This is a genomic window from Pseudomonas sp. GD04091, assembly GCF_029836165.1.
Classification (GTDB): Bacteria; Pseudomonadota; Gammaproteobacteria; order Pseudomonadales; family Pseudomonadaceae; genus Aquipseudomonas.
Genome location: NZ_JAOEBG010000025.1, coordinates 1 through 56,600 on the forward strand (window position 1 = coordinate 1; position 56,600 = coordinate 56,600).

50 protein-coding genes (1 of these 50 running past the window's edge) are annotated in these 56,600 nt (G+C 65.2%); 25 read left to right on the forward strand and 25 right to left on the reverse strand.

Annotated elements, in window-relative coordinates:
- The 3 genes from N7422_RS22810 to tatA form a co-directional block, all read right to left on the reverse strand.
- A partial coding sequence (locus tag N7422_RS22810; protein ID WP_347815275.1) for a twin-arginine translocase subunit TatC occupies window positions 1-147 on the reverse strand: 147 nt, incomplete at its 3' end.
- Window positions 147-434: a Sec-independent protein translocase protein TatB gene (gene tatB / locus N7422_RS22815; RefSeq protein WP_279808661.1), complete on the reverse strand. Its 288-nt coding sequence runs from the start codon at window positions 432-434 to the stop codon at window positions 147-149. The genes N7422_RS22810 and tatB, both read right to left, overlap by 1 nt.
- Window positions 434-652 (reverse strand): twin-arginine translocase TatA/TatE family subunit, encoded by a 219-nt coding sequence (tatA, locus tag N7422_RS22820; protein ID WP_279808662.1) that lies wholly within the window; start codon window positions 650-652, stop codon window positions 434-436. The genes tatB and tatA overlap by 1 nt, the downstream gene beginning before the upstream one ends.
- A gap of 136 nt (window positions 653-788) precedes the next feature.
- Here tatA and gspK point away from each other — a divergent pair, with 136 nt between their 5' ends.
- Window positions 789-1,754, forward strand: a complete 966-nt coding sequence (gspK, locus tag N7422_RS22825) for a type II secretion system minor pseudopilin GspK (RefSeq protein ID WP_279808663.1) — start codon at window positions 789-791, stop codon at window positions 1,752-1,754.
- A 223-nt stretch (window positions 1,755-1,977) separates the two neighbouring features.
- Here the strand turns inward: gspK and gcvP are convergent, their stop codons facing one another.
- From gcvP to arcD (N7422_RS22870), 9 genes are all read right to left on the reverse strand, one after another.
- Window positions 1,978-4,833: an aminomethyl-transferring glycine dehydrogenase gene (gene gcvP / locus N7422_RS22830; RefSeq protein ID WP_279808664.1), complete on the reverse strand. Its 2,856-nt coding sequence runs from the start codon at window positions 4,831-4,833 to the stop codon at window positions 1,978-1,980.
- Window positions 4,834-4,844: 11 nt separating this feature from the next.
- Entirely contained in the window at window positions 4,845-5,228 is a 384-nt protein-coding gene (gene gcvH, locus N7422_RS22835; protein WP_279808665.1) for a glycine cleavage system protein GcvH, read from the reverse strand.
- Between the two features lie 274 nt (window positions 5,229-5,502).
- A complete protein-coding gene (gene gltS, locus N7422_RS22840) occupies window positions 5,503-6,708 on the reverse strand; it encodes a sodium/glutamate symporter (protein WP_279808666.1) in 1,206 nt (401 codons plus the stop codon).
- A 168-nt stretch (window positions 6,709-6,876) separates the two neighbouring features.
- Window positions 6,877-8,385: a sigma-54-dependent transcriptional regulator gene (locus N7422_RS22845; protein WP_279808667.1), complete on the reverse strand. Its 1,509-nt coding sequence runs from the start codon at window positions 8,383-8,385 to the stop codon at window positions 6,877-6,879.
- 193 nt (window positions 8,386-8,578) lie between these two features.
- A complete protein-coding gene (locus tag N7422_RS22850) occupies window positions 8,579-8,947 on the reverse strand; it encodes a DUF5064 family protein (protein ID WP_279808668.1) in 369 nt (122 codons plus the stop codon).
- Window positions 8,948-9,003: 56 nt separating this feature from the next.
- The gene (gene arcC / locus N7422_RS22855; RefSeq protein ID WP_279808669.1) at window positions 9,004-9,933 is read right to left on the reverse strand and encodes a carbamate kinase; all 930 of its coding nucleotides are present in this window, start codon (window positions 9,931-9,933) and stop codon (window positions 9,004-9,006) included.
- A gap of 87 nt (window positions 9,934-10,020) precedes the next feature.
- A complete protein-coding gene (locus N7422_RS22860; protein ID WP_279808670.1) occupies window positions 10,021-11,031 on the reverse strand; it encodes an ornithine carbamoyltransferase in 1,011 nt (336 codons plus the stop codon).
- Between the two features lie 69 nt (window positions 11,032-11,100).
- Window positions 11,101-12,354: an arginine deiminase gene (gene arcA / locus N7422_RS22865; RefSeq protein ID WP_279808671.1), complete on the reverse strand. Its 1,254-nt coding sequence runs from the start codon at window positions 12,352-12,354 to the stop codon at window positions 11,101-11,103.
- A gap of 33 nt (window positions 12,355-12,387) precedes the next feature.
- The gene (gene arcD, locus N7422_RS22870) at window positions 12,388-13,815 is read right to left on the reverse strand and encodes an arginine-ornithine antiporter (RefSeq protein ID WP_279808672.1); all 1,428 of its coding nucleotides are present in this window, start codon (window positions 13,813-13,815) and stop codon (window positions 12,388-12,390) included.
- Window positions 13,816-14,240: 425 nt separating this feature from the next.
- Here arcD (N7422_RS22870) and arcD (N7422_RS22875) point away from each other — a divergent pair, with 425 nt between their 5' ends.
- Window positions 14,241-15,668: an arginine-ornithine antiporter gene (gene arcD, locus N7422_RS22875; RefSeq protein WP_279808673.1), complete on the forward strand. Its 1,428-nt coding sequence runs from the start codon at window positions 14,241-14,243 to the stop codon at window positions 15,666-15,668.
- A gap of 18 nt (window positions 15,669-15,686) precedes the next feature.
- Here the strand turns inward: arcD (N7422_RS22875) and N7422_RS22880 are convergent, their stop codons facing one another.
- The 7 genes from N7422_RS22880 to gap form a co-directional block, all read right to left on the reverse strand.
- Window positions 15,687-17,033: a CoA transferase gene (locus N7422_RS22880; RefSeq protein WP_279808674.1), complete on the reverse strand. Its 1,347-nt coding sequence runs from the start codon at window positions 17,031-17,033 to the stop codon at window positions 15,687-15,689.
- A 58-nt stretch (window positions 17,034-17,091) separates the two neighbouring features.
- Entirely contained in the window at window positions 17,092-17,505 is a 414-nt protein-coding gene (locus N7422_RS22885) for a YbaN family protein (RefSeq protein ID WP_279808675.1), read from the reverse strand.
- Window positions 17,506-17,555: 50 nt separating this feature from the next.
- Window positions 17,556-18,161 carry a biliverdin-producing heme oxygenase gene (locus N7422_RS22890; protein WP_279808676.1) on the reverse strand — a complete coding sequence of 202 codons (606 nt, stop codon included), beginning with the start codon at window positions 18,159-18,161 and terminating at the stop codon, window positions 17,556-17,558.
- Window positions 18,162-18,366: 205 nt separating this feature from the next.
- On the reverse strand, window positions 18,367-20,976 hold the full coding sequence (locus tag N7422_RS22895; protein ID WP_279808677.1) for a TonB-dependent receptor: 2,610 nt from the start codon (window positions 20,974-20,976) through the stop codon (window positions 18,367-18,369).
- Window positions 20,977-21,102: 126 nt separating this feature from the next.
- Window positions 21,103-22,065: a FecR domain-containing protein gene (locus N7422_RS22900; RefSeq protein ID WP_279808678.1), complete on the reverse strand. Its 963-nt coding sequence runs from the start codon at window positions 22,063-22,065 to the stop codon at window positions 21,103-21,105.
- 93 nt (window positions 22,066-22,158) lie between these two features.
- Window positions 22,159-22,671, reverse strand: a complete 513-nt coding sequence (locus N7422_RS22905; RefSeq protein ID WP_279808679.1) for an RNA polymerase sigma factor — start codon at window positions 22,669-22,671, stop codon at window positions 22,159-22,161.
- 182 nt (window positions 22,672-22,853) lie between these two features.
- A complete protein-coding gene (gene gap / locus N7422_RS22910) occupies window positions 22,854-23,855 on the reverse strand; it encodes a type I glyceraldehyde-3-phosphate dehydrogenase (protein ID WP_279808680.1) in 1,002 nt (333 codons plus the stop codon).
- 266 nt (window positions 23,856-24,121) lie between these two features.
- On the opposite strand from gap, the gene edd reads away from it, so the two are divergent.
- The 11 genes from edd to N7422_RS22965 all read left to right on the forward strand — a co-directional run bounded on the left by edd (window position 24,122) and on the right by N7422_RS22965 (window position 37,606).
- Window positions 24,122-25,948 (forward strand): phosphogluconate dehydratase, encoded by a 1,827-nt coding sequence (gene edd, locus N7422_RS22915; RefSeq protein WP_279808681.1) that lies wholly within the window; start codon window positions 24,122-24,124, stop codon window positions 25,946-25,948.
- Window positions 25,945-26,901, forward strand: coding sequence for a glucokinase (locus N7422_RS22920; protein ID WP_279808682.1), 957 nt, complete (start codon window positions 25,945-25,947; stop codon window positions 26,899-26,901). Before edd ends, N7422_RS22920 begins: the two co-directional genes overlap by 4 nt.
- Before the next feature lie 68 nt (window positions 26,902-26,969).
- Window positions 26,970-27,692, forward strand: coding sequence for a response regulator transcription factor (locus N7422_RS22925; protein WP_279808684.1), 723 nt, complete (start codon window positions 26,970-26,972; stop codon window positions 27,690-27,692).
- Complete coding sequence (locus N7422_RS22930; RefSeq protein ID WP_279808685.1) at window positions 27,676-29,130, forward strand: ATP-binding protein; 1,455 nt, start codon at window positions 27,676-27,678, stop codon at window positions 29,128-29,130. The genes N7422_RS22925 and N7422_RS22930 overlap by 17 nt, the downstream gene beginning before the upstream one ends.
- A gap of 231 nt (window positions 29,131-29,361) precedes the next feature.
- Entirely contained in the window at window positions 29,362-30,579 is a 1,218-nt protein-coding gene (locus N7422_RS22935) for an AGE family epimerase/isomerase (protein ID WP_279808686.1), read from the forward strand.
- Window positions 30,580-30,694: 115 nt separating this feature from the next.
- A complete protein-coding gene (locus N7422_RS22940) occupies window positions 30,695-32,002 on the forward strand; it encodes an ABC transporter substrate-binding protein (protein ID WP_279808687.1) in 1,308 nt (435 codons plus the stop codon).
- Between the two features lie 203 nt (window positions 32,003-32,205).
- The gene (locus N7422_RS22945; RefSeq protein ID WP_050704143.1) at window positions 32,206-33,114 is read left to right on the forward strand and encodes a sugar ABC transporter permease; all 909 of its coding nucleotides are present in this window, start codon (window positions 32,206-32,208) and stop codon (window positions 33,112-33,114) included.
- The gene (locus tag N7422_RS22950) at window positions 33,107-33,952 is read left to right on the forward strand and encodes a carbohydrate ABC transporter permease (protein ID WP_279808688.1); all 846 of its coding nucleotides are present in this window, start codon (window positions 33,107-33,109) and stop codon (window positions 33,950-33,952) included. The genes N7422_RS22945 and N7422_RS22950 overlap by 8 nt, the downstream gene beginning before the upstream one ends.
- Window positions 33,953-33,955: 3 nt before the next feature.
- Entirely contained in the window at window positions 33,956-35,104 is a 1,149-nt protein-coding gene (gene ugpC / locus N7422_RS22955; protein WP_279808689.1) for a sn-glycerol-3-phosphate ABC transporter ATP-binding protein UgpC, read from the forward strand.
- Between the two features lie 185 nt (window positions 35,105-35,289).
- On the forward strand, window positions 35,290-36,633 hold the full coding sequence (locus N7422_RS22960) for a carbohydrate porin (protein WP_279808690.1): 1,344 nt from the start codon (window positions 35,290-35,292) through the stop codon (window positions 36,631-36,633).
- Window positions 36,634-36,751: 118 nt separating this feature from the next.
- Window positions 36,752-37,606 (forward strand): D-hexose-6-phosphate mutarotase, encoded by an 855-nt coding sequence (locus N7422_RS22965; RefSeq protein WP_279808691.1) that lies wholly within the window; start codon window positions 36,752-36,754, stop codon window positions 37,604-37,606.
- On the opposite strand, the gene hexR is transcribed toward N7422_RS22965, so the two are convergent.
- Window positions 37,599-38,462, reverse strand: a complete 864-nt coding sequence (gene hexR / locus N7422_RS22970) for a DNA-binding transcriptional regulator HexR (RefSeq protein WP_181427842.1) — start codon at window positions 38,460-38,462, stop codon at window positions 37,599-37,601. The genes N7422_RS22965 and hexR overlap by 8 nt on opposite strands.
- Window positions 38,463-38,653: 191 nt before the next feature.
- Between hexR and zwf the strand changes: the two genes are divergently transcribed.
- The 3 genes from zwf to N7422_RS22985 are packed head-to-tail and all read left to right on the forward strand — an operon-like array spanning window position 38,654 to window position 41,515.
- The gene (zwf, locus tag N7422_RS22975) at window positions 38,654-40,123 is read left to right on the forward strand and encodes a glucose-6-phosphate dehydrogenase (protein ID WP_279808692.1); all 1,470 of its coding nucleotides are present in this window, start codon (window positions 38,654-38,656) and stop codon (window positions 40,121-40,123) included.
- On the forward strand, window positions 40,110-40,823 hold the full coding sequence (pgl, locus tag N7422_RS22980; RefSeq protein WP_279808693.1) for a 6-phosphogluconolactonase: 714 nt from the start codon (window positions 40,110-40,112) through the stop codon (window positions 40,821-40,823). Before zwf ends, pgl begins: the two co-directional genes overlap by 14 nt.
- 17 nt (window positions 40,824-40,840) lie before the next feature.
- Complete coding sequence (locus tag N7422_RS22985; protein WP_279808694.1) at window positions 40,841-41,515, forward strand: bifunctional 4-hydroxy-2-oxoglutarate aldolase/2-dehydro-3-deoxy-phosphogluconate aldolase; 675 nt, start codon at window positions 40,841-40,843, stop codon at window positions 41,513-41,515.
- 292 nt (window positions 41,516-41,807) lie between these two features.
- Here the strand turns inward: N7422_RS22985 and leuA are convergent, their stop codons facing one another.
- The 4 genes from leuA to N7422_RS23005 form a co-directional block, all read right to left on the reverse strand.
- Window positions 41,808-43,481 carry a 2-isopropylmalate synthase gene (leuA, locus tag N7422_RS22990; protein WP_279808695.1) on the reverse strand — a complete coding sequence of 558 codons (1,674 nt, stop codon included), beginning with the start codon at window positions 43,479-43,481 and terminating at the stop codon, window positions 41,808-41,810.
- Between the two features lie 369 nt (window positions 43,482-43,850).
- Window positions 43,851-44,678 (reverse strand): M23 family metallopeptidase, encoded by an 828-nt coding sequence (locus N7422_RS22995; RefSeq protein WP_279808696.1) that lies wholly within the window; start codon window positions 44,676-44,678, stop codon window positions 43,851-43,853.
- Window positions 44,679-44,681: 3 nt separating this feature from the next.
- Window positions 44,682-46,061: an exodeoxyribonuclease VII large subunit gene (xseA, locus tag N7422_RS23000; RefSeq protein WP_279808697.1), complete on the reverse strand. Its 1,380-nt coding sequence runs from the start codon at window positions 46,059-46,061 to the stop codon at window positions 44,682-44,684.
- Between the two features lie 208 nt (window positions 46,062-46,269).
- Window positions 46,270-47,148 (reverse strand): LysR substrate-binding domain-containing protein, encoded by an 879-nt coding sequence (locus tag N7422_RS23005; protein ID WP_279808698.1) that lies wholly within the window; start codon window positions 47,146-47,148, stop codon window positions 46,270-46,272.
- A gap of 97 nt (window positions 47,149-47,245) precedes the next feature.
- Between N7422_RS23005 and N7422_RS23010 the strand changes: the two genes are divergently transcribed.
- From N7422_RS23010 to guaA, 4 genes are all read left to right on the forward strand, one after another.
- Window positions 47,246-48,001, forward strand: a complete 756-nt coding sequence (locus N7422_RS23010) for a sulfite exporter TauE/SafE family protein (RefSeq protein WP_279808699.1) — start codon at window positions 47,246-47,248, stop codon at window positions 47,999-48,001.
- Window positions 48,002-48,051: 50 nt separating this feature from the next.
- Entirely contained in the window at window positions 48,052-48,609 is a 558-nt protein-coding gene (locus N7422_RS23015; protein WP_279808700.1) for a sugar ABC transporter ATPase, read from the forward strand.
- 86 nt (window positions 48,610-48,695) lie between these two features.
- Complete coding sequence (guaB, locus tag N7422_RS23020) at window positions 48,696-50,165, forward strand: IMP dehydrogenase (protein ID WP_279808701.1); 1,470 nt, start codon at window positions 48,696-48,698, stop codon at window positions 50,163-50,165.
- A 77-nt stretch (window positions 50,166-50,242) separates the two neighbouring features.
- On the forward strand, window positions 50,243-51,820 hold the full coding sequence (guaA, locus tag N7422_RS23025) for a glutamine-hydrolyzing GMP synthase (RefSeq protein WP_240065548.1): 1,578 nt from the start codon (window positions 50,243-50,245) through the stop codon (window positions 51,818-51,820).
- Window positions 51,821-51,916: 96 nt separating this feature from the next.
- Here the strand turns inward: guaA and N7422_RS23030 are convergent, their stop codons facing one another.
- On the reverse strand, window positions 51,917-52,834 hold the full coding sequence (locus tag N7422_RS23030; protein ID WP_279808702.1) for a LysR family transcriptional regulator: 918 nt from the start codon (window positions 52,832-52,834) through the stop codon (window positions 51,917-51,919).
- Window positions 52,835-52,961: 127 nt separating this feature from the next.
- Here N7422_RS23030 and N7422_RS23035 point away from each other — a divergent pair, with 127 nt between their 5' ends.
- The 5 genes from N7422_RS23035 to N7422_RS23055 all read left to right on the forward strand — a co-directional run.
- Window positions 52,962-53,720 (forward strand): 5-oxoprolinase subunit PxpA, encoded by a 759-nt coding sequence (locus tag N7422_RS23035; RefSeq protein ID WP_279808703.1) that lies wholly within the window; start codon window positions 52,962-52,964, stop codon window positions 53,718-53,720.
- 105 nt (window positions 53,721-53,825) lie between these two features.
- Window positions 53,826-54,071: an acetyl-CoA carboxylase gene (locus N7422_RS23040; protein WP_279808704.1), complete on the forward strand. Its 246-nt coding sequence runs from the start codon at window positions 53,826-53,828 to the stop codon at window positions 54,069-54,071.
- A 10-nt stretch (window positions 54,072-54,081) separates the two neighbouring features.
- Complete coding sequence (locus tag N7422_RS23045) at window positions 54,082-55,449, forward strand: acetyl-CoA carboxylase biotin carboxylase subunit (protein WP_279808706.1); 1,368 nt, start codon at window positions 54,082-54,084, stop codon at window positions 55,447-55,449.
- On the forward strand, window positions 55,446-56,318 hold the full coding sequence (locus tag N7422_RS23050) for an allophanate hydrolase subunit 1 (protein ID WP_279808707.1): 873 nt from the start codon (window positions 55,446-55,448) through the stop codon (window positions 56,316-56,318). Before N7422_RS23045 ends, N7422_RS23050 begins: the two co-directional genes overlap by 4 nt.
- Window positions 56,315-56,600: the beginning of a biotin-dependent carboxyltransferase family protein gene (locus N7422_RS23055; protein ID WP_279808708.1), read on the forward strand. The gene runs 689 nt beyond the window's last position; 286 of the gene's 975 nt are visible here — the first part of the coding sequence; its start codon is at window positions 56,315-56,317; its stop codon lies off the right edge, out of view. The genes N7422_RS23050 and N7422_RS23055 overlap by 4 nt, the downstream gene beginning before the upstream one ends.

Genomic DNA, 56,600 nt, shown 5'->3' on the forward strand with positions numbered 1-56,600 from the left:
GATCTGCGTGTACAGCGTCTGGGCGAAGGGGAACAACCCGCAGAACACCAGCGCGATCGCCAGCAGGCAGCGCACCAGGCGTTTTCGCAGATCGCGCAGGTGATCGGTCAGCGGCATGCACGCCGCCTGTTCGAAGGCGAGTGACATCAGGCGCTCTCCTTGGCGTGGGCGACCGGGGTCGCGTCATTGGCCGGCGCCGCGTCGAGCTGGATGCCCTGGCGGATTTCCTGCTCCAGGCGCTGCAGCGGCGCGGCATCCAGGGCAGGCATGTCGATCTCCCGTTCCACCTGCGCCTTCAAGGCATTCATCGCCCGGCGCGCCTGACCCAGCCCGCGGCCGAGGGTGCGCGCCGCCACCGGCAGGCGCTCGGGACCGAGCACCAGCAGGGCGACGATACCGACCAGCAGCAGTTCGGTGAAGCCGATCTCGAACATCAGGCCTGACGATCCGTCTGCGCCTGCTGTACCGGCGGATTGTTCAGCACCTGCGGTTGTTGCTCGACGTTGTTGTCGGCAGTGCCGCCCATGGACTTGCGAAAGCCCTGGATCGCGTCGCCCACATCACTGCCCAGCCCCTTGAGACGCTTGGTGCCGAACAGCAGGAAGACGATCAGCAGCACGATCACCAATTGCCAGATTCCGATGCCACCCATGTAAGACCACTCCTGTCAGGTCAAAGAAAAAGGAAGGCCAATCGTGCCCTGCGCAGATGACGCGCACATGACTGCCATCTGGCTGAAACAACCGGCGTGTTGACTGGCGCTTTTTACCGGCGACAGGAAGGCAAGGATGGGGCGCAGGCGACAACAGGGCGCGGCACTGCTGATGGTGCTGGTGGTGCTGGCGATGCTCGCGGCGGGGCTGGCCTGGCTGGTGGAGGATGGTCGGCGCCAGGTGGACGAGGTGCGCCTGCTGCACCAGCGGGTGCAGGCGCGGGCGATGGAGCAGGCCGGGTTGGCCTATGCCACCCAGGCGTTGCGAGACCCGGCATGGCGCGCCAGCCCGCTGTTCTGGCAGGCGCTGCGCGGGCAACCGCTGGACTATGACTTCGGCGCGGGCAAGGCGCGGTTGCGGGTGATCGACCAGCACACCTGCTTCAACGTCAATGCCCTGCTGGGCGAGGATGGCCCGCAGGCCGAGCGTCAGCTGCGGCATCTGCTGGGTGACGACATGGCCGCCGAGCGGCTGGTCGATGCCTTGGCCGATTGGCTGGATGCCGACAGCGATGCGCGCCTGCAAGGGGCCGAGAGTGCTCAGTACCTGCGCCAGCAGCCGCCCCGGTTGGCGGCCAACCAGCCGATGCTCGATACCAGCGAGCTCAACCTGCTGCTGGAGCCTGACAGTGGTCGACAGGGCCGCTACCGAATGCTCTGCGCATTACCTCTGACCAGTGGCTGGCGGCTCAATGCCAACGCCTTGGGGCTGGAGCATTTGCCGCTGCTGGAGGCCCTGTACGAAGGACAGTTCTCCCGTTCGCTGCTCAGTCGCATCATCAGTGGCCGACCGGCGGCGGGGTACGTGGATGCGGCGGCATTGCGCCAGGCGCTGGGGGCGGTGGATGACGAGACGTTCGCCCGCTTGAGCGAGGGCTTGCTGCTCAACAGTGGACATTTCGTGCTGCAGCTGTCGTTCGAGGAAGAGGGACGCACGCTGCGCAGCCAGTTCCAGATCGAGGCGTTGGGCGTGGTGCAGTGGCATGCGCGGGTGCCGGCGCAGCAGGTGCGGGTCAGGGGGCGGGAGGTGGTGGCCTGGTAGCAGACAATCACAGGCTATACGCAATCCGTGTAGGAGCGGCCTTGTGTCGCGAAAGGCCCGCAAAGCGGCCCCACGATCTTTGTAGCGATGCTGGAATCCCGGGGCTGCTTCGCAGCCCTTTCGCGACACAAGGCCGCTCCTACAGGGATAGGTGCCGCCCTTGTAGGAGCGGCCTTGTGTCGCGAAAGGGCTGCGCAGCAGCCCCAGTTTTTCCAAGACCGTCTCAGACGTCCTGATAGTTCTCGATCGACGGGCAGGCGCAGACCAGGTTGCGGTCGCCGAACACGTTGTCGACCCGGCCCACCGGCGGCCAGTACTTGCTTTGCACCAGGCTCGGCAGCGGATAGACCGCCTGCTCGCGGCTGTAGCCGTGGGTCCATTCGCCCGCCAGCTCCGCCGCGGTGTGCGGGGCGTTCTTCAGCGGGTTGTCGTCCTTGTCCAGGCTGCCATTCTCGACCGCGCGAATCTCCTGGCGGATCTGGATCATGGCGTCGCAGAAACGGTCCAGTTCTTCCTTGGACTCGCTTTCGGTCGGTTCGATCATCAGCGTGCCGGCCACCGGGAAGGACATGGTCGGGGCGTGGAAGCCGAAGTCGATCAGGCGCTTGGCCACGTCGTCGACGCTGATGCCGCTGGTGTCCTTGAGCGGGCGCAGGTCGAGGATGCACTCGTGCGCCACCAGGCCGTTGCCGCCGGTGTACAGCACAGGATAGTGCTCTTCCAGGCGACGGGCGATGTAGTTGGCGTTGAGGATCGCCATCTGCGAGGCGCGCTTGAGACCGGCGCCCCCCATCATGCGAATGTACATCCAGGTGATCGGCAGGATGCTGGCGCTGCCGAACGGTGCCGCGCACACCGCGCCCGTGGTGTTCTCCAGGCGGGCGTGGCCCGGCAGGAACGGCGCCAGGTGCGCCTTGACGCCGATCGGGCCGACGCCCGGGCCGCCACCGCCGTGGGGAATGCAGAAGGTCTTGTGCAGGTTCAGGTGCGAGACGTCGCCGCCGAACTTGCCCGGGGCGCACAGGCCGACCATGGCGTTCATGTTGGCGCCGTCGATGTACACTTGGCCGCCGTTGTCGTGGATGATCGCGCAGATTTCGCCGATGGCTTCCTCGAACACGCCGTGGGTCGACGGGTAGGTGATCATGATCGCCGCCAGGCGCTCGCGATGCTCGATGGCCTTGGCGCGCAGGTCGTCGATGTCGACGTTGCCGCGGGCGTCGCAGGCGGTGACCACCACGCGCATGCCAGCCATGTGCGCGGTGGCGGGGTTGGTGCCGTGGGCCGAGGACGGAATCAGGCAGATGTCGCGGTGGCTGTCGCCGCGGCTGCGGTGGTAGGCGCGGATCGCCAGCAGGCCGGCGTACTCGCCTTGCGAGCCGGCGTTGGGTTGCAGCGACACGGCGTCGTAGCCGGTGGCGGCGCAGAGCATGGCCTCCAGCTCGGTGGTCATCTGCCGGTAGCCCTGGCTCTGCTCGGCCGGGGCGAACGGGTGCAGGTTGCCGAACTCGGCCCAGGTCACCGGGATCATCTCGCTGGCGGCGTTGAGCTTCATGGTGCATGAACCCAGCGGGATCATGCTGCGGTCCAGCGCCAGGTCCTTGTCGGCCAGGCGGCGCAGGTAGCGCATCAGCTCGGTTTCGCTGTGGTAGCGGTTGAATACCGGGTGTTCGAGGATTGCCGACTGGCGCAGCAGGGCGGCCGGCAGGCGCGCGGCGACGGTGCTGGCCAGGGCGGCGAAGTCCGGAATGGCCTGGCCGTCGGCGAACAGCTGCCACAGGGCCTCGACATCGGCCTGGCTGCTGGTTTCGTCCAGCGACAGGCCCAGGTGGGCGGCGTCGACCTGGCGCAGGTTGATGCCGTTGGCGTGGGCCTTCTCATGCAAGCCGAGGGTGCCACTGCCAGTGGCCAGGGTCAGGGTGTCGAAGAAGTCGCCGGTGACGACCTTCACGCCCAGCTTGGTCAGGCCGGTGGCCAGGATCGCGGTCAGCGCGTGGGTGCGCTCGGCGATGCGCTTGAGGCCGGCCGGGCCGTGGTACACGGCGTACATGCTGGCGATGTTGGCCAGCAGCACCTGGGCGGTGCAGATGTTGCTGGTGGCCTTCTCGCGGCGGATGTGCTGCTCGCGGGTCTGCATGGCCAGGCGCAGGGCGCTCTTGCCGAAGCGGTCGATCGACACGCCGACCAGGCGGCCCGGCATGTCGCGCTTGAACGCGTCACGGGTGGCGAAGTAGGCCGCATGCGGGCCACCGAAGCCTAGTGGCACACCGAAGCGTTGGGCGCTGCCGATGGCCACGTCGGCGTCGAATTCGCCGGGCGCGGTGAGCAGGGTCAGGGCCAGCAGGTCGGCGGCCACGGCTACCAGGGCGCCTGCGGCGTGGAAGCGCTGGACCAGGTCGCGGTAGTCGAACACGTCGCCGTTGCTGGCCGGGTATTGCAGCAGGGCGCCAAAGTAGGCGCTGACATCGCTCAGTTCACGCTCGTCGCCCACCACCACATCGATGCCCAGCGGCTCGGCACGGGTGCGCAGCACGTCGAGGGTCTGCGGATGGCAGTGCACGGAGGCGAAGAAGGCATGGCTGGCCTTGTTCTTCGACAGGCGCTTGCAGAAGGTCATGGCTTCGGCGGCGGCGGTGGCTTCGTCGAGCAGGGAAGCGTTGGCGATCGGCAGGCCGGTGAGGTCGCTGATCAGGGTCTGGAAGTTCAACAGCGCTTCCAGGCGGCCTTGGGAGATTTCCGGCTGGTACGGGGTGTACGCGGTGTACCAGGCCGGGTTTTCCAGGAGGTTGCGCAGGATCGGCGCCGGGGTATGGGTGTTGTAGTAGCCCTGGCCGATGAAGCTCTTGAACAGCTGGTTCTTGCCGGCGATGGCTTTCAGCGCGGCGAGGGCGTTGGCCTCGCTCTGGCCGTCTTCGCTGCCGAGCACGCTGGTGCCCTTGATGCTGTCGGGAATGACCGCGGCGGTCATCGCTTCCAGCGAGTCGAAGCCCAGCGTGGTGAGCATGGTTTGTTCGTCAGCGGCGCGCGGGCCGATGTGACGGGCGATGAATTCGTTGGCGGTGCCGAGGTTGATGGTCATGGTCCGGTTCCTCAGGCGTCGTCGTTGGCTTTGATCAGGCGGTCGTAGGCGTCCTGGTCGAGCAGTTTGGCTACGTCGCTCATGTCGGCGGGGATGAAGCGGAAGAACCAGCCTTCGCCCAGCGGGTCTTCGTTGACCCGTTCGGGGCTGTCGTTGAGCCCGTCGTTGACGGCGACCACTTCACCGCTCAGGGGCATGTACACGCCGCTGGCGGCCTTGACCGATTCCACGGTGGAGGCTTCGGCGCCCTTGTCGTACTGCTGCAGCTCCGGCAGTTGCACATAGACCACGTCGCCGAGGGCGTTCTGGGCGTAGGCGGTGATGCCCACGGTGACGCTGCCGTCGGCTTCGACGCGCAGCCATTCGTGATCTTCGGTGAAACGCAACTCGCTCATGGGAATTCCTCGGGAAGCAGGGGGCGTTGGGCGTGGTTGAGCCACGCTCTTAAGGTTGGAATTCCCATAGCAATAATGCGGCCAGTCTATAAAAATCCTTATTTATCAGTTAGTTAAATGTTTTTTGAAAAATGGGTTGCATCGTTATGGAACGAAATCGATACACAAGGGCCTGGATTGTAAAGCGTTGTGGGATCAAGCCCTTGCGTAGACGTATCCGGATGAGTGTGTAGTGATTTCGATACGGTGTATCGATTTCAATACGAAGGTGTCCTCAACCGGCGCTGAACAGCGGAAGAGCCAGATACAGCTTGATCACGATGACGTTGATGATGTCGATGAAGAACGCCCCCACCATGGGCACGACGAGAAAGGCCAGCTGCGAAGGCCCATAGCGTTGCGTGACGGCCTGCATGTTGGCGATGGCCGTCGGCGTGGCGCCGAGACCGAAGCCGCAGTGCCCGGCGGCCAGTACCGCCGCATCGTAGTTGCGCCCCATCACCCTGAACGTCACGAAGATCGCGAACAGCGCCATGACCAGTGTCTGCGTCGCCAGAAGTATCAGGAACGGCAAGGCCAGCGACGCCAGGTCCCACAGTTTCAACGACATCAGGGCGATCGCCAGGAACAGCGACAGGCTGACATTGCCCAGCACCGAAACCTCCCGCTCGAACACCTGGTACAGGCCCAGTGCCGAAAGCGCGTTGCGCAGCAGCACGCCGACGAACAGCACGCAGACGAACGTCGGCAGTTCGAAGGCAGTCCCCAGGAGCAGGCCGTTCAGCAGCGAGCCGGCCAGCAGGCTGACAGCGATCAGGGCGATGGTCTCAACCAGGGAAAGAGGGGTGATCAGGCGCTCCTTGTTCGGTTGCTCGAAGCCTTTTGGCAGTCGCGGCATTTCCTGCTCGATGCCGGGCGTCTGGATGCCTTTGACCAGCAGGCGGGCGACCGGGCCACCGATCAGGCCACCCAGTACCAGGCCAAACGTCGCGCAGGCCATCGCCAGTTCGGTGGCGGAGGCCAGGCCGTAGGTTTCACTGAAGGTCGCGCCCCAGGCGGCGCTCGTGCCGTGGCCACCCGACAGGGAGATCGAGCCGGACAGCAGGCCCATCAACGGGTCGAGCCCCAATACCTTGGCCAGTCCGATGCCCATGGCGTTCTGCACCAGCAGCAGTCCGGCGACGACCAGCAGGAACGTGGCGACGACGCGTCCGCCTTTCTTCAGGCTGGCGATATCGGCGTTGAGGCCGATGGTGGCGAAGAACGCCAGCATCAACGGCGACTGCAATGACGTATCGAACTGGACCTGGATTTCGAAGCTGCGCAGGCCCAGCAGGACAAGTGCGACTATCAGGCCTCCGGCGACCGGTTCGGGAATGTTGTAGGTGCGCAAAAAGCCGATGCGTTTGACCAGGCCGCGCCCCAGCAGGAGGACCAGCGAGGCGGCCACCAGTGTTCCGTAAAAATCGAGTTCAAGCATTCAACGTACTCTTCGTCAAGGTGCAGAGGCGGATCTGAGGCGCCTCCCGGACAGCGTCGACATGGTACGTGGCAGGTTTCGGAAAGTATTAGTTGGCTCGTAGGGGGATTCTGAAAGGCCTTCCAGGTTTTTCTTATGTGCTCATGAGGCGTATCCGCGCAGCGACGATCAGCCCTTGTTGGGAATGCCGTACTTGCGCAAACGCTGGGCAATGGCGGTATGCGATGTCTGCAGGCGTGCGGCCAACTGCCGGGTCGAAGGGTAGCTGGCATACAGGCGCTCCAGCAGTTCGCGTTCGAAATCGGCGACCGCCCGCTCCAGGCTCGCCACCTCGCCTTCCTGGCCGCGAGCCACCGAGGTGCCGGCGATGTCCAGGTCGCCGATGTTCACCACAGTGCTCTCGCAGATGGCCGCGGCGCGGAAGATCACGTTCTGCAGTTGGCGTACGTTGCCCGGCCAGGGGTTGGCCAGCAGCGCCGGATGCGTGGCCGGGGCCAGGCGGCAGGGCGGGCGCTGGATCTGGGTGCAGGCCTGGCGCATGAAGAAGTGCGCCAGCGAGAGAATGTCCTGGCCGCGCTCGCGCAGCGGCGGCACCTGCAGGTTGAGCACGTTGAGGCGGTAGAACAGGTCTTCGCGGAAGGTTCCTTCGCCCACCATGCGTTCCAGGTCACGGTGGGTGGCGCTGATGATGCGCACATCCACCTTCACTTCGCGGTCGCCACCGACGCGACGGAAGCTGCCGTCGCTGAGAAAGCGCAGGAGCTTGGCCTGCAGGTAAGGCGACATCTCGCCGATCTCGTCGAGGAACACCGTGCCCTGGTTGGCCAGCTCCATCAACCCGGGTTTGCCGCCGCGCTGTGCGCCGGTGAAGGCACCGGGGGCGTAGCCGAACAGTTCGCTTTCGGCCAGGCTCTCGGGCAGTGCCGCGCAGTTGAGCGCCAGGAACGGCGCGCCATGACGGCTGCTGATGGCATGACAGGCGCGGGCCACCAGTTCCTTGCCGGTGCCGGTCTCGCCATGCACCAGCAAGGGCGCGTCGAGGGCCGCCACGCGCAGCGCGCGCGCCTTGAGCGTGCGGATGGCCGGGGAGTCGCCGAGCATGGCGTCGAAGCCTTCGGCATGGTCATGGTGCAGCGCCGAAAGCCGTTCGCCCATGCGGTTCGGTGGGTACAGCGTCAGCAGCCCACCGGCGTTGGTGATCGGCGTGGCGTCCAGCAGCAGGCTCTGGCCATTGAGCTGCATCTCGCGCATGGGCAGGTGGAAGTTGTTGTCCAGCAGGGCCTGGAGCAGGTCGGGGTCGCCGAACAGCTCGCCCACCGAGCGTCCGGCCGATTCTCGCCCGCACAGGGCGATCAGCGCCGGGTTGGCCAGCAGCACCTTGCCCGCGCTGTCCACCGCCAGCACCGGGTCGCTCATGGCGGCGAGCAGGGCATCGAGCTGCAGGTGACGGCGCTGGCCGGGGAGGATGTCGACCACTTGCACCGACTGCACGCCGTGCACTTCGAACAGCGCGTCGTGGAGTTCCTCGAGCACGGCGGGGCTGAGCGTCGGGGCATCGATGTAGACGTTCGGCGGGACCATCTCCACGGCATCGAGGTTGAGGTGGCGGGCACCGAGCAGGGCCAGGACTTCCTGGGTGATGCCGACGCGGTCGATGAAGCTGACGTGGATACGCATGGAGGGCAATTATGGCCGAGGGAGGCCGTAGTATGCCTTGGGAGCCGTGACCAACCCAACATTGCCGGGGGCGCTGTGCGCCCCTTTCGCGACACAAGGCCGCTCCCACAGGTAAAGCACCGTATCCATAAGCGGTGAGATACCTGTAGGAGCGGCCTTGTGTCGCGAAAGGGCTGCGCAGCAGCCCCAGCAATTACTCGAGATGCTCGGGGTCGATCGGGTCGCCGGATTTCACGTTCAGCTTTTCGCGAATGTCTTCGAACATGAAGTCGTAGAGCGTGTGCGGCGAGTTCAGGTTCTCGAATTTCTTCGGCGGTGGCAGGTAGGACTGGGCCTTGCGGCTCAGGTGCATGAGAAAGCTCGGCAGTACCTGGTCCTTGGCCAGGAAAAACTTCTCGTCGACCGGCTTGCCCTCGATGCTGCCATGCATGCGGAACTGGATGCCGCTGCCTTCGCTGGGGTCCGTTGCCCTTTCGTATTCGATATTGAGGTCGTAGCTGTGGTCGTTGTTGTTCAGCGCCATGCGCTCGATGTGTACATGACCGGGCTCGTACTTGGCCATGGCAGACTCCTTCGGAAGGTTGAAAACGGCGGGCGACTGGCACCCGCCAACTGCATTCAACGGTAGCTGATGCCTGGCTTCTGAGTGGAAACCCGAGTGCCGGCGGTGCCCTTGACGATATCCTCGATGTTCTCCAGCGAGCTGATTACCGCCACCTTGCCGGTGTGCCGGGCGAAGTCGCAGGCGGCTTGCACCTTCGGCCCCATGGAGCCGGCGGCGAAGCCCAGCTTCTCGAGCTCGTCCGGGTGGGCCTGGGCAATGGCCTTCTGGGTCGGCTTGCCGAAGTCGATGTACGCCGCGTCGACGTCGGTGGCGATGATCAGCAGGTCGGCCTCCAGCTGTTCGGCCAGCAGCGCCGAGCACAGGTCCTTGTCGATCACCGCTTCGATGCCTTTGAGCTTGCGGTTTTCATCGTACATGGTGGGGATGCCGCCACCGCCCGCGCAAATCACGATGCTGTTCTTTTCCAGCAGCCACTTGATCGGGCGGATCTCGAAGATGCGCTTGGGTTTCGGGCTGGCCACCACGCGGCGGTACTTGTCGCCGTCGGCCTTGACCACCCAGCCTTTTTCCTTGGCCAGGCGCTCGGCTTCTGCCTTGTCGTAGACCGGGCCGATGAACTTGGTCGGGTCCTTGAACGCGGGGTCGTTGGCGTCCACTTCGACCTGGGTGAGCAGGGTGGCGAACGGCACTTCGAAGGCCAGCAGGTTGCCCAGTTCCTGCTCGATCATGTAGCCGATCATGCCCTCGGTCTCGGCACCGAGCACGTCCAGCGGATATGCCTCGTCGGGCTTGTACGCCATGCCCTGGAGCGACAGCAGGCCGACCTGCGGGCCGTTGCCGTGGGCGATGACCAGTTCGTTGCCTGGGTGAATCTTGGCGATCTGTTCGGTGGCGGTGCGGATATTGGCGCGCTGGTTGTCAGCGGTCATGGGCTCGCCGCGACGCAGCAGGGCGTTGCCGCCCAATGCAACAACGATACGCATGGGAAATGTCCTTTGGCGCAAATGTGATGGTCTGGTCGGGACCTGTGGGAGCCGGCAAGCCGGCTCCCACAGAGTCTCAGGCCGCTGTCAGAGATCAGCCAGGGTCGAAACCAGGATCGCCTTGATCGTGTGCATGCGGTTTTCCGCCTGCTCGAAGGCGATGCACGCCGGCGACTCGAACACGTCATCGGTCACTTCGATGCCGTTGGCCAGGTGCGGATACTGTTCGGCGATCTGCTTGCCGACCTTGGTATCGGAGTTGTGGAACGCCGGCAGGCAGTGCATGAACTTGGTCCGTGGGTTGCCGGTGGCTTTCATCAGCTCCTTGTTCACCTGGTAGGGCAGCAGTTGCTTGATGCGCTCGCCCCAGGCCTCGACCGGCTCGCCCATCGATACCCACACGTCGGTGTGCACGAAGTCCACGCCCTTGACCGCGGCTTTCGGGTCTTCGGTCAGGGTGATGCGCGCGCCGCTTTCCTCGGCGTATTTCTGGCAGCGCTCGACCAGGTCGTCATGGGGCCACAGCGCCTTGGGCGCGGCGATGCGCACGTCCATGCCGAGCTTGGCGCCGATCAGCAGCAGCGAGTTGCCCATGTTGTTGCGGGCGTCGCCCAGGTAGGCGTAGCTGATGTCGTGCAGCGGCTTGTCGCTGTGCTCGCGCATGGTCAGCACGTCGGCGATCATCTGGGTCGGGTGGTACTCGTCGGTCAAGCCGTTGAACACCGGCACGCCGGCGAACTTGGCCAGCTCTTCGACGATCTCCTGCTTGAAGCCACGGTACTCGATGGCGTCGTACATGCGCCCGAGCACGCGGGCGGTGTCCTTCATGCTTTCCTTGTGGCCGATCTGCGAGGAATTGGGGTCGATGTAGGTGACGTTGGCGCCCTGGTCATAGGCGGCGACTTCGAAGGCGCAGCGGGTGCGGGTCGAGGTCTTCTCGAAGATCAGGGCGATATTGTTGCCCTTCAGGTGCTGCTGCTCGGTGCCGGTGTACTTGGCGCGCTTGAGGTCGCGGGACAGGTCCAGCAGGTAGCGCAGCTCGCGGGTGGTGTGATGTTCGAGGCTGAGCAGGTTACGGTTGTGGATGTTGAACGCCATGACGGTTCTCCTTGGATTCGGTGATCGGCCCGGCCGCCACCGGGTAGGTGCGGCCGGGGGATGGACGTTTTAGTAGTCGATAGGGTCGCGCACGATCGGGCAGGTCATGCAGTGGCCGCCGCCGCGGCCTCGGCCCAGTTCGCCGGCGCTGATGGTGATGACCTCGATGCCGGCCTTGCGCAGCAGGGTGTTGGTGTAGGTGTTGCGGTCATAGCCGATGACCACGCCGGGTTCCACGGCCACCACGTTGTTGCCGTCGTCCCACTGTTCGCGCTCGGCGGCGAAGCTGTTGCCGCCGGTCTCGACCACGCGCAGCTTGACCCCCAGGTGCTCGCCGACCACCTCGATGAACGACTTGTTCTCGCGGCGCACGTCCATGCCGTACGGTTTGCTTTCGTCCGGGCGGATGATGAACGGCACGATTTCTTTCACCACTTCCGGGAAGACCGTGACCAGGTCGCGGTCGCAGAAGCTGAACACGGTGTCCAGGTGCATCGCGGCGCGGGATTTCGGCAGGCCGGCGACAATGACCTTATCCACCGCGCCCTTGGCGAACAGGTTCTGCGCCAGCTGGCCGATGGCCTGGCGCGAGGTGCGCTCGCCCATGCCGATCAGGACCACGCCCTTGCCGATCGGCATTACGTCGCCGCCTTCGAGGGTGGCGTTGCCATGGTCCTTGTCCGGGTCGCCGTACCAGACCTGGAAGTCGGCGTTGGTGAACTCCTTGTGGAACTTGTAGATGGCGGTGGTCAGCAGGGTTTCCTGGCGTCGCGCCGGCCAGTACATCGGGTTCAGCGTCACGCCACCGTAGATCCAGCAGGTGGTGTCACGGGTGAACTGGGTGTTGGGCAGCGGCGGCAGGATGAAGCTGGAGTGGCCGAGGTAGTCGTTGTACATCTTGATCACGTCGGCGCCTTCGCTCTGCGGCAGGTCCTGGCCGGCCACGCCGCCGATCAGGAACTCGGCCAGGTGGCGCGGCTCCAGGCCTTCGAGCCAGCTGCGCACTTCGTTGGTGAGGCCGACGCCGACGGTGTCGGAGGTGATCTTGCGATCGAGAATCCACTTCAGCGCCTCGGGCTGCTGGACGATGTCGGTCAGCAGGTTGTGCATTTCCAGCACATCGACACCGCGCTCGCGCATCTTGGTGACGAAATCGAAATGGTCGCGTTTGGCCTGGTCGACCCAGATCACATCGTCGAACAGCAGTTCGTCGCAATTGCTCGGGGTCAGGCGCTTGTGCGCAAGGCCCGGGCTGCAGACCATCACTTTGCGCAGTTTGCCGGCTTCGGAGTGGACGCCGTATTGCTGTTTCTCAGTGGACATGGTGAATCCTCCTGTAAAGCGAAGACGTGGGGTTCAGAGAGTCAGGAAACCGTCGTACAGGCCATAGGCCGCCACCAGGGCGCCCGCGACCACGGCGGCGAAGATCAGTTTTTCCACGCTGGTGAAGATCGGTTGGCCGACCTCGCGCTTGGCCTTGGCGAACAGGATCGCGCCAGGGGCGTAGAGCAGGGCCGAGAGCAGCAGGTATTTCACGCCGCCGGCGTACAGCAGCCAGATGGCGTACAGCAGGGCGATGCCGCCGATGATCAGGTCTTTCTTGCGTTCGGCCAGGGCCTGTTCGTAGGTCTCGTTGCGCCAGGCCAGCAGGAAGGCGTAGGCCGCCGACCACAGGTAGGGCACCAGGATCATCGAGGTGGCCAGGTAGATCAGCGACAGGTAGGTGCTGTTGGAGAACAGGGTGATGACCAGGAAGATCTGCACCATGGCGTTGGTCAGCCACAGGGCGTTGGCCGGCACGTGGTTGGCGTTCTCGCGGCGCAGGAACTCCGGCATGGTGTGGTCTTTCGCGGCGGCGAACATGATCTCGGCGCACAGCAGCACCCACGACAGCAGGGCCCCCAGCAACGAGATGATCAGGCCGACGCTGATCAGCACCGCGCCCCAGTGGCCGACCACATGCTCGAGCACGGCGGCCATCGACGGGTTCTGCAGCTTGGCCAGTTCCGGCTGGGTCATCACCCCCAGCGACAGTACGTTGACCAGCACCAGGAACAGCAGCACGGTGACGAAGCCGATGACCGTGGCCTTGCCGACGTCGGAGCGTTTTTCCGCACGGGACGAGAAGATGCTTGCGCCCTCGATGCCGATGAACACCCAGACGGTGACCAGCATCATGTTGCGCACCTGGTTCATCACGCTGCCCAGCTCCGGCGTGCCCACGCCCCAGATGTCGGCGGTGAACACATCGAGCTTGAAGGCGAACAGGCAGATCAGGGCGAACAGCGCCAGCGGCACGACCTTCGCCACGGTGGTGACCAGGTTGATGAACGCCGCTTCCTTGATCCCGCGCAGTACCAGGAAGTGCACGGCCCACAGCAGGATCGAGGCGCCGATCACCGCCGCCGGGGTGTTGCCCTCACCGAAGACCGGGAAGAAGTACCCCAGGGTGCTGAACAGCAGCACGAAGTAACCGACGTTGCCCAGCCAGGCACTGATCCAGTAGCCCCAGGCCGAGGAAAAGCCCATGTAGTCACCGAATCCGGCCTTGGCGTAGGCGTACACCCCGCCATCGAGATCGGGTTTGCGGTTGGCCAGGGTCTGGAAGACGAAGGCGAGGGTGAGCATGCCCACCGCGGTGATGGCCCAGCCGATCAGCACGGCACCGACGCCGGCGCTGGCGGCCATGTTCTGCGGCAACGAGAAGATCCCGCCGCCAATCATCGAGCCGACGACAAGTGCAACGAGTGCACCAAGTTTTAGTTTTCCGGGAGAATCAGACATTTAACGACTCCGTACCAGGAGAAAGTTGGCTTCAGAATAAATCTGACGCCGGGATCATTAGCTGACTTAGATCAGTTCATGCCCGCATGAAGGTATGAAAAATCCTTCACGCGTCTCCTGGAGGATGCCGACAACTCTGCTGCAGGCCTTGCGCACTGGCACCTCCGTGTCCAACTGGGGCAAACGATCCGTTTTGCCTGCGAACTGTGAAGTTAGACCCTTTTAGGCGTTTCGCAAATTTTTCACAGTAAACAGCGACAGGTTTAGGCGATCCGCGAAACAATCGACAACTGTCACTTTTAACAGGTGGCGGCTATAGACAGCGCAGTTATGAGTGCTATAGCTTTAATGGCTTGATTTAATAAGAAACTTGTAATATCGCTGTTGCCCAATTCGTTTACGCGCGCCCGCGCACGAGGAACTCCATGAGCGAACCCGGACAAAAGCTGCGCCTTGGCGCGCTGATCGCGCTGGTGGTCGGCTCGATGATCGGTGGCGGGATCTTCTCGTTGCCGCAGAACATGGCCGCGCGTGCCGATGTCGGCGCGGTGCTGATCGGCTGGGGCATCACCGCGGTGGGCATGCTGGCGCTGGCCTTCGTCTTCCAGACCCTGGCCAACCGCAAGCCCGAACTGGATTCGGGGGTCTATGCCTATGCCAAGGCCGGGTTCGGCGACTACATGGGATTCTCTTCGGCCTGGGGTTACTGGATCAGCGCCTGGCTGGGCAACGTCGGCTATTTCGTGCTGTTGTTCAGTACCCTGGGTTTCTACTTCCCAGTGTTTGGCGAAGGCAACACGCCGGTGGCCATCGGCTGCGCCTCGCTGCTGCTGTGGGCGGTGCATTTCCTGGTATTGCGCGGAATCAAGGAGGCGGCGTTCATCAACCAGGTGACCACCGTGGCCAAGGTCGTGCCGTTGCTGATCTTCATCGTGATCGCCGCCGTGGCCTTTCGCGCCGATATCTTCACCCGCGATATCTGGGGCCTGAGCAATCCACAGTTCGGCAGCGTGCTGGAGCAGGTGCGCAACATGATGCTGGTGACGGTGTTCGTGTTCATCGGTATCGAGGGCGCCAGTGTCTACTCGGGGCGCGCGCTGCGTCGTTCGGATGTGGGCAAGGCCACCGTGATCGGCTTTCTCGGCGTGCTGGCGCTGCTGGTGCTGGTCAACGTGCTGTCGCTGGGGGTGATGACCCAGCCGGAACTGGCGGGACTGCAGAACCCTTCGCTGGCGTCGGTGCTCGAGCATATCGTCGGGCCGTGGGGGGCGTTGCTGATCAGCATCGGCCTGGCGGTGTCGCTGCTGGGCGCCTTGTTGTCGTGGGCGCTGCTGTGCGCGGAGATTCTCTTCGCCACGGCTCGTGACAAGACCATGCCGCGCTTCCTAGCGCGGGAGAACGCCAACCAGGTACCGGCCAACGCCCTGTGGCTGACCAATGTGATGATCCAGGGGTTCCTGCTGATCACGCTGTTTTCGGCGGGCACCTATACCAGCCTGATCTACCTGGCGTCGTCGATGATCCTGGTGCCGTATTTCTGGTCGGCGGCCTACGCTGTGCTGCTGGTCGTGCGTGGCGAGGGCTATCAGGGGCAGGCGGACGTGCGGCGCAAGGATCTGCTGGTGGCGGGGGTTGCCCTGTTGTATGCCATCTGGCTGCTGTATGCCGGCGGACTCAAGTATGTGTTGCTGTCGGCATTGCTCTATGCCCCCGGGGTGATCCTGTTCGCCCGGGCCAAGCGCGAGCAGGGACAGGTATTGTTCACACGCTGGGAGCGGCTGATATTCGCTGCCGTGCTGGCCGGGGCGGGGTTGGCGGCATACGCGTTGTATTCGGGGTTGTTGAGTCTCTAGAGCATCGCGGTTGATCCGTTACCACCGCGCCTGCGCCGAGCCCAGTTGCGATGCTCCTCGTTCCCAGCCCATCAACGCTTCGCCCACTTTCAACGGCCCGCTGATTCGCTGGGCTTCGCCCCAGGCCGTGCGTTCGATGGTGGGGGCGAGATCCTCGGGTGACTCCGCCGCCAACGGCAGGTCTTCCTCCATCGTCCCTCGCTCGACCAGCAACTTCGCGGTCCGCGCCAGCGACAATCGGGCCCGGCAGCCCATGCCGCTGCGCAGTCGCTCGCCCAGCGCCCGGATTGCCTCGGCGGCCATCAGATACCCCGTGGCATGATCCAGCGCCTGCACCGGCAATGGCACTGGCCGGTCCGTCTGCCGCCAACGCATGCCTTCGCGGGCGATGCCGGTGCTCATCTGCACCAGGCTGTCGAAACCGCGCCGATCCCGCCAGGGGCCGCTCCAGCCGTAGGCATTGAGGCTTACATCGATCAGCCCGGGGTTGAGCCGGCGGCGTTGTTGCGCGCCGAGCCCCAGGTGCTCGAGGGCATCGGCGCGGTAGCCGTGAACCAGCACATCGGCCTCGGCCAGCAGCTGCAGGAAAATCCGCTTGCCGTCGGTTGTACGCAGGTCAAGGCGTGCACAGCGTTTTCCCAGCGTGACTTCGGCGGCGACCGCCGGCTCTTCCCAGTCGGGCGGGTCGAGGCGCAGCACATCGGCGCCAAAACCGGCCAGCAGGCGCGTGGCAATCGGGCCCGCGAGAATGCGGGTGAGGTCGAGCACCTTGATCCCGCGAAGCGGCCTGGCCTCGCTGCCTTGCCAGGCAAGCGGCGCGCCCGTGTGAGGTTCGCGCAGGATCAGCGGCTCGCGATTCACCGCCTGGCCTTGAGGATGAGCGCACCACTCCTGCCAACCCCGCATCCGCGCCGCGCAGCCACCGTTGGCGACGATGGCGCTTTCCAGCGTGTCGGCATCCCATGCGAGCACGTGGCTGGCCACGCTGGCCCGGTCGGCAGGGCAGTCCAGCACCTGCAAGGCTGCGGCGCGATGATGGGGGGCATTGGTGTGCAGGCGTATCCAGCCATCCCGGGCCTTGTAGTCGCCGGCGATGGCGTCCCACAACGGCGGTGGCTCCCAGCCCAGGGGGCGCAGGCTGGTGCCGAACCAGAACGACGCCAGGCGGCGGTCGACGCTGACTTGCGGGCCGTTGCGCAGCTGGCCTTGCAGCAGGTCGGCCAGGGCCAGGCCGCAGGCCGCGAAACTGGCCGAGGCCAGGCCGGTGACGGCGAACGCGCAGGGCAGGGCGCCGATACCGTGCCAGCGCACGGCAGCGGCGTCGAGTGTCAGGGCGTGGGCAATGGTGTCGAGCAACGGCCGCATGCAGGGTCCTCCTGAGAGGATCCCATTGCAGTACATCTGGCGCCGTGACGCAAATGAATCAACCTTGCAGTTCGACGGAACCTCGTGGGGTCGGGCGTTCCGGGCGCGACCAGATCCACAGGTTGCCCAGGGTCATGCCGCCGATGGCGAGGAACACCGGCCAGCGGTGTTCGAGGAACGTCAGCATCAGGCCGGCGCACAGCAGCATGCTGAGGGTCGCGCTGACCTTGGCGCGGCGTTGGATCACCTTGCCGTTGCGCCAGTTGTACAGGATCGGCCCGAACAGGCGATGGTTCTCCAGCCAGGCCGACAGGCGCGGCGAGCTGCGGGTGGCGGCCCAGGCGGCAAGGAGGATGAATTCGGTGGTGGGCAGACCGGGGATGACGATGGCCACGAGGCCTATCCCCAGGCTGACGTAGGCGAGGATCGCATAGAGCAGGCGGGACAGTTTCGAGCGGGCGATTCGGGTCATGGTCTCACTGCAACGATGTGGCCGCCCGCAGGCGGCCGGGGTAAAGCGTGTCAGGCCAGCGCGGCGTCGGTGGCGTAGGCGTGCTTGAGCAGCTCGGTGAAGCGCTCGAAGGCGGCGACCGCGCCACGCTCGGCGGCGGCGTCTTCCTCGGGCGACAGTTCCAGGCTGTCCAGGATACGGGTGAACTGCTTCCAGCCTTCGGCGCGGCCACCGGCCGGCTCGCCCAGGTGACGGGCACCGAAGGTCTCGGACAGTTCCAGGGCCACGGCACGCTTGATCAGGAACGCGGCGCCCAGTTTGGAGCCTTCGGAGACGAAGATCCAGCCCAGGGCCTCGCCCAGGCTCGGGTTCTGCAGGGCGCCGGCGAACGGCGCGGGCACTTCGGTGTCGAGGTCGGCCAGGTCCAGGCGGGCCTGTTCGGCGCGGCAGCGCTCGGCCAGGTCAGGGACGATGGCGATCAGCTGCGGGTCGGTGTACAGCGCTTGCAGTTCGGACTGGAACAGGTACTGGGCAACCACGAAGCGGGCGAAGCTTTCGCGACTGTCGAACGGCTTGTGCGACTTGACCAGGGCGTCGAGCTCGGTGTGCGGGGCGTGGGTGACCTGGTTCAGGCGCTGGGAGCGCAGGGCGGCGCGTTCGGTGGACGAGGCGGTCATGGGGGCATCCTTGGGAAATGGGGCTGTCTAGTGACAAGACGAAAGAGAAGACGCAGGACAGTAAAAAAACCTCACCTGCAAAGTGAAATCATTCTCATAGGGCGGTGTCAGGGCCTTCGCGGGGCAAGCCTGCTCCTGCAGGTACCACGCGGGACCTGTGGGAGCGGGCTTGACCCGCGATGGTGGTAAGGCCGATTTCGAGTGATCAGATATCCCATACCAGGTTGATGGCGAAGTTGCGCCCCGGTGCGGTCAGGCGATCCAGGTTGGCCGGTTGGGTGACGGCCGCCTCGCTGACCCCGGTGTTGTTGCCTACGCTGGCGTACTTGCGCACGTCATCCCACTGCCAGTACTTCTTGTCGGTCAGGTTGTACAGACCGCCGTTGATGGTCAGGTCGTCGGTGATCCGGTAGAACCCGGTCAGGTCGAGCACGCCGTAGCCCGGTGTGCGGAACTCCGAGCTGGAGCCGTCGGGGGCGAAGAACTGGGTGTCGTCCACGCGGTTCTTGCGCTTGACCACGGTCCAGCTCAGCTGGGTGCCATAGTCCACCTGCTCGTAGCCCAGGCCGAACACGCCCGTCAGCGGGTTGACGCTGTTGAGGGGTTGGCCGGTGTCGTTGTTTCGGCCATAGGCGTAAGCCACCGAGGCGATGGAGTACAGGCCTTCGGCTGCGCCGAAATGGTCAAGGTTCAGGCGGCCCTTGATTTCCGCGCCCTTGATGGTGGCGTGCTTGATGTTGTTGGCTTGGAATGTCGAGCCCAGGTTGGTGGACTGCACGGCATCTTCGTTGATGAAGTCGCGATACTTGTTGTAGAACACCGCCACATCGAAGTTGCCGGCATCGAAGTTGCCGCGCAGGCCGGTTTCGTAGCTCTTGCTCTTTTCCGGTTCCAGGCTCGAGTTGGGCTCGACCACATAGCCGCCCGCGAGGTTCTCGAAACGCCCGTACAGTGCCTTGGCGGTCGGGGTGCGGAAACCCTCGGCATACTGGCCGTACCAGGTGTAGTGATCATTGAAGGCATAGGTCACGCCGAGCTTGGGCGAAACGCGGTGCCATTTCTTTGCCGAGTCATCCACGTTGCTTGCAGGGGCGGCGGCGCCGTTCTGCAGCCCCAGCAGGTATTCGTCGGTCATGTGCGGGTCAAGCCGGGTGTAGTCGTAACGAAGGCCGGGCAGGAAGGTCCACTGGTTCCAGCGGATTTCGTCCTGGGCGAACAGGCTGTAGGTGTCGACGGTCGGGTCCGGGAAATCACTGACGCGCGCCTGGGTATCGTCCGCGCTGATTTGGCCGATGGCGCGGCAACTTCCGCCAACGTTGAGGCAGATGCCGGTACCACTGCGCGCGCCGGTGATCTTCTCGCGCTTGAGCGTGGTGCCGTAGGTCAGCAGGTGTTCGGTCGCCCCGATGTCGAAGGATTTGTCCAATTGCGCGTCGAACACCCACTGGCGGTCCTTGTAGGTGGTCTGGCGCTCGCGGTCCACCTGCCGGCCGCGCGCGAAGTAGAGCTCTTCGGTGGTCTGGTCGGTTTTGGCGATCTGGTAGTTCAAGCTCCACTTGACGTTATCGGCCAGCAGGCTGTCGAGGCCGAACTGGTGATTGATGCCGAAGCGTTCGCGGGTAACGGTGTCGTTGCCTTGGCGTGCGCGATAGGAGTTCATCGCCGGGAAGCCGGGAATGAACGGACCGCCGACGGCGCTCGGTACACTCTGGTCGCGATCGTCCTTGTAGCGCTCGTACGTCAGGCCCAGTCGTGCGTCATCTGCATAGTTCCAGCCCAGCTTGGCCAGCACGTTGGTGGTGCGCACGTCCTCCGGGTTGGCCTTGCTGCGCGACAGGCCGGTGCCGCCGTGCTCGCCGTACGCGTCGGTTTCGTGGCCGTTGCGCTGGCTCAGGTGCAACAGACCGTCGAAATCGCCTTGGCGCCCCGCGACGGTAGCGGATGTCAGCCAGCTCTCGTCGGCGGAGCTATAGCCGGTCTTCAGGCGTGCGCCGACGTCCTGGCCAGGTTTGATGATGTCTTCGGGGTCGAGGGTGAAGTAGCTGACCGCACCGCCGATGGCGTTGCTGCCATACAGCACCGAAGCGGGGCCTCGCAGGATCTCCACGCGCTTGACGATCTCAGGGTCGACATAGTTGCGCTGGGTCTGTGCATAGGGGCCATAGAAGAAGCTGTCGGGGATCGATACGCCGTCCACCTGGGTCAGGACCCGATCGCCATCGATACCGCGGATGTTGTAGCCGTTCAGGCCGCTGCGCTGGCCGGTGCCGGACACCGACACCCCGGGCTCGTAGCGCACCAGCTGCTTGATGTCGTTGACGTTCTGCCGATCCAGTTGCTCGCGGGTCTGCACGCTGACGGTGCTCGGCACCTGGCTGACGTCCTGGGCGCTGCGGGTGGCGCTGACGGTCATCTGCTGCAGGGCGATGGCGTTGCCGGCGGACTGGCGCTCGAGCACCACGTTGCCGTTGCCGATCTTGCGGTAGCTCAGCCCGGTACCACGCAACAGGCGCTGTAGCGCCGCTTCCGGCGCCAGCGAGCCCTGCACACCGGGCGAGGCGACGCCATCGGCCAGCTCGGCGCTGAAACCGACCTGCCAACCGGTCACCTGGCTGAAGGCGTTGATGGCCTCGACCAGCGGTTGCTGGGCAATGGCGAAGCGGTAGTCACCCATGCGCGGGCTGCTCGCCTGGGCCGGTTCCGCGGCCAGCGCCGGCAGGCTGCAGGCGCCGCTGGCGAGCAATGCCAGGGTCAACAGGGACAATTGCCCGTGACGGCGGGTGGAAGAGGACGGGCGGGTTTGACCTGTGGGCATCGAGAGCGCTCCCTGTCGCGCGAGGGGTTATAGGCAGGTACTTGTTCTCGTTTTCGAACGAGAATCAATCGTATTGGCTATAACGAGACGGGTGACAGGCAGCGATCGCGTAAAAAAACTTTCAGATCAGTTGAGAATCACCAGCGCAGGGTACTCGTGCAGTTGCGCCGAGGTGATATGGGCGAGGGCACGCAGGGTCTCCAGGGGCTGATCGAGGCGGTAGTTGCCGGTGACCGCGACCTGCTCCAGCTCGGCATTGCGGCTGATGATCCAGCCGGGGTAGTAGCGACGGACTTCCGCCAGCACCTGGCTCAGCGGGCAGTTCTCGAACACCAGGCGGCCTTCGACCCAGGCCAGGTCCTTGTGCATGTCCGCCCGCTGGCGTTCGCTGAAACCCTTGGGCCCGACGCTGATGCTGTCGCCGGCGCTGAGGCGGATGCGCTGGTCGCTCGCCGCCTGCAGGTCGACATCGCCGCGTTGCACGCGGACCTGGGCCTCGCCGTCGAGGTAGCGCACGGCGAAGTCGGTGTCGCGCACGCTGGCGCGCAAGGGGCCGGCCCGCACTTCCAACGGTGGCTGGCTGCTGCCGGGTACCTGGAAGTACGCCTCGCCCTGCAGCAGGCGGGCAACCTGGCGGCCGCCCTGCACATCGCTGGCGAAGGCCGAGTTGGTGTTGAGCAGCACCTTGGCGCCATCGTCCAGTTGCAGGCGCTGGCGCTCGCCGACCACGGTGAGGTGATCGGCCTGCAGGCGCACGGGCAGGTTGCCGAAGGTGAACAGCCCGACCAGCAGCACGGCGGCGGTGGCCAGCGGTTTCCAGTGGCTGCGCAGGCGTCCGGCCAGCGAGCGCCGCTGTTGCCGGTGCAGTTGGGAGGCGGCCTGGCGCAGCGGCGTGCCGTTCCATAGCGCTTCGGCCTCGACATAGGCTTCGGCGTTCTCCGGCTCGGCGCCGAGCCAGTGCTCGAAGGCGCGGGTGTCCGCTTCATCGGCGCACTGCAGGCGGACCAGCCAGTCCAGTGCCTCTTCGCGGGCACGGGCGCGGGCGTCAGGCTCGGCGGGTGTCGGGCGCGGGGAGGAATGGTCGGTCACGGGGAATCCTTGCGGCGGCATTTTTCTGCGCATGATCGGCGCAGGCTCGGCGCATGGCAAGGGCTTTGCGCGTGCCGGCGGCGAGCGGTCAGGTCACTGATGACGATCGGCGACGCCCATGCAGATGGCCATGATCAGTTTCAGCTCCTTCTGCACGGTGCTGGCCGATACCTGCAACTGCTCGGCAATTTCCAGGTAGCTGGCGCCGTGCAGGCGGCTGAGGATGAAGATGCGCTGCTGACGTGCGGTCAACTGGCCGAGGCTGACGCTCAGGTGCTTGAGCAACTGCTCGGCGTGGGCGGCGTCCTCGCTGCTGCCAAGCGGTGCGGCGACGTTGTGCAGGACCTGCTCGGGCACGTCGTCCACCAGGGTGCGGGCCTGGACCCTGCGGGCGCGCAGGTGGTCCAGGGCAAGGTTGCGCGCGGTCTGGAACACGAACGGCTCCAGGTGCTCGATGGGGCGTTCGCCCAGGGCACGGGTGACGCGCAGGTAGGTTTCCTGGAGCAGGTCCTCGGCCGTGCTGGGGTTGCCCACCATGCGCTGCAGCGTGCGCAGCAGGGTGAGGCGCTGGGTGAGGAACACTGAGTTGAACCGGGACTGACTCACGGGGAAACCTGGCCATTGTGGGGTGAATGATAATGCTTATCATCCATGCCTCAGGTCAAGCACAGAAATGTCATGAGCAGGTAAAGGTCGAGGTTATTGCACCGAATTGCGCGGGAGCGGGTTTAGCCACTCCCACAGGCACGACACGAAGATTGCGGGCTGCCATGGTCCCGCGGGGGCGATCACTTCGCGTTGAACAATGCCAGGCAGTTATCCAGCATGCGGTTGGAGAAGCCCCACTCGTTGTCGTACCAGGCAAGCACCTTGAGCATGCGCCCGTTGGCCCGGGTGTGATTGGCATCGAAGATCGACGACAGCGGGTTGTGGTTGAAGTCGCACGACACCAGCGGCAGGGCGTTGTAGCCCAGCACACGGGAGTGTCGGCTGGCCTCGAGGAACAGCTGATTGACCTCGTCGGCGCTCGCCTCGCGCTTGAGGTTGACGGTGAGGTCGACCAGCGACACGTTGATCACCGGCACGCGCACGGCCATGCCGGTGAGCTTGCCGGCCAGCTCCGGCAGCACCAGGCCCACCGCCTCGGCGGCGCCGGTCTTGCTCGGGATCATCGACTGGGTAGCCGAGCGCGCGCGGTACGGGTCGCTGTGGTAGACATCGGTGAGCACCTGGTCGTTGGTGTAGGCGTGGATGGTGGTCATCAGGCCCTGTTCGATGCCGAACTCGCGGTGCAGAACCTGGGCGATCGGCGCCAGGCAGTTGGTGGTGCACGAGGCGTTGGAGATGACCTGGTGCGAGGCGCGCAATACATCGTGGTTGACGCCGTAGACCACGGTGGCATCGGCGCCCTTGGCCGGTGCGCTGACGATCACCTTGCCGGCCCCGGCGCTCAGGTGCGCGGCGGCCTTGGCGCGCTCGGTGAACAGCCCGGTGCATTCGAACACCACGTCGATCGCGAGGGTTTTCCAGGGCAGCTCGGCGGGGTTGCGGATGGCGCTGACGGCGATGCGGTCGCCATTGACGGTGAGGCTTTCGTGGTCGGCCTCGACACTGGCGTCGAATGTGCCATGGACGCTGTCGTACTTGAGCAGGTGGGCGTTCATCGCGCTGTCGCCCAGGTCGTTGATGGCGACGACCTGCAGGTCCTGGCGGTAGCCCTGCGTGTACAGTGCGCGCAGGACGTTGCGGCCGATGCGGCCGAATCCATTGATGGCGATGCGTAGGGTCATGACGTTACCTCTGGCAGTCGGGTGAAGCCTGTGGCACAAAGAGTAGCTTCACTGAAACGGTTTTGTTGTTGGAATTACAAGATTATTCAGCGAGAGATAGAAAACAAGCCTTTTTACTGGCAGTATTTTGTTTAAACATACAACGAGTGGTCGGAGCAACCCTTCCTCGAACGCAGCAGGCAGCTTTTCATGGAGCCTAGGTCGCAATCGTTTGGAGGGGAAATGCCCGGTGAAGCCGCCCTTACCGCTAGCCTGGAGTCCAGTACATGCACCCGCGCATCCTTGAGGTCACCGAACGGCTGATCGCCCGCAGCCGCCGCACCCGTGAACGCTACCTTGAGCTGATCCGCGGCGCGGCCAGTGACGGACCCATGCGCGCCAGCCTGCAGTGCGCCAACTTCGCCCATGGCGTGGCCGCTTGCGGTGGTGAGGACAAGCAGACCCTGCGGTTGATGAACGCCGCCAACGTGGCGATCGTCTCGGCCTACAACGACATGCTCTCGGCGCACCAGCCGTACCAGCACTTTCCCGAACAGATCAAGCAGGCTCTGCGCGAGGTCGGCTCGGTCGGCCAGTTCGCCGGCGGCGTGCCGGCCATGTGCGATGGCGTCACCCAGGGCGAGCCGGGTATGGAACTGGCCATCGCCAGCCGCGAAGTGATCGCCATGTCCACGGCCATCGCCCTGTCGCACAACATGTTCGATGCCGCGCTGATGCTGGGCATCTGCGACAAGATCGTGCCTGGCCTGATGATGGGCGCGCTGCGCTTCGGCCACCTGCCGACGATCTTCGTGCCGGGCGGGCCGATGGTCTCGGGCATCTCCAATAAGGAGAAGGCCGATGTGCGCCAGCGCTACGCCGAGGGCAAGGCCACCCGCGAGCAGTTGCTCGAATCGGAAATGAAGAGCTATCACGGCCCCGGCACCTGCACGTTCTATGGCACTGCCAACACCAACCAGCTGGTGATGGAGGTGATGGGCCTGCACCTGCCGGGCGCCTCGTTCGTCAACCCCTACACGCCGCTGCGTGACGCCCTCACCGCCGAAGCCGCGCGCCAGGTCACGCGCATGACCAAGGCCAGCGGCAACTTCATGCCGATCGGCGAGATCGTCGACGAGAAGGCGCTGGTCAACTCGATCGTCGCTCTGCACGCCACCGGCGGCTCGACCAACCACACCCTGCACATTCCGGCCATCGCCCAGGCGGCGGGCATCCAGCTGACCTGGCAGGACATGGCCGACCTGTCCGAGGTGGTGCCGACGCTGTCCCACGTCTATCCCAACGGCAAGGCCGACATCAACCACTTCCAGGCCTCCGGTGGCATGGCCTTCCTCATCCGCGAACTGCTCGATGCCGGCCTGCTGCACGAGGACGTCAACACCGTGGCTGGCCACGGCCTGCGCCGCTACACGCAAGAGCCGTTCCTCGAGGATGGCCGGCTGGTCTGGCGCGAAGGACCGACGGACAGTCTCGACGAAAGCATCCTGCGCCCGGTGGCACGGCCGTTCTCGGCTGAGGGTGGTCTGCGGGTCATGGAAGGCAATCTGGGCCGTGGCGTGATGAAAGTCTCCGCCGTGGCCCCCGAGCACCGGGTGGTCGAGGCGCCGGCCCGGGTGTTCCATGACCAGCAGTCGCTGGCCGATGCGTTCAAGACCGGCGAACTGGAGCGCGATTTCGTCGCCGTGGTGCGCTTCCAGGGGCCGCGTTGCAATGGCATGCCCGAGCTGCACAAGCTGACGCCGTTCCTCGGCGTGCTGCAGGACCGCGGCTTCAAGGTGGCGCTGGTCACCGACGGGCGCATGTCCGGCGCCTCGGGCAAGATCCCGGCGGCCATCCACGTGTGTCCGGAGGCTTTCGACGGTGGCCCGCTGGCACGGGTGCGCGATGGTGATATCGTGCGCGTCGATGGTGTCGAAGGCACATTGCGGATCATGGTCCCGGCCGAGGAGCTGGCCAGCCGTGAACTGCCCGCAGCGCCCACGGGCAACGACCTGGGCTGCGGACGCGAGCTGTTCGGCTTCATGCGGGTGGCGTTCAGCTCGGCCGAACAGGGGGCGAGCGCCTTCACCTCGGCCCTGGAGAAACTCGAATGAAGGCATTGCTGGTCGGCGACATCGGTGGCACCAACGCGCGCTTCGCCTTGTGGCGCAACCATGAGCTGCAGGCGGTGCAGGTGCTGGCCACTGCCGACTACACCAGCCCCGAGCAGGCCATCGAGGCCTATCTGGCCGACCAGGGCATCGCCCGTGGCGGCCTGGCGGCGGTGTGCCTGGCGGTGGCCGGGCCGGTGGACGGCGACGAGTTCCGCTTTACCAACAACCATTGGCGCCTGAGTCGCAGTGCGTTCTGCCAGACGCTGCAGGTCGAGCGCCTGTTGCTGATCAATGATTTTTCCGCCATGGCCCTGGGCATGACCCGCCTGCGCGAAGGTGAATTCCGCGAGGTCTGCGCCGGCCAGGCCGATCCGTCGCGCCCGGCGCTGGTGATCGGCCCGGGTACTGGCCTGGGCGTGGGCAGCCTGCTGCGCCTGGGCGATCACTGGCTGGCGCTGCCGGGGGAGGGCGGCCATGTCGACCTGCCGGTGGGCAACGCCCGCGAGGCGGCGATCCATCAGGAGATTCATCGACAGATCGGCCATGTCAGCGCCGAGACGGTGCTCAGCGGCGGTGGGCTGATACGGCTGTACCAGGCCATTTGTGCGCTCGATGGCGGCACGCCGACACACAAGACCCCGGCGCAGATCACCGACGCGGCGTTGGCCGGCGAGCCCCGGGCATTGGCGGTGGTCGAGCAGTTCTGCCGGTTCCTCGGGCGGGTGGCGGGCAACAACGTTCTCACGCTCGGCGCGCGGGGCGGGGTGTACATTGTCGGTGGGGTGATTCCGCGTTTCGCCGAGCTGTTCCTGCGCAGTGGGTTTGCCGCGAGCTTCGCCGACAAGGGGTGTATGAGCGGCTATTTCGCCGGGGTGCCGGTGTGGCTGGTGACGGCGGAGTTCTCCGGGTTGCTGGGGGCCGGGGTGGCCTTGCAGCAGGCGCTGGATCACTGATCGTCGGGGCCGCAACGCAGCCCCCACAGCAGACAGCAAGATCTGCGTTTACAAGAGGACTGACCATTGTGAGCACTGCCGGCAAATCGATCCTGATGGTCGACGACGACCAGGACATCCGCGAACTGTTGCAGACCTACCTCGCCCGTTGCGGCCTGCATGTGCACGCCGAACCCGATGGCCAGGGCTTTCGTCGTGCCCTGGACGCCAATCCCTACGACCTGGTGATCCTCGACGTGATGCTGCCCGACGAAGACGGCTTCAGCCTGTGTCGCTGGATACGCCAGCACCCGCGTCAGGCACGGGTGCCGATCATCATGCTTACCGCCAGTTCCGATGAAGCCGACCGGGTCATCGGCCTGGAGCTGGGCGCCGACGACTACCTCGGCAAACCCTTCAGCCCGCGTGAGCTGCAGGCCCGGATCAAGGCCTTGCTGCGTCGCGCCGACTTCGGCCAGGCGGCGCCGGCCAACGCCGTGCTGGCCTTCGACGACTGGCGCCTGGACACGGTCAGCCACCGCCTGTTCCACCGCGATGGTGAAGAGGTGATTCTTTCCGGCGCCGACTTCGCCCTGCTCAAGCTGTTCCTCGACAATCCGCAGCAGATCCTCGACCGCGACACCATCGGCAACGCCACCCGCGGCCGCGAGCCGATGCCGCTGGACCGCATCGTCGACATGGCGGTCAGCCGCCTGCGCCAGCGCCTGCGCGACACGGAAAAGCCCCCCCGGCTGATCCGCACCGTGCGCGGCAGCGGTTACCTGCTGGCGGCCCATGTCTGCCCGGCCTAGCGAGCGCCGCTGGCGCCTGCTGCCGCGCTCTCTGTTGGGGCGCATGCTGCTGCTGACCCTGCTGGTGGTGCTGCTGGCACAGGGGCTGTCGAGCCTGATCTGGGTGGCGCAGCTGCGTGCCAGCCAGCTGCAGGGGCTGCGCGCCAGTGCCGGCAGCCTGGCCCATTCGATGAGCGCCAGCGTCAGCTACTTCCGTTCGCTGCCGGTGGCCTACCGGCCCATGGTTCTCGACCAGTTGCGCAGTATGGGCGGGACGCGATTCTTCGTGTCGCTCAACGTCAAGCCACTGGATATGCCGGTGTTGCCCGTCACCCCGCGCAAGCGGGCGGTGATCGAGGTGTTCCAGCAGGTGTTGCACGAGCGGCTGGGCCAGCAGATGGAGATCTCCGTCGAGTTCGTCAGCCCGGACGACCTGCGAATCTTCAACAGTGGCCTGAAGCTCGACGAGTTGCCCCGTTCGTGGGCGCACTACTCGCTGACCCTGGAGCCGCTCAACCCGCCGGTGCTGGTGACCCAGATCCGCCTGGGCGAAGGGGAGTGGCTGTACATCGCCTCCCTGCTGCCCGAGCCGTACACCAGCCTCGAAGCTGAACGCCTGCCACGCCAGCAGATCGGCTTCATCGCCATGACCACTGCCCTGTTGCTGTTGTTCATCGGCCTGCTGGTGCACTGGCAGAGCCGGCCGCTCAAGCGCCTGGCGCGTGTGGCGCGGGAGATGTCGCTGGGTGCCGACGTGCCGCCGGTGGCCGAGGGCGGCGGCAGCGAGGTGGTCGAGGTGGGGCGGGCGTTCAACAGCATGCGCGAGCGCATCAGCCGTTACCTCACCGAGCGCTCGCAGTTGTTCAGTGCCATCTCCCATGACCTGCGCACGCCGATCACGCGGCTGCGCCTGCGGGTCGAGCTGCTCGAGGACGAGAAGCTGCAAGCGAAGTTCAGCCGCGACCTCGATGAGTTGGAACTGCTGGTCAAGGGCGCGCTGCAGTGCGTGAAGGACACCGACATTCACGAGAATATCGAGCCGATCGACCTCAACCAGGTGCTGGAGATGCTGGCCGAACCCTACCTGGGAGACGGACGCATCACCCTTGAGGGGCAGGCGCTGGCGCCTTATCCGGGCAAATCGCTGGCGTTGCGCCGCTGCATCGGCAACCTGATCGACAACGCCATCAAGTACGGCGAGCGGGCGCATCTGCGGATTCTCGACAGCGCCGAGAGCTTCGTGCTGCAGGTCGATGACCAGGGGCCCGGAGTGCCTGAGCAGCGCCTGGAACAGGTGTTCGAGCCGCACTTCCGGCTGGCCGGGCAGCAACAGGGGTACGGGCTGGGATTGGGTATCGCGCGCAACATCGCCCATAGCCACGGCGGCGAGGTGAGTCTGCTGAACCTGCGCGAGGGTGGGTTGCGGGTGACCTTGTACCTGCCTCGTACAGCCGAGTGACGCGATCCGTCTGTAGGAGCGGCCTTGTGTCGCGAAAGGGCTGCGAAGCAGCCCCAGCAATTTCAGTATCTGCGCCGAAGCCCTGGGGCCGCTCTGCGGCCCTTTCGCGACACAAGGCCGCTCCTACAGGGGGCTGATGTCACTGCATGGTGACAATTCGCGAGGCCTTCGTGACATGCCAGCCAGGACGGCTGACTAGAATCGGCTGACAACAACAAGGAAGACACGGCCATGGCCAACCGCTGGATCGACTCCCCGACACACCATGCCTGGCTCGGCGCCGAGGCCCTGCGTCTGCTCGCCTTTGCCAGTGCCTCGCGCCTGCCCCAGGGCTTCGGCAACCTCGATGACGAAGGCCGGCTGCCGCGTTGCGCCCTGGCCGAGACCATGAACACCGCCCGCATGACCCACAGCTTCGCCCTGGCGCACATCCAGGGTGTCCCGGGCTGTCGTGAGCTGGTCGAGCATGGGGTCGCCGCCCTGCAAGGCCCGCTGCGCGACCCGGAGCATGACGGCTGGTACGCGCATCCCGAAGGTCATGGCGGCAGCGGCAAGGCCGCCTACCTGCATGCCTTCGTCGCCCTGGCGGCCAGCTCGGCGCTGGTGGCGGGCAGCGCTGCGGCGCAGGCGTTGCTGGACGACGTGATCGCGCTCATCGAGCAGCGGTTCTGGTGCGAGGAAGAGGGGGCCTTGCGTGAGTCTTTCTCCCGCGACTGGCAGCAGGTCGAGGCGTATCGTGGCGCCAACAGCAACATGCATGGCGTCGAGGCCTTCCTCGCCCTGGCCGACGTGACCGGCGACACCTTGTGGCTGCGGCGAGCCCAGAGGATCGTCGAGCGGCTGATTCTCACCCAGGCCGCCGCTGACGGCTTCAGGGTCACCGAGCATTTCGATGCGCACTGGCAGGCGCTGCGGGACTACAACCGCGACAATCCCGCCGATGGCTTCCGCCCTTATGGCACCACGCCTGGCCATGCCTTCGAATGGGCGCGCCTGGTGCTGCATCTGGAAGCGGCCTTGCAACGGGCGCAACTGCCTGCGCCGGAGGGGCTGCTGGTGGCCGCCAAGGGGCTGTTCGACAGCGCCTGCCGCCATGCCTGGCAAGCCGACGGCGCGCCGGGTCTGGTCTACACCCTCGACTGGCACGATCGTCCGGTGGTGCGCGAGCGCCTGCACTGGGTGCATGCCGAAGCGTGCGCCAGTGCCGCGGCCCTGCTGCGGCGCACCGGCGAGACGCAATACGAGCAGTGGTACCGCTGCTTCTGGGACTTCATCGCCAGTCATTTCATCGACCGCGCGCGCGGCAGCTGGCACCACGAACTGGACCCCGCCTTGCTGCCCAGTGCCCGCATCTGGGGTGGCAAGCCCGATCTCTACCACGCCTACCAGGCCTTGCTGTTGCCACGCCTGCCGCTGGCGCCGAGCTTGGCCACGGTCCTGGCTATGTAACCAAACGATGACATTCGCGCATCCGTTCGTTACCTGGCGCCGGGCGCGACCTCCCTACACTCAATGCCATGCAAGCGACAGTCTTGCCTCGCATAACAACAAGAAAGGTATTCCCATGTATTCGACGCTTCGTCTCGCCGCCGCGATTTCTCTCGCCTCCCTGTTCTCTCTCAGCACCCAGGCCGCCGATTCCAAAGGCAGCGTGGAAGTCGTCCATTGGTGGACCTCCGGCGGCGAAAAGGCCGCGGTCGATGTGCTCAAGGCCCAGGTCGAGAAGGACGGCTTCACCTGGAAGGACGGCGCCGTGGCCGGTGGCGGTGGTGCCACCGCGATGACCGTGCTCAAGAGCCGCGCGGTAGCCGGCAACCCGCCTGGGGTGGCGCAGATCAAGGGGCCGGATATCCAGGAGTGGGCATCCACCGGTTTGCTCGATACCGATGTGCTCAAGGACGTGGCCAAGGAAGAGAAGTGGGACTCCTTACTCGACAAGAAAGTCGCCGACACTGTGAAGTACAAGGACAAGGAATCCAAGGAACCACCTAGTTACGTGGCCGTGCCGGTGAACATCCACCGCATCAACTGGCTGTGGATCAACCCGGAGGTGTTCAAGAAGGCCGGCATCGACAAGGCGCCGACCACCCTCGCGCAGTTCTACGCCGCCGGCGACAAGCTCAAGGCCGCTGGCTTCATTGCGCTGGCCCACGGCGGCCAGCCGTGGCAGGACAGCACCGTGTTCGAGAGCGTGGTGCTCTCGGTGATGGGCGTCGAAGGTTACAAGAAGGCCTTGGTCGACTTGGACGAAAAGGCCCTGACCGGCCCTGAAATGGTCAAGGCGCTCACCGAGTTGAAGAAAGTCGCCACCTACATGGACCCCGACGGCAAGGGCCAGGACTGGAACCTGGAAGCGGCCAAGGTCATCAATGGCAAGGCCGGCATGCAGATCATGGGCGACTGGGCCAAGAGCGAATGGATCCTGGCGAAGAAGACCGCCGGCAAGGACTACCAGTGCGTAGCCTTCCCCGGTACCGACCAGGCCTTCCTCTACAACATCGACTCGCTGGTGGTGTTCAAGCAGAAGGACAAGGGCACGGCGGCGGGCCAGCAGGACATCGCCCGCAAGGTGCTGGGCGAGGAGTTCCAGAAAGTCTTCAGCACCAACAAGGGCTCGATCCCGGTGCGCAACGACATGCTCGCCGACATGGGCAAGTATGGATTCGACGCCTGCGCCCAGACTGCCGCCAAGGACTTCCTGGCCGACGCCAAGTCCGGCGGCCTGCAACCGAGCATGGCGCACAACATGGCCACCACGCTGGCCGTGCAGGGCGCGTTCTTCGATGTGGTGACCAATTACATCAACGATCCGAAGGCCGACCCGGCCGATGCGGCGAAGAAACTCTACTCGGCGGTGAAGGCGGCTCAGTAGTCCTTGTCTGGCGAGGCTTCCTGTGGGAGCGGCCTTGCCGAGGCGTCGGACCGGTCGGAAAGGACCGCGTAGCGGTCCCGGAACCCAGCAGGACTGACCTTTCCGGCGTAGTTCATCAGGCCCCGGGGCTGCTGCGCAGCCCTTTCGCGACGCAAGGCCGCTCCTACAGGGCGATGTGTCGTTCTCGAAACGAGATCTGAACCATGACCACAGCAACCGCCCGCTTGCGGGCCTCCCCCCTGGACGCGCTGCAGCGCTGGCTACCGAAGCTGGTGCTGGCGCCGAGCATGTTCATCGTCCTGGTGGGGTTCTACGGCTACATCCTGTGGACCTTCGTCCTCTCGTTCACCACCTCGACCTTCCTGCCCACCTACAAGTGGGCGGGCTTGGCGCAGTACGCCCGGCTGTTCGACAACGACCGCTGGTGGGTGGCGAGCAAGAACCTGCTGCTGTTCGGCGGCCTGTTCATCGGCATCACCCTGGCCATCGGCGTGTTTCTCGCCGTGCTGCTCGATCAGCGTATCCGCCGCGAAGGCTTCATCCGCACCATCTACCTGTACCCCATGGCCCTGTCGATGATCGTCACCGGCACCGCCTGGAAGTGGCTGCTCAACCCCGGCATGGGCCTGGACAAGCTACTGCGCGACTGGGGCTGGGAAGGCTTTCGCCTGGACTGGCTGATCGACCCTGACCGCGTGGTCTACTGCCTGGTGATCGCCGCTGTGTGGCAGGCCTCGGGTTTCATCATGGCGATGTTCCTCGCCGGCCTGCGCGGCGTCGACCAGTCGATCATCCGCGCCGCCCAGCTCGATGGCGCCAGCCTGCCGCGCATCTACTGGACCGTGGTACTGCCCAGCCTGCGCCCGGTGTTCTTCAGCTCGCTGATGATCCTTTCGCACATCGCCATCAAGAGCTTCGACCTGGTGGCGGCCATGACCGCCGGCGGCCCGGGCTACTCCTCCGACCTGCCGGCCATGTTCATGTACTCGTTCACCTTCAGCCGCGGGCAGATGGGCATGGGCTCGGCCAGCGCGATCCTGATGCTGGGCGCGATCCTGGCGATCCTCGTGCCTTACCTGTACTCCGAGCTGCGGGGCAAACGCCATGACTAGTCCGATCGACAAACCGGCGCTGAACCTCAGCCGCGTCGCCATCCACGCCGTGCTGCTGCTGGCTGTGCTGCTGTATCTGGTGCCGCTGGTGGTGATGCTGCTGACCAGCTTCAAGACCCCCGAGGACATCGGCAGTGGCAACCTGCTGAGCTGGCCGACCGAGTTCTCCTCCATCGGCTGGAGCAAGGCCTGGGCCACGGTCAACGGCTACTTCGTCAACTCGATCCTGATCACCGTGCCGGCGGTGCTGATCTCCACCGCCATCGGCGCGCTCAACGGCTATGTCCTGTCGATGTGGCGTTTCCGTGGCTCGCAGCTGTTCTTCGGCCTGCTGCTGTTCGGCTGCTTCCTGCCGTTCCAGACCGTGCTGCTGCCGGCCTCGTTCACCCTCGGCAAGCTGGGCCTGGCCAGCACCACCAGCGGCCTGGTGCTGGTACACGTGGTGTACGGGCTGGCGTTCACCACGCTGTTCTTTCGCAACTACTACGTGAGCATCCCCGATGCCCTGGTCAAGGCCGCGCGCCTGGACGGCGCCGGGTTCTTCACCATCTTCGGGCGGATCATCCTGCCGATGTCGACGCCGATCATCATGGTCTGCCTGATCTGGCAGTTCACCCAGATCTGGAACGATTTCCTGTTTGGCGTGGTGTTCTCCAGTGGCGACTCGCAACCGATCACCGTGGCCCTGAACAACCTGGTCAACACCAGCACCGGGGCCAAGGAGTACAACGTCGACATGGCTGCGGCGATGATCGCCGGGCTGCCGACGCTGCTGGTCTACGTGGTCGCGGGCAAGTATTTCGTGCGCGGGCTGACCGCCGGCGCGGTCAAGGGGTAAGTCATGGCAACACTCGAACTTCGCAATGTGAACAAGACCTACGGCGCGGGCCTGCCGGACACGCTCAAGGATATCCAGCTGGCAATCAAGGATGGCGAGTTCCTGATCCTGGTCGGGCCTTCGGGCTGCGGCAAGTCGACGCTGATGAACTGCATCGCCGGCCTGGAAAGCATCAGCGGCGGGGCGATTCTCATCGACGACGAGGACGTCAGTGGCATGAGCCCCAAGGATCGCGACATTGCCATGGTGTTCCAGTCCTACGCGCTGTACCCGACCATGAACGTGCGCGACAACATCGCCTTCGGCCTGAAGATCCGCAAGATGCCCCAGGCGGCCATCGACGAGGAAGTGGCGCGGGTCGCCAAGCTGCTGCAGATCGAGCACCTGCTCGAACGCAAGCCCGGCCAGCTGTCCGGTGGCCAGCAGCAGCGCGTGGCCATGGGTCGGGCGTTGGCGCGGCGGCCGAAGATCTACCTGTTCGACGAGCCGCTGTCGAACCTCGACGCCAAGCTGCGGGTGGAGATGCGCACCGAAATCAAGCTGATGCACCAGCGCCTGAAGACCACCACGGTGTACGTCACCCACGACCAGATCGAGGCGATGACGCTCGGTGACAAGGTGGCGGTGATGAAGGACGGCATCATCCAGCAGTTCGGCACCCCGCAGCAGATCTACAACGATCCGGCCAACCTGTTCGTCGCCAGCTTCATCGGTTCGCCGCCGATGAACTTCATTCCCGTGCGCCTGACCCGGCAAGAGGGGCGGGTGCTGGCGCTGCTCGACAGCGGCCAGGCTCGTTGCGAGTTGCCACTGGGCGTGGCCGCCGCCGAGCTGGAAGGGCGCGAGATCATCCTCGGTGTGCGCCCGGAGCAGATCGCCCTGGGCGCGGCGGAGGGTAACGGCCTGCCGGGCATCCGTGCCGAAGTGCAGGTCACCGAGCCCACCGGGCCGGACCTGCTGGTGTTCGTCACCCTCAACCAGACCAAGGTCTGCTGCCGCCTGGCGCCGGATGTGGCGTGTCGGGTCGGCGACAGCATCAACCTGCAGTTCGACCCGGCGCGGGTGCTGCTGTTCGACGCCAGCAGCGGCGAACGCCTGGACCTTGCCGCTACCGCAGTAAGGGACAACGTGACGCGTTTCAAAGGCCGTTAAGGACGGCGGTCGTACCCTGTGGGAGCGGCCTTGTGTCGCGAAAGGGCTGCAGAGCAGCCCCGGCCATTGTGCGGGATGCGCAGATCCCGGGGCCGCTGCGCAGCCCTCTCGCGACACAAGGCCGCTCCTACAGACGAACGCCGTTAAACCGTTCTGTTAATAACAAGAAAAGAGGACGCAAAGGGATGGAACATCGCAATCGCATCAGGGCACTGGGTTCGCTGACACTGCTGGCCGTGGTCGGCAGCAGCGGCGCCCAGGCCGCCGAAGCTTTCTCGTCGGAATCGAAATGGATGACCGGCGACTGGGGCGGCACCCGCACGGAGCTGCTGGAGAAGGGCTACGACTTCACCCTCGACTATGTCGGCGAAGTGGCTGGCAACCTGCACGGCGGCTACAACGACGACAAGACCGCGCGCTACAGCGACCAGTTCGCCCTGGGCGCGCACCTGGACCTGGAGAAGATCTTCGGTTGGAAGGACACCGAGTTCAAACTGGCGATCACCGAACGCAGCGGTCGCAACCTGTCCAACGACCGCATCAGTGATCCGCGCGCCGGGCAGTTCAGCTCGGTGCAGGAAGTCTGGGGCCGTGGCCAGACCTGGCGACTGACCCAGATGTGGATCAAGCAGAAGTACTTCGATGGCGCGCTGGATGTGAAATTCGGCCGCTTCGGCGAGGGCGAGGACTTCAACAGCTTCCCCTGCGACTTCCAGAACCTGGCCTTCTGCGGCTCGCAGGTGGGCAACTGGGTCGGCGGCATCTGGTACAACTGGCCGGTCAGCCAGTGGGCGCTGCGGGTCAAGTACAACATCACCCCGGAATTCTTCGTCCAGGTCGGTGCCTTCGAGCAGAACCCGTCGAACCTGGAGACCGGCAACGGCTTCAAGCTCAGCGGCAGCGGCACCAAGGGCGCGATCCTGCCGGTGGAGGCGGTGTGGTCGCCGAAGGTCAACGGGCTGCCGGGTGAATACCGGCTGGGCTACTACTACAGCACCGCCAAGGCCGACGATGTGTACGACGACATCAACGGCAACCCACAGGCGCTGACCGGGGCGGCCTTCAAGTCGCACACCAGCAAGCATGGCTGGTGGGTGGTGGCGCAGCAGCAGGTCACCGCCCACGCCGGCGACGTCAACCGTGGCCTGAGCCTGTTCGCCAACTTCACCGTGCACGACAAGGCCACCAACGTGGTCGACAACTACCAGCAGGTCGGCCTGGTCTACAAGGGCGCCTTCGACGCCCGGCCCAAGGACGATATCGGCTTCGGCATCGCCCGCATCCATGTCAACGACGACGTGAAGAAGCGCGCCGAGCTGCTCAACGCCCAGTCCGGCATCAACGACTACGACAACCCAGGCTTCGTGCCGCTGCAGCGCACCGAGTACAACGCCGAGCTCTACTACGGCTTCCACGTCACCAACTGGCTGACCGTGCGGCCCAACCTGCAGTACATCAAGAGCCCGGGTGGCGTGGACGAGGTGGACAACGCACTGGTCGCGGGGTTGAAGATTCAGTCGTCATTCTGAGAAAAATTGTTGTAAATTTACGCCATCCATTTCGACTTCCCGCTAGCCACTGGTCTGCAGTGGTTAGCGGGTACGGGTCGAGACAGCGCTATCTCGAACAACAAAAGAGCTTGGAACCATGCCCGAACATCCGCTACATCGTTTCTTCACGTCGCAACGGCCCAGGCCGACCTTCGAGTGGGAGCGTTACCAGCAGCGCGATGTCCTGATCATCGATCACCCTCGTTGCCAGGCGGTGTTCAGCCGCCAGGGCGCACAGCTTCTGCATTTTCAACCGGCTGGCGAGAAGCCCTGGCTGTGGTGCGCCGAACAGTGGCCGCAGGTAGGCGCCATTCGTGGTGGCGTGCCGGTGTGCTGGCCCTGGTATGGTCGCCACCCCAGCGAGGACCTGTGGCCGGCCCATGGCTGGGCGCGCCTGCTGGACTGGAAGCTGGTGGACAGCCGCGAGGACGAGGAGGGCGTGACCCTGAAGTGGCGCCTGGACCTGTGCGACTGGCAGGTCGACCTGCATGCCCGGCTCGGAGCGAGCATGGAGCTGAGCCTGAGCACCGAGCACCAGGACAGCGAGCCCTGCCAGCTGAGCCATGCGCTGCTGGCCTACTGGCGTATCAGCGACGTGTCGAAGATAGCGCTGTCCGGGCTCGAGGACATCGAAGGCTACGATCGCCTCAACCGCCAGGCCTGCCGCGAGGATGGCGCGCTGACGCTCAAGGGCGGTTGCCAGAAGGTCTACCCCGGCACCCCCCGGGTGCAGCTACAGGACCCGGCCTGGCAGCGTGAGCTGTGCATCGACACAGGCGACAGCGACGACACGGTGGTCTGGCACCCGGGCAACCGCCCATTGATGGGTGTGACCGGGCGCGAGTGCCAGGGCTTCGTCTGCGTCGAGGCGGCCAGTGGCAGTGACGAAGGCCTGAGCCTGGCACCGGGTGAGCGGGCGCATTTGCGGCTGCAGGCGCACCGGCTCAGCTGAGATCGTCATCCTCGATCGGGTAGCGGCTGGCGTTGAGACTTTCCTTGATCTTGCGCAGGTGCGGCTGGAAGTCCACGCCGCGGCGCAGGGTCATGCCGGTGGCCAGCACGTCGAGCACGGTGAGCTGGATGATCCGCGAGGTCATCGGCATGTAGATGTCGGTGTCCTCCGGCAGCGGGATATGCAGGCTCAGGCTGCAGGCCTGGGCCAGCGGCGAGCCGGCGGCGGTCAGGCCGAGCACCGAAGCGCCGTTTTCCCGCGCCAGGCGCGCCACCTCGACCAGCTCGCGGGTGCGCCCGGTGTAGGAGATGATCACGAACAGATCGCCGGTGTGGGCCACCGAAGCCAGCATGCGCTGCATCAGCACGTCGGCGTGGGCCGACACGGCGAGGTTGAAGCGGAAGAACTTGTGCTGGGCATCGAGGGCCACGGGGGCCGAGGCGCCCAGGCCGAAGAAGTGGATCTGCCGGGCCTGGATCATCATGTCCACGGCACGGCTGACCTGCTGCGGGTCGAGTGCCTGGCAGGCGCTGTCCAGCGAGGCGATGGCGCTGCCGAAGATCTTCTGGGTATAGGCCGCCGGATCGTCGTCGGCCTCCACCGCGCGGCTGACATAGGCGGCGCCGCTGGCCAGGCTCTGGGCCAGCTGCAGCTTGAGCTCGGGGTAGCCGCTGACACCGAACGAGCGGCAGAAGCGGTTGACCGTCGGTTCGCTGACCTTGGCCGCCTGGGCCAGGGCGGCGATGCTGAAGCGGGTGGCCTGTTGCGGGTTGAGCAGGATGACTTCGGCGACTTTGCGTTCGGCCTTGTTCAGCTCGTCCAGGCGGCCCTGGATCTGTTCCAGGAGGTTTCGCACGCGGTCCATGGTGTGTCCTTGGGTCGGGAAGCAGGCTTGTTGCGGTGGCGTGTATCGTACTGTCGGCAAGAATGTCACACCACTTGTCTGTAATGGATAGCTGTAATGTTGTTGTTTTTACTACATTGGCCCTTGAAAAGCAGGGTTGAAACCGGTATTCCTAGTCCCACATTTATAAAAGAACCAACATCATGGCTGCGATCAGTGTCGAACCTTGCACCTTCGCCCTCTTCGGCGCCCTTGGCGACCTGGCCTTGCGCAAGCTGTTTCCCGCGCTCTACCAGCTCGACCGCGCCGACCTCCTGCACCCGGACACCCGTCTGCTGGCCCTGGCCCGCGAGCCGGGCAGCGCGCAGGAGCACCTGAACACCATCGAGGCCCATCTGCGCCGCCACGTCGCCGAAGCGGAGCTCGACGCGGTGTCGCTGGCGCGCTTTCTCGAACGCCTCGATTACCTGCACCTGGATTTCGTCCAGCCCGAGGGCTACCAGGCCCTGGCCGAGCAGGCCCCGGCCGAGTTGCCGCTGATCGCCTATTTCGCCACGGCGGCGGCGGTCTACGGCGCGATCTGTGAAAACCTCGACAAGGTCGGCCTGGCCTCGCGCACCCGGGTGGTGCTGGAAAAGCCCATCGGCCATGACCTGGAGTCGTCGCGCCGGGTCAACGATGCGGTGGCGCGGTTCTTCCCCGAGAGCCGGGTTTATCGCATCGACCACTACCTGGGCAAGGAGACGGTCCAGAACCTGATCGCCCTGCGCTTCGCCAACAGCCTGTTCGAAACCCAGTGGAACCAGAATTCCATCTCCCATGTGGAGATCACCGTCGCCGAGAAGGTCGGCATCGAGGGCCGCTGGGGCTACTTCGACAAGGCCGGCCAGCTGCGTGACATGATCCAGAACCACCTGCTGCAGCTGCTCTGCCTGATCGCCATGGACCCGCCCAGCGACCTGTCGGCCGACAGTATCCGCGACGAGAAGGTCAAGGTGCTCAAGGCACTGGCGCCGATCACCGGCGAGGGCCTCAGCACCCATGTGGTGCGCGGCCAGTACATCGCCGGTTTCAGCGATGGCAAGCCGGTGCCAGGCTACCTGGAAGAAGACAACGCCAATGCCCAGAGTGACACGGAGACCTTCGTCGCCCTGCGCGCCGACATCCGCAACTGGCGCTGGTCGGGCGTGCCGTTCTACCTGCGTACCGGCAAGCGCATGCCGCAGAAGCTGTCGCAGATCGTCATCCACTTCAAGGAAACCCCGCACTATATCTTCGCCCCGGAACAGCGTTTGCAGATCGGCAACAAGCTGATCATTCGCCTGCAGCCGGACGAGGGCATTTCGCTGCGGGTGATGACCAAGGAGCAGGGCCTGGACAAGGGCATGCAACTGCGCAGCGGCCCGCTGCAGCTGAACTTCTCCGACACCTGGCGCAGCGCGCGAATTCCGGATGCCTACGAGCGTCTGCTGCTGGAAGTGATGCGCGGCAACCAGAACCTGTTCGTGCGCAAGGACGAGATCGAATATGCCTGGAAATGGTGCGATCAGCTGATCGCCGGCTGGAAGACCAGCGGCGACGCGCCCAAGCCCTATGCGGCCGGTTCCTGGGGGCCGATGAGCTCGATTGCATTGATCACTCGCGATGGGAGGGCCTGGTATGGCGATATCTGAACTGCAACTGCCGGCGACGGTAAAGGTGCATCAGCTGGCTGATGCGAAAACCCTGGCGGCGACCCTCGCCGCAGACGTGGCCGAGCGACTGCGCCAGGCCATCGCCAGCAAGGGCCAGGCCTGCGTGGTGCTGTCCGGTGGCCGCAGCCCGGTGCCGTTTCTCGAGAAGCTGGCCGCAGAACAGCTGGACTGGTCGAAGGTCACCGTGAGCCTGGCGGACGAGCGCTGGGTGCCGGTGGCGCACGGTGACAGCAACGCCGGCCTGCTGGCCCGCCACCTGCTCAAGGGGGCGGCGGCCAAGGCACGCTTCATCGGCCTCTACCAGCCTGCCGCCACCTTGGAAGCCGCCGCCGAGCAGGCCGACCAGGTGCTCGCCGACCTGCCACCGATCGATGTGCTGGTGCTGGGCATGGGCGACGATGGCCACACGGCCTCGCTGTTCCCTGCCAGCCCCAACCTGCGCCAGGGCCTGGCCAAGGTCGGCGAGCGTCGTTGTCTGCCGATGCTGGCGCCCAGCGTGCCCCACCAGCGCCTGAGCATGACCCGCGCGCTGCTGGCCAGCGCCGGCTTCATCGCCCTTTCCGTGCAAGGCGCGGGCAAGCTTGCCACCCTGCGTGCCGCCCTGGCCGCCGAAGACCCAACCGAAATGCCGATTCGCGCCTTTCTTCACGACCCCCTGGACATCTACTGGTGCCCATGAGCCAAGGACCCATTGTCATGACCACCCTCGAACGCCCACAGCCTTTGCTCTCGATGGCCGAGAAAGCCGAGCGCATCGATGCGATCTGCGACAAGGCGCGCATCCTGCCGGTGATCACCATCGCCCGTGAGGAGGACATCCTGCCACTGGCCGACGCCCTGGCCGCTGGCGGCATCCGCACCCTGGAAGTGACCCTGCGCTCGCAGCATGGCCTGAAGGCCATCCAGGTCCTGCGCGAGCAGCGTCCCGAGCTGTGCGTCGGCGCCGGTACCGTGCTCGACCGCGGCATGTTCGCCGCCGTCGAGGCCGCGGGCGCGCAGTTCGTCGTCACCCCGGGCATCACCCAGGACATCCTCGAGGCCGGCGTGCAAAGCGATATCCCGCTGCTGCCGGGCATCAGCACGCCGTCCGAGATCATGATGGGCTACGCCCTGGGCTACCGCCGCTTCAAGCTGTTCCCGGCCGAGATCAGCGGTGGCGTGGCGGCGATCAAGGCCTTCGCTGGCCCGTTCGGCGACATTCGTTTCTGCCCGACCGGTGGGGTGAATCCGGCCAACGTGCGCAACTACATGGCCCTGCCCAACGTGATGTGCGTGGGTGGTACCTGGATGCTCGACAGCAGCTGGATCAAGAACGGCGACTGGGCGCGGATCGAGGCGTGCAGCGCCGAGGCGATGGCGTTGCTGGACTGACAGATTTCGTTGTGTGCTACACGGTTATGGGGCGCTTGGTCGGCGCCCCTTTTTTTCGCCTGCAGTTGCGCCTTGCAGGGTGATCGGCATTCACGCATCCCCCTGTAGGAGCGGCCTTGTGTCGCGAAAGGGGCGCGCAGCGGCCCCTGGATTTCAGCGTTCATGCAAAGATCGCCGGGGCCGCCTTGCGGCCCTTTCGCGACACAAGGCCGCTCCTACAGGGGTGCAGTACGAAGCGACAGGCATGAAAAAGCCCGCATCGAGGATGCGGGCTTCGGTCATCGGCGATGGCTTACGCCGCCTTGGCCTGCTGCTGGCTCAGCGATCGGTTCAGCGCGCTGAACAGTGCCTTGAAGCTGGCCGTGGTGATGTTCTCGTCGATGCCCACGCCATGTACCGGGCGGCCACCGGCCACGCGCAGTTCGATGTAGGCCGCCGCCTTGGCGTTGGTGCCGGCGCCGATGGCGTGTTCGTTGTAGTCCATGATCTCCACGCTGACCGGCAAGCCGGCCACCAGCGCTTCCAGGGCGCCGTTGCCCTTGCCGTGCCAGTGCAGGGTGGTCTCGCCTTCACCGGAGACTTCCACCTGCACATGGCTGCTGCCGTTCTCTTCCTGCAGGCGGTGGCTGACCAGCGCATACGGTGCGTTGGCCTGGAGGTATTCCTTCTGCAGCAGCTTGTAGATCTGCTCGGCGGTCATTTCCAGGCCGAGGCGGTCGGTCTCGCCCTGCACCACCTGGCTGAACTCGATCTGCATGCGGCGCGGCAGGCTGATGCCGTACTCCTGCTCGAGCAGGTAGGTGATGCCACCCTTGCCGGACTGGCTGTTGACGCGGATCACCGCCTCGTAGCTGCGGCCGATGTCGGCCGGGTCGATCGGCAGGTACGGCACTTCCCACAGCTCGCCGTCCTTCTGCTGGGTGAAGCCCTTGCGGATGGCATCCTGGTGCGAGCCGGAGAACGCGGTGTGCACCAGGTCGCCGACGTACGGGTGGCGTGGGTGCACCGGCAGCTGGTTGCATTCCTCGACGACCTTGCGCACGCCGTCGATGTCGGAGAAGTCCAGCTGCGGGTCGATGCCCTGGGTGTAGAGGTTCAGCGCCAGGGTCACCAGGTCGACGTTGCCGGTGCGCTCGCCGTTGCCGAACAGGCAGCCTTCGGCACGATCGGCGCCGGCCATCAGGCCCAGCTCGGTGGCGGCGATACCGGTGCCACGGTCGTTGTGGGTGTGCAGGCTGATGATCACGCTGTCGCGGCGGTTGACGTTGCGGCAGAACCATTCGATCTGGTCGGCGTAGACGTTCGGCGTGGCGACTTCGACGGTGGCCGGCAGGTTGAGGATGATCTTGTGCTCAGGCGTCGGGTTCCACACCTCGATCACCGCGTCGCACACCTCCTTGGCGAACGCCAGTTCGGTGGCGCTGAAGGTTTCCGGCGAGTACTGGAAGGTCCACTGGGTTTCCGGCTGCTGGGCGGCGTACTTGACGAACAGCTTGGCCGCATTGACCGCGATGTCCTTCACGCCTTGCTTGTCCTGGTTGAAGACGATGCGGCGGAACGACGGGCAGGTGGCGTTGTACAGGTGGACGATGGCCTTCTTGGCGCCGCGCAGGGACTCGAAGGTGCGGGCGATCAGGTCTTCACGGGCCTGGGTGAGCACCTGGATGGTGGTGTCGTCCGGGATGTGGCCGTCCTCGATCAGGCTGCGCACGAAGTCGAAATCGGTCTGCGAGGCGGACGGGAATGCCGCTTCGATTTCCTTCACGCCCACCTGCACCAAGGTCTTCCAGAACCGCAGCTTCTTCTCCGAGTCCATCGGCTCGATCAGCGACTGGTTGCCATCACGCAGGTCGGAGCTGCACCAGATCGGCGCCTGGGTGATGGTCTTCGACGGCCAGGTGCGGTCGGGCAGGTCGATGGTCGGGAACGCGCGGTACTTCTTCGATGGGTCTTTGAGCATGGTCATGGAAGCAATCCTTTTATGTGCGGCCGTGATCGGGCCTGCCGAACGAATACGAGAGAAAAAGGCGAGGCGACGCGATTCACCCTGGTAGTCGGGCGCTGACCAGGCATAGGCTGCGATGTTGTCGGAGCAGGGTGCTGAAGATGTTCATGTGCTCAACCCTAACCAGTGGGTTGGGGGATGGCAAGCATTGCGGAAAAATTGAGAGAAATGCTTAAAAAAACTGATTGGTAGAAATTGTGTGGCTTTAATTTTTGTTTTGTTGAGATTTTCTTGCGTGATGTTTTTCCATTGCGCAAATCGCGGGGCAAGCCCTCTCCCACGTGACCTGGGGTGGCATCGTGGGAGCGGGCTTGCCCTGCGACAGCGGTTTCAGGGTTGGAACGCGCCGATGAAGATCGCCGGATCGACGCGCGCATCGTTCAGGCTGACGTTCCAGTGCATGTGCGGTCCGGTAGCGCGTCCGGTCGAACCCACGCGCCCCACCACCTCGCCACGGCGCAGCACCTGCCCAGGCTTCACGTCGATCTTCGACATGTGGCAGAACATGCTGATGAACCCTTGCCCATGGTCGACGAACACCGTGCGGCCATTGAAGAAGTAGTCCCCCACCAGGATCACCTTGCCGTTGGCCGGGGTCTTGATCGGCGTGCCGGCGGGCACGGCGAAGTCCAGGCCGGCATGCGGGTTGCGTTCTTCGCCGTTGAAGAAGCGGCGTACGCCGAACTTGCTCGACAGCGGGCCGTTGACCGGCTTGTCGAGGATCAGGTTGCTCGGCAGGGTGGGGCTGAAGCTGCGATAGGCCGTGATCTGTTCGGCCAGCTCGCGGTCGATGCGCTTGAGGTCCTGGGGCTCGGGATTGACCTGGCGCTTGTTCTTCAGGGTGATGTGCTGCTCGGGATACTTCTTGCTGCCCACGGTGAACGGCAGGGTGCGAGCGCCCTGGGTGAGCACCGCGCTGCCGGGCTTCTGGGTCAGGGGAATGCCGACGATGGCCAGCCAGTTGTCCTGCTCCCTGACCACCAGTACCGGCTTGCCATCGAAGCGGGCGGTCGGGGCGCTGGCCGACGGCCCCAGGTCGATCACCGCCACGCCACCCGGCACCGGCTTGTTGAGGGTGCGAGTGATGTAGCTGGCCTGGGCCGCAGTGAGCGGCAGCAGCAGGGCGAGGGCGAGCAGTGGCGTGAACAGGCGGGGCATGTGTCAGTCCAGTAGCGAGAGGGTGACCGGGGTCTGGTGGTTGTCTTCGACCCGCACCTTGAGCTCGCCCTCGTTGAGGCGGGCGGTCAGGCGTTGGCCGTTGTGGGTCTGCGCGGCGCTGCGGATGGCCTGGCCACGCTCGTCGAGCAGGATGCTGTAGCCACGGGCGAGGGTGGCCAGTGGGCTGACCACCTGCAAGGTCTGCAGCTGCGCCTGGAACCGCTGGCGACGATCCTTGAGCACGTCGCGCATGGCCCGTGGCAGGCGTTCGGCGAGGCTGTCCAGGCGCTGCTTGAGCAGTTTCAGGCTGCGCCCCGGATGTTGCGCGGCCAGGCGCGTGTCGAGACGGCCGAGGCGTTCGTGGCGTTGGCTCATGCCGAGCATGAAGGCGCGGCGCAGGCGCATGTCCAGATCGTCCAGGCGCTGGGCCTGCTGGCGCAGGCGCTCGCCCGGGTGGCGCAGGCGGCGGCTCAGGCCTTCCACGCGCAGGCGGTCGTGGGCCAGGCGGCTTTGCATGCGCAGCAGCAGGCGCCGCCGAAGGCTGTCCAGACGCTGCTGCAGGCCGCTGCTGTCGGGAGCGAGCAGTTCGGCGGCGGCCGATGGCGTGGGCGCGCGCATGTCCGCGACGAAGTCGCTGATCGACACGTCGGTCTCATGGCCTACCGCGCTGACGACAGGCGTGACGCACGCGGCCACGGCGCGGGCCACGGCCTCTTCGTTGAAGCACCAGAGGTCTTCCAGCGAGCCGCCGCCACGGGCCAGGATCAGGGCATCGAAGCCTTGCCGGTCGGCCATTTGCAGGGCGCGGACGATCTGATTGATGGCTTCGCGTCCCTGCACCGCGGTGGGGATCAGGTTCAACTCGACCTGCGGCGCGCGGCGGCGGAAAACGCTGATGATGTCGCGGATCACCGCGCCGGTGGGCGAGGTGACGATGCCAATGCGTTGCGGATGCGCTGGCAGCGGCTTCTTGCGTTCGGTGCTGAACAGGCCCTCGGCGCCGAGATTTTCCTTCAAGGCTTCGAACGCCAGGCGCAGGGCGCCGTCGCCGGCAGGCTCGACGGTGTCGAGAATCAGCTGATAGTCGCCGCGCCCCTCGAACAGCGAGACCTTGCCGCGCACCCGCACCGCCAGGCCGTCACGCAGGGCCTGGCGCACCCGGGCGGCGTTCTGCCGGAACAACGCGCAGCGAATCTGCGCACCACTGTCCTTGAGGGTGAAGTACAGGTGACCGGAGGCCGGGCGGGCGAGGTTGGAAATCTCGCCCTCCACCCAGACACTGCGGAACACGTCCTCGAGCAGCACGCGAGCGCGGCCGTTGAGCTGGCTGACGGTGAGGACCTCGCGGTCCAGGCCAAGTCGTTCGAAAGGGTCTCTGATCATGGGCGGCATCATAAAGGACATCGGTCCCGGTTGTCTGTTCCTGGCCCGGTCGCCGGGGCAGGGCGCGATCATTGTAGGAGCGGCCTTGTGTCGCGAAAGGGCTGCGACGCAGCCCCAGTTTTTCAGCTTTGCCGCAGAGATTGCCGGGGCTGCTTTGCAGCCCTTTCGCGACACAAGGCCGCTCCTACAGGGTGTTTGCGCCGAGACCTCAACTTTTCATCGCTGCCGCAAACTGCTGCACCAGCTCCCCGGCATCCCGCCGACAAGCCAGCGCCACGGTACTCTGGCAAGCCTCGGCCAGCGGCACGAAGCGCACCGCCGGCGGGGCGATCTCGCGCATGCTCGCCGGCAGCAAGGCCACCCCGAACCCGGCCTGGATCAGCTGCAGCTGCGTGGTCTTGCGGGACACCACCTGGGCCGCCTGGGGGAAGAAGCCTTCATTCATGCACAGCGATGCCGACAGGTAGCTCAATCCGCCCCGCTCACGATGAGGGATGGAAATGAAGCGTTCTTCGCGCAACTGCCCCAGTCGGGCACTGGCCGCCGTGGCCAGCGGATGGTTCGCCGCCACCGCCAGCAGCAGGGGCTCGTCGAACAGTGCGTGCAGCTCCACGCCCTCGTGCTGGCGCAGAACTGGCAGGCGCAGCAGGCCGATTTCCAGGCGGCCTTCGGCGATGTCCTGCAGTTGCGCTTCCGACGATTGCTGGGCGATTTCCAGTGATACGCCAGGATTGGCCTTCAGGTAGCCGCCGAGGCGTTCGAGCAATCGCCCGGTCAATGGCACGGTGCTGGAGTGGTTCAGGCGCAGGCTGCCGCGCAGGCCCTGGCCGATTTTTCGGGCCAGGCGTTCGGCCTGGTCCAGGTCGGCCAGCAGGCGCCGGGCGCGGTCGAGGAACACCTGCCCGGCGGCGGTCAGTCGAGGCTGGCGGGCGGTGCGCTCGAACAAGGCCGTGTCGAGCTGCAGCTCCAGCTCCTTGATCTGTCGGCTCAGGGCGGACTGGGCGATGTACAGCCGTTCGGCGGCAGCACTGAAGCTGCCGCTCTCGGCGATTTCGACGAAATAGCGCAGTTGACGGGTGGATGTCATGTCATGCCTTTTCGAGATGGCTCCTGGCGAAAAGGCATATTAGTCGGCATGGCTCGGTGCTGGCTAACCTTGAGCTGTCTTCCCAGGAATCGCAGCAATGTTCGCTCAACTGTCGTTCTCCGCCCTCGACTGGCTGCCCATCCTGCTCGGCGTGGCCGTGGCCTACATCGTCTTTGGTATCGCCGGCTTCGGCACCGCGCTGGTTGCCGGCCCCGTGCTGATCCATTTCATGCCGTTGTCGCGGATCATCCCGTTGCTGGTGCTGCTGGATTTCGTCGCCGCGTTCGGCAACCTGCTGCCGTCCCGGCGCGATGTGGTGCGCGGCGAACTGCTGCGCTTGCTGCCGTTCATGGCCGTGGGCTGCACGCTGGGCGTGGTGTTCCTGCTGCATCTGAAGTCGGAGGTCCTGCTGTTGCTGATGGGCTTGTTCGTCACCGCCTATGCCGTCTACGGCCTCGCGGTGAAGGTCCGGCCGGCGAGCCTGTCGGCGCTGTGGGCGGTGCCCATGGGCACGGTGGGTGGACTGTTCGGCGCGTTGTTCGGCAGCGGTGGCTTTTTGTACGCGATCTACCTCAGTGCACGGCTGCAGGCCAAGGAGCAGGTGCGCGCGACCCAGGTTGCGCTGATCAGTTGCAGCACGCTGGTGCGCCTGTCGCTGTTCCTGATCGCCGGGGTGTATGCCGACGCCAGCCTGCTGCTGCTCGCCGCCTGCCTGCTGCCGGTGATGTTCCTCGGCACCTGGCTGGGGCGGCGGCTGACCTTGAAGTTGTCCCGAGAGGCCTTCGTGCGGTTGATCACCTGGCTGGTGCTGGCCAGCGGCCTGGCGCTGATCGGTCGCTATCTGAGCGCTTGAGCAGGCGCTAGAATTGCGCGATTACCGCAGTCCCCAGGCCCGCCTCAAGCATGAACACCCAGAGCATCATCGTTCCAAAACTGTCCACCGTGCCGGTTCACGAAGCCCGTGCCCGCGCCATCCTGCGCTGGCTGGTGCGTGAAAAAATCGTCGAGGAGCAACTGACAACCTGTGGCCGCACCGGCAACCGCATGGGGCACGCCCTGGCCGCGGGGGCGCGCAAGATCGCCCTGCGCCCGGAGAAGCTGCCGCTTGGCGAGCAGGTCAATGGCCTCGAGGTGATGCTCAAGCGCTGCATCTACACCCCCACCGAGGGCTTCCTCGAAGAGGCCGGCTGCCCGGAGTGCCGGCGCGAGGTCGGCGAGCCGCTGTTCGAGAGCCTGGAAGAATGGATGCCGGGGGTGAGCGACAACTTCACCTGCCCGCTGTGCGGCTTCGAGGATGACATCAACGGCTTTCTCTACCTGCAGCCCTGTGCCTTTTCCAACCTGGGGTTCATCTTCAACAACTGGGGCGAGGCCGGGTTCACCCAGGCCTTTCTCGACAGCTTCGCCGACTGGCTGGACCAGCCGGTGGCGGTGGTACAGGTAAAACTGCCGCAACGCTGACCGAAGGCCCTCATTTTGCATTGAGCGGCGCGCCATGGATGGGTATAATGGCGCGCTTCCATTTTTCCCTCCCGGGAGCCCCCGCGATGCTGCGTATCAGCCAAGAAGCCCTGACCTTCGACGATATCCTCCTTGTACCTGGCTACTCCGAGGTACTGCCCAATGAAGTCAGTCTCAAGACCCGTTTGACTCGTGGCATCGAGCTGAACATTCCCCTGGTCTCCGCCGCCATGGATACCGTGACCGAAGCGCGTCTGGCCATCGCCATGGCTCAGGAAGGCGGCATCGGCATCATCCACAAGAACATGACCATCGAGCAGCAGGCCGGCGAAGTGCGCAAGGTCAAGAAGTTCGAGGCCGGCGTGGTCAAGGACCCGATCACCATCGATGCCGACGCCACCGTGCGCGATCTGTTCGAGCTGACCCGCCTGAACAACATCTCCGGCGTTCCGGTACTGGCCAACGGTGACCTGGTCGGCATCGTCACTTCCCGTGACGTGCGCTTCGAAACCCGTCTGGAAGCCAAGGTTCGCGACGTGATGACGCCCAAAGAGCGTCTGGTCACCGTCCGCGAAGGCGCCGACAAGAACGAAGTCCGTGAGCTGCTGCACAAGCACCGCCTGGAAAAAGTCCTGATCGTCGACGACAAGTTCAGCCTCAAGGGCATGATGACCGTCAAGGACATCGAGAAGGCCAAGGCCTACCCGCTGGCCAGCAAGGACGACCAGGGTCGCCTGCGCGTCGGCGCCGCGGTCGGCACCGGCAAGGACACCGGCGAGCGCGTTGCCGCCCTGGTTGCCGCCGGCGTTGACGTGGTGGTGGTCGACACCGCCCACGGTCACTCCAAAGGCGTGATCGACCGCGTTCGCTGGGTGAAAGAGAACTACCCGCAGGTTCAGGTGATCGGCGGCAACATCGCCACCGGCGCGGCCGCCAAGGCCCTGGCCGAAGCCGGCGCCGACGCGGTCAAGGTCGGTATCGGCCCTGGCTCGATCTGCACCACCCGTATCGTCGCCGGTGTCGGCGTGCCGCAGATCAGCGCCATCGCCAACGTCGCCGCCGCGCTGCAAGGCACTGGCGTGCCGCTGATCGCCGACGGCGGCATCCGTTTCTCGGGTGACCTGTCCAAGGCCATCGTCGCCGGCGCCTCGTGCGTGATGATGGGCTCGATGTTCGCCGGTACCGAAGAAGCACCGGGTGAAGTCGAGCTGTTCCAGGGCCGTTCCTACAAGGCCTACCGCGGCATGGGCTCGCTGGGTGCCATGGCGCAGGCGCAAGGCTCCTCCGACCGTTACTTCCAGGACTCCTCGGCCGGCGCCGAGAAGCTGGTTCCGGAAGGCATCGAAGGCCGCGTGCCGTACAAGGGCGCCCTGGCGGCGATCATCCACCAGCTGATGGGCGGCCTGCGTTCGTCCATGGGCTACACCGGCAGCGCGACCATCGAAGAGATGCGCACCAAGCCGGAGTTCGTGCGCATCACCGGTGCCGGCATGGCCGAGTCCCACGTGCACGATGTGCAGATCACCAAAGAAGCCCCTAACTACCGCGTAGGCTGAGGCTTCAGCAACATCAGCATGCGGGGCTGTCACGACAGCCCCGCGTCGTTTCCGATTTCCACTGACGAGATTGAGTCATGGCCCTCGACATTCACGCTCACCGCATCCTGATCCTCGATTTCGGTTCCCAGTACACTCAGCTGATCGCCCGCCGCGTGCGCGAAATCGGTGTGTACTGCGAACTGCACCCGTTCGACATGGACGATGAAGCGATCCGCGAATTCAACCCGCGCGGCATCATCCTGGCCGGCGGCCCCGAGTCGGTCCACGAAGCCAACAGCCCACGCGCCCCGCAGGCCGTGTTCGACCTGAAGGTCCCGGTGCTGGGCATCTGCTACGGCATGCAGACCATGGCCGAGCAGATGGGCGGCAAGGTCGAAGGTTCCGACCTGCGCGAGTTCGGCTACGCCCGCGTCGACGTGGTCGGCAAGAGCCGCCTGCTCGACGGCATCGAAGACCACGTCGACGATGACGGCGTGCTGGGCCTGGACGTGTGGATGAGCCACGGCGACAAGGTCACCCAGATGCCAGGCAACTTCAGCGTGCTGGCCAGCACCCCGAGCTGCCCGATCGCCGGCATGTACGACGACGCCCTGGGCTACTACGGCGTGCAGTTCCACCCGGAAGTGACCCACACCAAGCAGGGCGGTCGCATCCTGTCGCGCTTCGTCCAGGACATCTGTGGCTGCGAAGCCCTGTGGACTCCATCGAACATCGTCGAAGACGCCATCGCCCAGGTGCGCGAGCAGGTCGGTTCGGCCAACGTCCTGCTGGGCCTGTCCGGCGGCGTCGACAGCTCGGTGGTTGCCGCGCTGCTGCACCGCGCCATCGGCGACCAGCTGACCTGCGTGTTCGTCGACAACGGCCTGCTGCGCCTGCACGAAGGCGACCAGGTGATGGCCATGTTCAAAGAGAACATGGGCGTCAAGGTGATCCGTGCCGACGCCGAGAAGCAGTTCCTCGACAACCTGGAAGGCGAAGCCGACCCGGAGAAGAAGCGCAAGATCATCGGTCGCACCTTCATCGACGTGTTCGATGCCGAGGCCAGCAAGCTGGACAACATCCAGTTCCTCGCCCAGGGCACCATCTACCCGGACGTGATCGAGTCGGCTGGCGCCAAGAGCGGCAAGGCCCACGTGATCAAGTCGCACCACAACGTCGGTGGCCTGCCGGAGGAGATGAACCTCAAGCTGGTCGAGCCGCTGCGCGAACTGTTCAAGGACGAAGTGCGCAAGATCGGCCTGGAGCTGGGCCTGCCGTACGACATGGTCTACCGCCACCCGTTCCCGGGCCCGGGCCTGGGCGTGCGCATCCTCGGTGAAGTGAAGAAGGAGTACGCCGACATCCTGCGTCGCGCCGACCACATCTTCATCGAAGAACTGCGCAAGGCCGACTGGTACCACAAGACCAGCCAGGCGTTCGTGGTGTTCCAGCCGGTCAAGTCGGTCGGCGTCGTCGGCGACGGCCGTCGCTACGCCTGGGTCGTGGCCCTGCGCGCCGTCGAGACCGTGGACTTCATGACCGCGCGTTGGGCGCACCTGCCGTACGAGCTGTTGGAGACTGTCAGCGGCCGTATCATCAACGAGATCGACGGCATCTCCCGCGTCACCTACGACGTGTCGAGCAAGCCGCCTGCGACCATCGAGTGGGAATGATCGGAAGGCCGGCACAGTCCGGCTCCGATAGACCCGGCAACACCGAGAAGCCCGCGTAATAGCGGGCTTTCTTCTGCTTCCTGGCCGAGCGCACCCTCAACGCCGTGCCGAATGTTGCTGAGGTGCCAGGAACGCATCGTGGAAGTATGTACGGAACGCCTGCATCGCCGGGCTGAGTTCCCGTTCGCGGTGCCATGCCAGGCCGACACTCATGGGCGTGACCTTGTCGCTGATGGTCACGGTTTCGATGCGCTTGCCTTCCAGCGACCATGGCCGGTGCACCAGGTCCGACAGGATCGCCACGCCACTGCCATTGGCCACCATGCTGCGCACCGCCTCCACCGAACTGGTGCGCACCCGCACGTTCGGTTGCTGGTGCGCATGCTCCCAGTAGCGCATGGCGCTTTGCTCGGCTTCATCGACGGTCAACAGGATGTAGGGTTCCTTCGCCACTTCGGCCAGGCTCACGGACGAGTGCTCGCATAGCGGATGGTGGCTGGGCAGCCACAGCCGGCGTTCGGAGTTGAACAGGGTTTGCGAGACGATGTCCGGGTGGGTGAGGTTCGCCGTCAGCACGACCGCCATGTCGAAACGACCTTCCAGCAAGCCTTGCTCGATGGCTTGCCGTTCCTGTTCGTGCACTTCGATGGCCACGTCCGGGTGCCAGTGCTCCAGGCGCTGAAGATGGTGCGGCAGGAAGTAGCCGATCACGGTATAGCTGGCCGCGACGCGCAGCAGCCCGCTGGCGCGAATGTCGGGCAGCGGGCTGTTCAGTGCGTCATCGACGCTGCGCAGGATCACATAGGCCCGGTTGAGAAAATGCCGCCCGGCATCGGTCAGGCTCATGCCCTGGGCCGAGCGCTGGAACAGCAAGGTCCCCAGCATCCCCTCCAGTTCCTTGATCGCGGTGGTCACCGCCGATTGGGAAATGTTCAGGTGGATCGCGGCTTGCGAAATCTGGCCGACCTCGGCGGTGGCAACGAAGTAGCGGACCTGGCGCAGGGTCAGGGACATGGAGGCTCCAGCGATTGCGGTTATCTGTTTTTCAGAAGATGCGCTATCTGATAATAGATCTTCCCAAGGGGTGTCTGGGGAATCTAACGTTGGCCGCATGAAGTGACAAGCCTCAGGAGCAAGCGTCATGCAGGCAGTGGATTTCAATTCGGACATGGGTGAAGGCTTTGGTCCGTGGACTATCGGCGACGGTGTCGACAACGAACTGATGGCCTTCATCAGCTCGGCCAACATTGCCACCGGTTTTCACGCCGGCGACCCCGGCACCATGCGCCGCACCGTGGAGCAGGCCAAGCGCCTGGGCGTGGCCGTCGGTGCGCATCCGGGGTTCCGTGACCTGGTCGGCTTCGGTCGCCGGCACATCAACGCACCGGCCCAGGAACTGGTGGACGACATGCTCTACCAGCTGGGCGCGCTGCGCGAACTGGCCCGGGTACAAGGCGTGGCGCTGCAGCACATCAAGCCCCACGGCGCCCTGTACATGCATCTGGCAAGGGATGAGGCCGCCGCCCGCCTGCTGGTGGAAAACCTCCAGCGGCTGGAGCCCGAACTGCTGCTGTACTGCATGCCCGGTTCGGTGATCTGGCGCGTGGCCAGAGAACTTGGCCAACCGGTGATCCGCGAGTTCTACGCCGACCGCGAATACGACCTCAGCGGTTCCATCGTCTTCACCCGCAATGTGAAGGCTCTCGATCCGGCCCAGGTGGCTGCGCGGGTGTTGCGTGCCTGCCAGGAGGGCGTGGTACGCACGGTCGAGGGCCAGGACCTGACGATCGCGTTCGATTCCATCTGCCTGCACAGCGACACCCCGGGTGCGCTGGCGTTGGTCGAAGCCACCCGCAAGGCGCTCGATGACGCGGGCATCAGGGTTCGCGCACCGCGCTGAACCGCCCCGTTCGTCATCACGCGACACCTGGCACACAGACGCCAGGGTCTGGGTACCGATTCATTTTTTGCCTGCCTTTCTACAACTATTCCAAGAGGAACAGACATGGCCGAACACAGCGTAATCACCCCGTTGCCAGGAACCTTCTACCGCAAGGCCACCCCGGATTCGCCGAATTTCGTCGAGCCAGGGGCGCAGGTCAGCGCCGACACCGTGATCGGCCTGATCGAAGTCATGAAGCAGTTCTCCGAGCTGACCGCCGGGGCCGCAGGGCGCCTGGGTGCGTTCCTGGTCGAGGACGGTGACCCGGTGGACCCGGGGCAGGTCATCGCCACGCTCGAGCAGGCGTGAGGAAGCGACCATGACCATCAAGAAACTGCTGATCGCCAACCGTGGCGAGATCGCCGTACGGATCATCCGTGCCGCCAGGGCATTGGGGATTCCTACCGTGGCAGCGTGCAGCCAAGCGGACGTGGACGCCCAGGCCGCGCGCATGGCCGACGAGGTGCATGTCATCGGCCCGGCCCGTGCGGACAAGAGCTACCTGAATGTCGAGGCCTTGCTTGGCGCGCTGAAAGCCACCGGCGCCAATGCAGTGCATCCGGGTTACGGCTTCCTTTCCGAGAACGCCGATTTTGCCGAGGCGGTCGTTGCCGCGGGCGCCATCTTCGTCGGGCCGAGCGCCGAGACCATCCGGCGCATGGGCGACAAGGCCGAGGCACGGCGTACCGCGCAGGCCGCCGGTGTGCCGGTGGTGCCTGGCTCCCCGGGCGAGCTGTTCGACCTGGAGTCGGCGCTGGAGGCGGCCAAGGCGGTTGGTTTCCCCTTGCTGATCAAGGCTTCGGCCGGCGGTGGCGGTCGGGGTATTCGCCTGGCGGAAAACGCCGAGCAGCTGGCCGAGGCGTTTCCCCGTTCCCAGCGCGAAGCCCTGGCCGCGTTCGGTAATGGCGCGGTGTACCTGGAACGGTTCATCGGCAGGGCCCGACATATCGAAGTTCAGGTGCTGGGTGATGGGCAGCGCGCCGTGCACTTGTTCGAGCGCGAATGTTCGCTGCAGCGCCGCCGGCAGAAAATCTTCGAGGAGGCACCGTCGCCGGTGCTCGATGCGCGCCAGCGCGAAACGCTCTGCGCCAGCGCCGTGCGCCTGACCGAGGCGCTGGGCTACAAGGGTGCCGGTACCCTGGAATACCTGTATGACGATGCCACGGGAGAATTTTTCTTCATCGAAATGAACACCCGCATCCAGGTGGAACATCCGGTCAGCGAGTTGATCACCGGCATCGACCTGGTCCAGGCCATGCTGCGCATCGCGGGCGGTGAGCCGCTGGGTTTCAGGCAAAGCGATATCCCGCTCAACGGCGCCGCGCTGCAGATGCGCCTGAATGCCGAAGACCCGGCCCGGGACTTCTTTCCCAGCCCAGGCCTGGTCGAGTCGCTGAAATGGCCGCAGGGGGAGGGCGTGCGTGTTGACAGCCATCTCTATCAGGGCTACCGCGTGCCGCCATACTATGACTCGCTGCTCGCCAAGCTGATCGTGCACGGTCGCGATCGCGCCGAGGCACTGGCTCGGGCACGGCAGGCAGTGCGGCAGACCACGCTCACCGGCATGGCCAGTACGTTGGCGCTGCACGGCGAGCTGCTCGAGCAACCCTGGCTGCACGGCGCCGACTTCCACACCGGCACCCTGGAAACCTGGCTGGCCACGCGCCGCGGCGGAGATGAGGCATGAACAATCCAATCCGGTACAGCTTTGGCGGTGATGAGCACCTGTTCGCCGAAGTCAGTGAAAGCATGTCCCTGGAAGCCTTCTTCAAGGGCATGGCCGTGACTCGCGCGGTGGAGGGTCTGGCGCTGGATGGCGTGCTGGACGTATGCCTGGCCAATGCCTCGTTCCAGGTCCGATTCGATCCAGACCGCATCGCCCCCGCTGACGTGCTGGAGGCGGTGAAAGGCGCGGAGGCCGAGGCTGTGGCCGAGCGCACCCTGCAGACCCGGATGATCGAAATCCCGGTGCTCTACAACGACCCCTGGACCCATGAAACCCTGATGCGCTTTCGCGACCGGCACCAGGATCCGGACGCGACCGACCTGGAGTACGCGGCCCGGATCAACGGCCTGGCGGACGTCGAGGCGTTCATCGCCGCCCACAGCGGCGCGCCCTGGTTCGTCTCGATGGTCGGCTTCGTCGCGGGGCTGCCGTTCATGTTCCAGATGGTCGAGCGCGAACGTCAGCTGCAGGTGCCCAAATACCTGCGACCGCGCACCGACACGCCGAAATTGACCCTGGGCCATGGTGGCTGCTTCGGCTGCATCTACTCGGTGCGTGGCGCTGGCGGCTATCAGATGTTCGGTGTCACGCCGGCGCCGATCTACGACCCGCAACAGAAACTGGCGTACCTGAAAGAGCACATGGTGTTCTTCCGTCCAGGCGACATCGTGCAGTTCAAGCCGATGAGCCGTGAGGCGTATGACCAGGCCGTCGCCGAGGTGGAGGCTGGGCGTTTCGACCTGCGGATCCGCCCGGTGGTGTTCTCGCTGGATGCGTTTCTCGCCGACCCGGTCGGCTATCCCAAGTCGCTGCAGGAGGTGCTGGCATGATCAAGGTACTCAAACCCGGTCTGGCCACTTCGGTGCAGGATCTGGGCCGCGAAGGCTACTACCACCTGGGCATTCCGCCATCCGGCGCGCTGGATCGATATGCCCTGAGTGCGGCCAATCAGCTGGTCGGCAACCCGGCTGGAGCGGCGGCGCTGGAGTGCACCCTGCTGGGCCCGGAGCTGGAGTTCCGGCAGGACGCGCTGGTGGCGGTCTGTGGCGCGCACATGACGCCGCGGGTCGATGGCGTGGAAATGCACCAGGACACCGCCTTTGCGGTAAAGG

What these genes read in the sequence shown, in the direction of transcription:
- tatB (WP_279808661.1), bottom strand. Translation starts at nt 434, where the DNA reads ATGTTCGAGATCGGCTTCACCGAACTGCTGCTGGTCGGTATCGTCGCC.
- tatA (WP_279808662.1), bottom strand. Translation starts at nt 652, where the DNA reads ATGGGTGGCATCGGAATCTGGCAATTGGTGATCGTGCTGCTGATCGTC.
- gspK (WP_279808663.1), top strand. Translation starts at nt 789, where the DNA reads ATGGGGCGCAGGCGACAACAGGGCGCGGCACTGCTGATGGTGCTGGTG.
- gcvP (WP_279808664.1), bottom strand. Translation starts at nt 4,833, where the DNA reads ATGACCATCAACCTCGGCACCGCCAACGAATTCATCGCCCGTCACATC.
- gcvH (WP_279808665.1), bottom strand. Translation starts at nt 5,228, where the DNA reads ATGAGCGAGTTGCGTTTCACCGAAGATCACGAATGGCTGCGCGTCGAA.
- gltS (WP_279808666.1), bottom strand. Translation starts at nt 6,708, where the DNA reads ATGCTTGAACTCGATTTTTACGGAACACTGGTGGCCGCCTCGCTGGTC.
- N7422_RS22845 (WP_279808667.1), bottom strand. Translation starts at nt 8,385, where the DNA reads ATGCGTATCCACGTCAGCTTCATCGACCGCGTCGGCATCACCCAGGAA.
- N7422_RS22850 (WP_279808668.1), bottom strand. Translation starts at nt 8,947, where the DNA reads ATGGCCAAGTACGAGCCCGGTCATGTACACATCGAGCGCATGGCGCTG.
- arcC (WP_279808669.1), bottom strand. Translation starts at nt 9,933, where the DNA reads ATGCGTATCGTTGTTGCATTGGGCGGCAACGCCCTGCTGCGTCGCGGC.
- N7422_RS22860 (WP_279808670.1), bottom strand. Translation starts at nt 11,031, where the DNA reads ATGGCGTTCAACATCCACAACCGTAACCTGCTCAGCCTCGAACATCAC.
- arcA (WP_279808671.1), bottom strand. Translation starts at nt 12,354, where the DNA reads ATGTCCACTGAGAAACAGCAATACGGCGTCCACTCCGAAGCCGGCAAA.
- arcD (WP_279808672.1), bottom strand. Translation starts at nt 13,815, where the DNA reads ATGTCTGATTCTCCCGGAAAACTAAAACTTGGTGCACTCGTTGCACTT.
- arcD (WP_279808673.1), top strand. Translation starts at nt 14,241, where the DNA reads ATGAGCGAACCCGGACAAAAGCTGCGCCTTGGCGCGCTGATCGCGCTG.
- N7422_RS22880 (WP_279808674.1), bottom strand. Translation starts at nt 17,033, where the DNA reads ATGCGGCCGTTGCTCGACACCATTGCCCACGCCCTGACACTCGACGCC.
- N7422_RS22885 (WP_279808675.1), bottom strand. Translation starts at nt 17,505, where the DNA reads ATGACCCGAATCGCCCGCTCGAAACTGTCCCGCCTGCTCTATGCGATC.
- N7422_RS22890 (WP_279808676.1), bottom strand. Translation starts at nt 18,161, where the DNA reads ATGACCGCCTCGTCCACCGAACGCGCCGCCCTGCGCTCCCAGCGCCTG.
- N7422_RS22895 (WP_279808677.1), bottom strand. Translation starts at nt 20,976, where the DNA reads ATGCCCACAGGTCAAACCCGCCCGTCCTCTTCCACCCGCCGTCACGGG.
- gap (WP_279808680.1), bottom strand. Translation starts at nt 23,855, where the DNA reads ATGACCCTACGCATCGCCATCAATGGATTCGGCCGCATCGGCCGCAAC.
- edd (WP_279808681.1), top strand. Translation starts at nt 24,122, where the DNA reads ATGCACCCGCGCATCCTTGAGGTCACCGAACGGCTGATCGCCCGCAGC.
- N7422_RS22920 (WP_279808682.1), top strand. Translation starts at nt 25,945, where the DNA reads ATGAAGGCATTGCTGGTCGGCGACATCGGTGGCACCAACGCGCGCTTC.
- N7422_RS22930 (WP_279808685.1), top strand. Translation starts at nt 27,676, where the DNA reads ATGTCTGCCCGGCCTAGCGAGCGCCGCTGGCGCCTGCTGCCGCGCTCT.
- N7422_RS22935 (WP_279808686.1), top strand. Translation starts at nt 29,362, where the DNA reads ATGGCCAACCGCTGGATCGACTCCCCGACACACCATGCCTGGCTCGGC.
- N7422_RS22940 (WP_279808687.1), top strand. Translation starts at nt 30,695, where the DNA reads ATGTATTCGACGCTTCGTCTCGCCGCCGCGATTTCTCTCGCCTCCCTG.
- N7422_RS22945 (WP_050704143.1), top strand. Translation starts at nt 32,206, where the DNA reads ATGACCACAGCAACCGCCCGCTTGCGGGCCTCCCCCCTGGACGCGCTG.
- N7422_RS22950 (WP_279808688.1), top strand. Translation starts at nt 33,107, where the DNA reads ATGACTAGTCCGATCGACAAACCGGCGCTGAACCTCAGCCGCGTCGCC.
- ugpC (WP_279808689.1), top strand. Translation starts at nt 33,956, where the DNA reads ATGGCAACACTCGAACTTCGCAATGTGAACAAGACCTACGGCGCGGGC.
- N7422_RS22960 (WP_279808690.1), top strand. Translation starts at nt 35,290, where the DNA reads ATGGAACATCGCAATCGCATCAGGGCACTGGGTTCGCTGACACTGCTG.
- N7422_RS22965 (WP_279808691.1), top strand. Translation starts at nt 36,752, where the DNA reads ATGCCCGAACATCCGCTACATCGTTTCTTCACGTCGCAACGGCCCAGG.
- zwf (WP_279808692.1), top strand. Translation starts at nt 38,654, where the DNA reads ATGGCTGCGATCAGTGTCGAACCTTGCACCTTCGCCCTCTTCGGCGCC.
- pgl (WP_279808693.1), top strand. Translation starts at nt 40,110, where the DNA reads ATGGCGATATCTGAACTGCAACTGCCGGCGACGGTAAAGGTGCATCAG.
- N7422_RS22985 (WP_279808694.1), top strand. Translation starts at nt 40,841, where the DNA reads ATGACCACCCTCGAACGCCCACAGCCTTTGCTCTCGATGGCCGAGAAA.
- leuA (WP_279808695.1), bottom strand. Translation starts at nt 43,481, where the DNA reads ATGACCATGCTCAAAGACCCATCGAAGAAGTACCGCGCGTTCCCGACC.
- N7422_RS22995 (WP_279808696.1), bottom strand. Translation starts at nt 44,678, where the DNA reads ATGCCCCGCCTGTTCACGCCACTGCTCGCCCTCGCCCTGCTGCTGCCG.
- xseA (WP_279808697.1), bottom strand. Translation starts at nt 46,061, where the DNA reads ATGATCAGAGACCCTTTCGAACGACTTGGCCTGGACCGCGAGGTCCTC.
- N7422_RS23005 (WP_279808698.1), bottom strand. Translation starts at nt 47,148, where the DNA reads ATGACATCCACCCGTCAACTGCGCTATTTCGTCGAAATCGCCGAGAGC.
- N7422_RS23010 (WP_279808699.1), top strand. Translation starts at nt 47,246, where the DNA reads ATGTTCGCTCAACTGTCGTTCTCCGCCCTCGACTGGCTGCCCATCCTG.
- N7422_RS23015 (WP_279808700.1), top strand. Translation starts at nt 48,052, where the DNA reads ATGAACACCCAGAGCATCATCGTTCCAAAACTGTCCACCGTGCCGGTT.
- guaB (WP_279808701.1), top strand. Translation starts at nt 48,696, where the DNA reads ATGCTGCGTATCAGCCAAGAAGCCCTGACCTTCGACGATATCCTCCTT.
- guaA (WP_240065548.1), top strand. Translation starts at nt 50,243, where the DNA reads ATGGCCCTCGACATTCACGCTCACCGCATCCTGATCCTCGATTTCGGT.
- N7422_RS23030 (WP_279808702.1), bottom strand. Translation starts at nt 52,834, where the DNA reads ATGTCCCTGACCCTGCGCCAGGTCCGCTACTTCGTTGCCACCGCCGAG.
- N7422_RS23035 (WP_279808703.1), top strand. Translation starts at nt 52,962, where the DNA reads ATGCAGGCAGTGGATTTCAATTCGGACATGGGTGAAGGCTTTGGTCCG.
- N7422_RS23040 (WP_279808704.1), top strand. Translation starts at nt 53,826, where the DNA reads ATGGCCGAACACAGCGTAATCACCCCGTTGCCAGGAACCTTCTACCGC.
- N7422_RS23045 (WP_279808706.1), top strand. Translation starts at nt 54,082, where the DNA reads ATGACCATCAAGAAACTGCTGATCGCCAACCGTGGCGAGATCGCCGTA.
- N7422_RS23050 (WP_279808707.1), top strand. Translation starts at nt 55,446, where the DNA reads ATGAACAATCCAATCCGGTACAGCTTTGGCGGTGATGAGCACCTGTTC.